The sequence below is a fragment of the Aeromonas sp. QDB31 genome (genome assembly GCF_027707605.1).
Classification (GTDB): domain Bacteria; phylum Pseudomonadota; class Gammaproteobacteria; order Enterobacterales; family Aeromonadaceae; genus Aeromonas; species Aeromonas media.
On the sequence record NZ_JAPCIX010000013.1, the window covers coordinates 1 to 57,671 of the forward strand.

The 57,671-nt window shown below is 63.5% G+C and carries 47 protein-coding genes; 32 read left to right on the plus strand and 15 right to left on the minus strand.

All coding sequences use genetic code 11. From position 1 onward, the window contains the following. The 3 genes from PG898_RS13735 to PG898_RS13745 form a co-directional block, all read left to right on the plus strand. A partial coding sequence (locus PG898_RS13735; protein ID WP_270824442.1) for a type I secretion C-terminal target domain-containing protein occupies positions 1-1,683 on the plus strand: 1,683 nt, incomplete at its 5' end. 89 nt (positions 1,684-1,772) lie between these two features. Next, the gene (locus PG898_RS13740) at positions 1,773-2,330 is read left to right on the plus strand and encodes a hypothetical protein (RefSeq protein WP_005332866.1); all 558 of its coding nucleotides are present in this window, start codon (positions 1,773-1,775) and stop codon (positions 2,328-2,330) included. Between the two features lie 55 nt (positions 2,331-2,385). Next, complete coding sequence (locus tag PG898_RS13745; protein WP_005332865.1) at positions 2,386-3,087, plus strand: SIMPL domain-containing protein; 702 nt, start codon at positions 2,386-2,388, stop codon at positions 3,085-3,087. 229 nt (positions 3,088-3,316) lie between these two features. Here PG898_RS13745 and PG898_RS13750 read toward each other — a convergent pair whose 3' ends face one another. Beyond that, entirely contained in the window at positions 3,317-4,693 is a 1,377-nt protein-coding gene (locus PG898_RS13750) for an amino acid permease (RefSeq protein ID WP_005332864.1), read from the minus strand. A 355-nt stretch (positions 4,694-5,048) separates the two neighbouring features. On the opposite strand from PG898_RS13750, the gene PG898_RS13755 reads away from it, so the two are divergent. Then, positions 5,049-5,342, plus strand: coding sequence for a hypothetical protein (locus PG898_RS13755; protein ID WP_081934412.1), 294 nt, complete (start codon positions 5,049-5,051; stop codon positions 5,340-5,342). A 110-nt stretch (positions 5,343-5,452) separates the two neighbouring features. Here PG898_RS13755 and ppsR read toward each other — a convergent pair whose 3' ends face one another. Beyond that, entirely contained in the window at positions 5,453-6,265 is an 813-nt protein-coding gene (ppsR, locus tag PG898_RS13760) for a posphoenolpyruvate synthetase regulatory kinase/phosphorylase PpsR (protein ID WP_043129397.1), read from the minus strand. A gap of 308 nt (positions 6,266-6,573) precedes the next feature. Between ppsR and ppsA the strand changes: the two genes are divergently transcribed. Together ppsA and modF are read left to right on the plus strand one after the other, a co-directional pair. Then, the gene (gene ppsA, locus PG898_RS13765) at positions 6,574-8,946 is read left to right on the plus strand and encodes a phosphoenolpyruvate synthase (protein WP_182788525.1); all 2,373 of its coding nucleotides are present in this window, start codon (positions 6,574-6,576) and stop codon (positions 8,944-8,946) included. 118 nt (positions 8,947-9,064) lie between these two features. Beyond that, positions 9,065-10,525, plus strand: coding sequence for a molybdate ABC transporter ATP-binding protein ModF (gene modF / locus PG898_RS13770; protein ID WP_043129394.1), 1,461 nt, complete (start codon positions 9,065-9,067; stop codon positions 10,523-10,525). Here the strand turns inward: modF and PG898_RS13775 are convergent. From PG898_RS13775 to PG898_RS13785, 3 genes are all read right to left on the minus strand, one after another. Continuing rightward, complete coding sequence (locus tag PG898_RS13775; RefSeq protein ID WP_232092373.1) at positions 10,522-10,722, minus strand: hypothetical protein; 201 nt, start codon at positions 10,720-10,722, stop codon at positions 10,522-10,524. The two genes, modF and PG898_RS13775, sit on opposite strands and share 4 nt — an antisense overlap. A gap of 5 nt (positions 10,723-10,727) precedes the next feature. After that, entirely contained in the window at positions 10,728-11,267 is a 540-nt protein-coding gene (locus PG898_RS13780; RefSeq protein WP_043129390.1) for an isochorismatase family protein, read from the minus strand. A gap of 83 nt (positions 11,268-11,350) precedes the next feature. Beyond that, positions 11,351-11,737 (minus strand): VOC family protein, encoded by a 387-nt coding sequence (locus tag PG898_RS13785; protein WP_043129389.1) that lies wholly within the window; start codon positions 11,735-11,737, stop codon positions 11,351-11,353. Between the two features lie 342 nt (positions 11,738-12,079). Between PG898_RS13785 and PG898_RS13790 the strand changes: the two genes are divergently transcribed. Next, the gene (locus tag PG898_RS13790; RefSeq protein WP_182310105.1) at positions 12,080-12,901 is read left to right on the plus strand and encodes a MetQ/NlpA family ABC transporter substrate-binding protein; all 822 of its coding nucleotides are present in this window, start codon (positions 12,080-12,082) and stop codon (positions 12,899-12,901) included. 74 nt (positions 12,902-12,975) lie between these two features. On the opposite strand, the gene PG898_RS13795 is transcribed toward PG898_RS13790, so the two are convergent. Then, positions 12,976-13,698: a phosphatase PAP2 family protein gene (locus tag PG898_RS13795; protein WP_043132197.1), complete on the minus strand. Its 723-nt coding sequence runs from the start codon at positions 13,696-13,698 to the stop codon at positions 12,976-12,978. Between the two features lie 293 nt (positions 13,699-13,991). On the opposite strand from PG898_RS13795, the gene PG898_RS13800 reads away from it, so the two are divergent. The 7 genes from PG898_RS13800 to dedD all read left to right on the plus strand — a co-directional run bounded on the left by PG898_RS13800 (position 13,992) and on the right by dedD (position 22,753). After that, positions 13,992-15,113, plus strand: coding sequence for a 4-phosphoerythronate dehydrogenase (locus PG898_RS13800; protein WP_043132195.1), 1,122 nt, complete (start codon positions 13,992-13,994; stop codon positions 15,111-15,113). Positions 15,114-15,267: 154 nt separating this feature from the next. Beyond that, positions 15,268-16,284: an aspartate-semialdehyde dehydrogenase gene (locus PG898_RS13805; RefSeq protein ID WP_182788534.1), complete on the plus strand. Its 1,017-nt coding sequence runs from the start codon at positions 15,268-15,270 to the stop codon at positions 16,282-16,284. A gap of 315 nt (positions 16,285-16,599) precedes the next feature. Further along, complete coding sequence (locus tag PG898_RS13810) at positions 16,600-18,687, plus strand: FimV/HubP family polar landmark protein (protein ID WP_270824441.1); 2,088 nt, start codon at positions 16,600-16,602, stop codon at positions 18,685-18,687. A 160-nt stretch (positions 18,688-18,847) separates the two neighbouring features. Then, entirely contained in the window at positions 18,848-19,657 is an 810-nt protein-coding gene (gene truA, locus PG898_RS13815) for a tRNA pseudouridine(38-40) synthase TruA (RefSeq protein ID WP_043132191.1), read from the plus strand. Positions 19,658-19,775: 118 nt separating this feature from the next. After that, the gene (accD, locus tag PG898_RS13820) at positions 19,776-20,639 is read left to right on the plus strand and encodes an acetyl-CoA carboxylase, carboxyltransferase subunit beta (RefSeq protein WP_270824440.1); all 864 of its coding nucleotides are present in this window, start codon (positions 19,776-19,778) and stop codon (positions 20,637-20,639) included. Between the two features lie 2 nt (positions 20,640-20,641). After that, positions 20,642-21,901 carry a bifunctional tetrahydrofolate synthase/dihydrofolate synthase gene (gene folC, locus PG898_RS13825; RefSeq protein ID WP_270824439.1) on the plus strand — a complete coding sequence of 420 codons (1,260 nt, stop codon included), beginning with the start codon at positions 20,642-20,644 and terminating at the stop codon, positions 21,899-21,901. A 66-nt stretch (positions 21,902-21,967) separates the two neighbouring features. After that, positions 21,968-22,753 carry a cell division protein DedD gene (gene dedD / locus PG898_RS13830; protein ID WP_270824438.1) on the plus strand — a complete coding sequence of 262 codons (786 nt, stop codon included), beginning with the start codon at positions 21,968-21,970 and terminating at the stop codon, positions 22,751-22,753. 98 nt (positions 22,754-22,851) lie between these two features. Here dedD and PG898_RS13835 read toward each other — a convergent pair whose 3' ends face one another. The 3 genes from PG898_RS13835 to PG898_RS13845 form a co-directional block, all read right to left on the minus strand. Continuing rightward, positions 22,852-23,208, minus strand: a complete 357-nt coding sequence (locus PG898_RS13835; protein WP_043132186.1) for a TusE/DsrC/DsvC family sulfur relay protein — start codon at positions 23,206-23,208, stop codon at positions 22,852-22,854. A 154-nt stretch (positions 23,209-23,362) separates the two neighbouring features. After that, positions 23,363-25,498 carry a YccS family putative transporter gene (gene yccS, locus PG898_RS13840; protein WP_270824436.1) on the minus strand — a complete coding sequence of 712 codons (2,136 nt, stop codon included), beginning with the start codon at positions 25,496-25,498 and terminating at the stop codon, positions 23,363-23,365. Between the two features lie 268 nt (positions 25,499-25,766). Beyond that, positions 25,767-26,423: a Bax inhibitor-1/YccA family protein gene (locus tag PG898_RS13845; RefSeq protein WP_270824435.1), complete on the minus strand. Its 657-nt coding sequence runs from the start codon at positions 26,421-26,423 to the stop codon at positions 25,767-25,769. A gap of 347 nt (positions 26,424-26,770) precedes the next feature. Between PG898_RS13845 and PG898_RS13850 the strand changes: the two genes are divergently transcribed. Continuing rightward, complete coding sequence (locus PG898_RS13850; RefSeq protein WP_270824434.1) at positions 26,771-27,082, plus strand: DUF6719 family protein; 312 nt, start codon at positions 26,771-26,773, stop codon at positions 27,080-27,082. 66 nt (positions 27,083-27,148) lie between these two features. Here PG898_RS13850 and prpF read toward each other — a convergent pair whose 3' ends face one another. The 4 genes from prpF to prpB form a co-directional block, all read right to left on the minus strand. Beyond that, positions 27,149-28,363 carry a 2-methylaconitate cis-trans isomerase PrpF gene (gene prpF / locus PG898_RS13855; RefSeq protein WP_270824433.1) on the minus strand — a complete coding sequence of 405 codons (1,215 nt, stop codon included), beginning with the start codon at positions 28,361-28,363 and terminating at the stop codon, positions 27,149-27,151. A 65-nt stretch (positions 28,364-28,428) separates the two neighbouring features. Continuing rightward, positions 28,429-31,053 carry a Fe/S-dependent 2-methylisocitrate dehydratase AcnD gene (acnD, locus tag PG898_RS13860; protein ID WP_270824432.1) on the minus strand — a complete coding sequence of 875 codons (2,625 nt, stop codon included), beginning with the start codon at positions 31,051-31,053 and terminating at the stop codon, positions 28,429-28,431. Continuing rightward, positions 31,053-32,210: a bifunctional 2-methylcitrate synthase/citrate synthase gene (gene prpC, locus PG898_RS13865; RefSeq protein ID WP_042648406.1), complete on the minus strand. Its 1,158-nt coding sequence runs from the start codon at positions 32,208-32,210 to the stop codon at positions 31,053-31,055. The genes acnD and prpC overlap by 1 nt, the downstream gene beginning before the upstream one ends. A 64-nt stretch (positions 32,211-32,274) precedes the next feature. Then, positions 32,275-33,174 carry a methylisocitrate lyase gene (gene prpB, locus PG898_RS13870; RefSeq protein WP_270824431.1) on the minus strand — a complete coding sequence of 300 codons (900 nt, stop codon included), beginning with the start codon at positions 33,172-33,174 and terminating at the stop codon, positions 32,275-32,277. A 369-nt stretch (positions 33,175-33,543) separates the two neighbouring features. Here prpB and PG898_RS13875 point away from each other — a divergent pair, with 369 nt between their 5' ends. From PG898_RS13875 to PG898_RS13930, 12 genes are all read left to right on the plus strand, one after another. Then, positions 33,544-34,524, plus strand: coding sequence for a quinone oxidoreductase family protein (locus PG898_RS13875; RefSeq protein ID WP_270824430.1), 981 nt, complete (start codon positions 33,544-33,546; stop codon positions 34,522-34,524). 74 nt (positions 34,525-34,598) lie between these two features. After that, a complete protein-coding gene (locus PG898_RS13880; protein WP_005329478.1) occupies positions 34,599-35,447 on the plus strand; it encodes a TauD/TfdA dioxygenase family protein in 849 nt (282 codons plus the stop codon). Positions 35,448-35,521: 74 nt separating this feature from the next. Continuing rightward, positions 35,522-36,571: a 3-keto-5-aminohexanoate cleavage protein gene (locus PG898_RS13885; protein ID WP_270824429.1), complete on the plus strand. Its 1,050-nt coding sequence runs from the start codon at positions 35,522-35,524 to the stop codon at positions 36,569-36,571. A 189-nt stretch (positions 36,572-36,760) separates the two neighbouring features. Next, entirely contained in the window at positions 36,761-38,083 is a 1,323-nt protein-coding gene (locus PG898_RS13890) for an MFS transporter (protein WP_005329486.1), read from the plus strand. Further along, entirely contained in the window at positions 38,080-39,060 is a 981-nt protein-coding gene (locus tag PG898_RS13895; protein WP_270824428.1) for a DsbA family protein, read from the plus strand. Before PG898_RS13890 ends, PG898_RS13895 begins: the two co-directional genes overlap by 4 nt. Then, positions 39,048-40,073, plus strand: coding sequence for a YeiH family protein (locus PG898_RS13900; protein ID WP_171268889.1), 1,026 nt, complete (start codon positions 39,048-39,050; stop codon positions 40,071-40,073). Before PG898_RS13895 ends, PG898_RS13900 begins: the two co-directional genes overlap by 13 nt. A gap of 143 nt (positions 40,074-40,216) precedes the next feature. Continuing rightward, positions 40,217-40,912 (plus strand): CoA transferase subunit A, encoded by a 696-nt coding sequence (locus tag PG898_RS13905; protein WP_042648400.1) that lies wholly within the window; start codon positions 40,217-40,219, stop codon positions 40,910-40,912. A 97-nt stretch (positions 40,913-41,009) separates the two neighbouring features. Next, entirely contained in the window at positions 41,010-41,639 is a 630-nt protein-coding gene (locus tag PG898_RS13910) for a CoA transferase subunit B (RefSeq protein WP_182788552.1), read from the plus strand. Positions 41,640-42,094: 455 nt separating this feature from the next. Then, a complete protein-coding gene (locus tag PG898_RS13915; RefSeq protein ID WP_270824427.1) occupies positions 42,095-43,999 on the plus strand; it encodes a DUF1302 domain-containing protein in 1,905 nt (634 codons plus the stop codon). A gap of 28 nt (positions 44,000-44,027) precedes the next feature. After that, on the plus strand, positions 44,028-45,386 hold the full coding sequence (locus PG898_RS13920) for a DUF1329 domain-containing protein (protein WP_270824425.1): 1,359 nt from the start codon (positions 44,028-44,030) through the stop codon (positions 45,384-45,386). Between the two features lie 87 nt (positions 45,387-45,473). Continuing rightward, complete coding sequence (locus tag PG898_RS13925) at positions 45,474-46,535, plus strand: WD40/YVTN/BNR-like repeat-containing protein (RefSeq protein ID WP_270824424.1); 1,062 nt, start codon at positions 45,474-45,476, stop codon at positions 46,533-46,535. A gap of 60 nt (positions 46,536-46,595) precedes the next feature. Further along, complete coding sequence (locus tag PG898_RS13930) at positions 46,596-49,103, plus strand: efflux RND transporter permease subunit (protein ID WP_270824423.1); 2,508 nt, start codon at positions 46,596-46,598, stop codon at positions 49,101-49,103. Positions 49,104-49,187: 84 nt separating this feature from the next. Here PG898_RS13930 and PG898_RS13935 read toward each other — a convergent pair whose 3' ends face one another. Next, entirely contained in the window at positions 49,188-50,234 is a 1,047-nt protein-coding gene (locus PG898_RS13935) for an AraC family transcriptional regulator (protein ID WP_270824422.1), read from the minus strand. A gap of 316 nt (positions 50,235-50,550) precedes the next feature. On the opposite strand from PG898_RS13935, the gene PG898_RS13940 reads away from it, so the two are divergent. From PG898_RS13940 to PG898_RS13950, 3 genes are all read left to right on the plus strand, one after another. After that, positions 50,551-51,135, plus strand: coding sequence for an RBBP9/YdeN family alpha/beta hydrolase (locus tag PG898_RS13940; protein ID WP_182788561.1), 585 nt, complete (start codon positions 50,551-50,553; stop codon positions 51,133-51,135). A gap of 59 nt (positions 51,136-51,194) precedes the next feature. After that, on the plus strand, positions 51,195-52,853 hold the full coding sequence (locus PG898_RS13945) for a fatty acid--CoA ligase (protein WP_270824421.1): 1,659 nt from the start codon (positions 51,195-51,197) through the stop codon (positions 52,851-52,853). 121 nt (positions 52,854-52,974) lie between these two features. Beyond that, positions 52,975-54,528, plus strand: coding sequence for a methyl-accepting chemotaxis protein (locus tag PG898_RS13950; RefSeq protein WP_270824420.1), 1,554 nt, complete (start codon positions 52,975-52,977; stop codon positions 54,526-54,528). A gap of 95 nt (positions 54,529-54,623) precedes the next feature. Here the strand turns inward: PG898_RS13950 and PG898_RS13955 are convergent, their stop codons facing one another. Continuing rightward, on the minus strand, positions 54,624-56,216 hold the full coding sequence (locus PG898_RS13955) for a GGDEF domain-containing protein (protein ID WP_226172461.1): 1,593 nt from the start codon (positions 56,214-56,216) through the stop codon (positions 54,624-54,626). Between the two features lie 87 nt (positions 56,217-56,303). Here PG898_RS13955 and PG898_RS13960 point away from each other — a divergent pair, with 87 nt between their 5' ends. Both PG898_RS13960 and PG898_RS13965 read left to right on the plus strand, forming a co-directional pair. Beyond that, the gene (locus tag PG898_RS13960; RefSeq protein WP_270824419.1) at positions 56,304-56,948 is read left to right on the plus strand and encodes a TIGR01621 family pseudouridine synthase; all 645 of its coding nucleotides are present in this window, start codon (positions 56,304-56,306) and stop codon (positions 56,946-56,948) included. Next, the gene (locus tag PG898_RS13965; RefSeq protein WP_270824418.1) at positions 56,945-57,595 is read left to right on the plus strand and encodes an HAD family hydrolase; all 651 of its coding nucleotides are present in this window, start codon (positions 56,945-56,947) and stop codon (positions 57,593-57,595) included. Before PG898_RS13960 ends, PG898_RS13965 begins: the two co-directional genes overlap by 4 nt. Positions 57,596-57,671 lie beyond the last annotated feature (76 nt).

Consider the following 57,671-nt stretch of genomic DNA (forward strand, 5'->3'; position numbering starts at 1 on the left):
GGGACGGCCAGTGGCGGGACGGTGAGTTACAGCTACACCCTGAGCGGTACCATCGACAACGACAGCAAGGCGGGTGCAACGGGCACCGGGTTTGACGACAGCATCACCATCGGGGTGAACGGGGTGGGCGGCACCAGTGCCAGCGACCAGTTAATTGTGCGCATCGTGGACGACGTGCCGACGCTGGGCAGCTTTATGTCAGGTTTCATGGCAAATGAACCACTGACATCCCTCAAGGGGTTCTTTGATGTAGAGCCGGGAGCCGATGGCCTGTCTGCCTTCAACATCACTGGGCCAGCCATAACTGGTGTGAGTTATAGCTCATCCAGTGCATACAATCTGGATGGCAGTTTGCTGAGTACCACCTTGTTGGCAAGCGCCAGTGGGAGTGGCTTGTTCTCCTTGACCGTGTTTGCTGACGGGCATTATCAGTTCAATCTGATCAACTCGGAGGTCGCCCGTGACGAGACGTTCTCGTTGTTGAATCTCACGGCAGGAGGGCCGCAGCCATGGGTACAAACGGCGGATGGGCGGATAGAGTTTACGGGTACCAGTAATGGTGTGAACTCTTCTACCCAGGGTTTTGGTGTCGACAACCAGTTCCTGGGCAATGGTGAGAGTGTCACCATGGAGTTTCATAATGTGGGGGCGGCTGGTGACAACCCTTCTACATCCGATCCCAAGTTGATCGATAAATTGACGCTGACCAATAACAGTATCAATGGTTCTTTGACCATACAGTGGACTGCTGTAAACACCCTGCTGGATCCGTCCGACCCCCTATATACCCAAACGGGCACCATGGTGGTGAGTGGTACGAGTACAGTGATTGATCCTTCTATCAGCTTCAACGTAGTAACTATTACAGGTATCAGTGGATCAGGACAAGGTGTGCGTTTTACGGAAGCAATTGTCTCGACACGGATTTTGCCTGCTGATCAGGATCTGTCTTTTGGCATTCAAGGAACGGATGGAGACGGTGATACAACGGCCACTTCGACTCTCCACATTGGCGTCGTATCGGGGGATGGGAGTTATACCCTGACAGGCACTGGCGGTGATGATGTTCTCGCGGGCAGCTCACAAGATGATGTGATCTCCGGTAGTGGGGGACATGACTTGGTGGATTACAGCGACGACGGCGCTGCGCATACCATCAATTTGCTTACTGGTACCGGTTCTGGGGGCGATGCAGAAGGAGATACCTATAGCTCCATCGAAGGTGCGATTGGTGGATCTGGCAGTGATACTCTGATCGGCAACGGAGCAGATAATTTACTGATTGGCGGGTTGGGCAACGATATCCTGACAGGAGGAGATGGCAAGGATACCTTCAAGTGGCTAGCAGGGGAGGCCGATGGCAGTGTGGACAAGATAACCGACTTCACCTTGGGTTCGGGCAGTAATGGTGATGTGCTGGATCTGTCGCAATTACTGGACAATGTGCCGGGCAGTGCCAGCAATAGTGAGTTAGCCAGTACCCTCAACAGCTATCTGACGTTTGATACGGTCAATAACAAGTTGACTATCGATACCAATGGCAGCACTGCGGGTGGTGGGCAATTGACGGTTATGTTCCAGGGGGGGCCGGATCTGACCCATGGTGGCACCATCACCACAAACCAGGCCATCATCGAGCAATTGCTTAACGATGGTAACCTCAAGATAGATCCGCACCCCTGATGACGCAGATGGAGGGCAGGCTTGCCTGCCCTCTGTTGCTTGTGAATGAAGGGCGTTAAGATAGGCAGGATCGAAGATGTGAGGGAAATATGGAACCATTCAACTGGGTCGACATCGATGGTATTCGCTACAGCTGGGACGGACAGGACAACATCGTCTGTTCGGGCCGGTTTGGCTATCAGGCCACGATGACGGGGAACAAGATAAACGCCCTGGATCTGGAGAGCGAGGATGGTGAGGTCGCGGGAGCGCTCAATGTGGATTTCGCTGCATCGAGCATCAGCTTCACGCCAGCAGAGGACGCACCCTTGCCCCACATGGTGGTGCTGGTTGGCCACGAGCTGGGGCAACAGGAGTATTCACTGCAGAGTCTGAGCGACAGTTCCTTGCAGGATCTGCTTGGTCATGGGGATGACTTTGACTGGAGCTCGCTGGCGGTTGTCACGGCATCAGACCCGGTATTGCCATCCCAGGGTCATGTTCTGTCGTGGGACTCCTTTCATTTCGAAGAAGACTCGCTGCTGGGTGCCCAGGGGCCAGCCCCCGTGCTTGCGAGCCATGGTAGCCCGCTGGCAGGCGAGATCAGCATCAACATTGACATGACCAATCAGGTGCTGGATCAGATCCCCCCATTGCACGATATATGAATCCCAATCGACGACGTGCATAATGGCCTCTATCTAATCGACGGAGGTTTTTTCTATGTGGCGTCCCCTTCTTACCCTGTCTGCGCTCGTTATCAGTGCTCCGCTGCTTGCTATCGAGGTCCCCGAAGCCCCTCATCTGGTAGTCAGTGGCTATGCGGAGCAGAAGGCCGAGCCCGATATGCTGACGCTCAATGTTGCCGTCACTGCGCTGGAAAAACAGGGCATCAAGGCCAAGCAGCAGGTCGATACCAAGGTAGCCGCATTCTTTGGTCAACTGGAGAACCTCGGCATCAAGCGCAGCGATGTGGAGGCCGGCAATCTGGTGATCTCCCCCGAATACCAGTACCCGCAGAACAAGCAGCCCGAGATGGTGGGTTACCGAGCCCAGCGCCAGTTGGCCGTCAAACTCTACCAGCTCGACAAGCTGAGCCAGTTGATGGACACCGCCCTCAAGGCAGGCCTGGAATCTGTCTCCCAGATTGAGTACGGCCTCAAGTCGCCTCAGGTCATCAAGGAGCAGGCGCGTCTTGGTGCGGTGGCAGACGCTACCAGCAAGGCAGAATCTCTGGCCAAGGCCTTTGGCATGAAACTTGGCAAGGTGTACAGCGTGGAGTACCGCAACAGCTCTCCCATGCCGATATATAGCCGTGCCATGAAGGCTGCCGCGGCACCCGCCGCCGACATGGCGGAGAATAGCTACCAGCAGCAGCAGATCAGCATCACGGACAACGTGGAAGCCGTCTTCCTGCTGGAATGATGGACTGCAAAACTAATCCTGATCTCCCCAAACCCGAGCCTCCTGTCTCGGGTTTGTCGTTATGGAGTCCCTGCTCATGGAAGTTAAATGGCAATGCCCGGTGGCATCCCTCATCTGTGCATGCCAGAGGCAGGGGAGTGATGGACCGCTTCACTACTGCCGGGGGGGATGGAGCACATAAAAAAATGCCGGTCAGTGACCGGCATTTTCGTAAGAGAAGCGGAGAGACTTAGCCCAGATTGGTGGCTATCCGTTCCTGGCGCTTCTGCTTGAACAGATAGCCCAGGCCCAGCACCAGTACCCAGGCCGGGATCAGCTCGACCGAGATGCGGGTGCCATCGTTCATGTACATGATCACCAGAATGGCGGCCATGAAGGCGAGGCAGAGATAGTTGCCAAACGGGCTCCACAGTGCCTTGAACTTGGTAGTCACCCCTTCGGCAGCCTTGACCTTGCGGAACTTGAGGTGGGCGAGGCTGATCATGGCCCAGTTGATGACCAGGGCGGAGACCACCAGCGACATTAATAGGCCGAAAGCCTTGCCCGGGATCAGGTAGTTTATCAGCACGCACAGCAAGGTGGCTGCTGCCGAGATGGTGATGGCGGTCAGGGGAACACCGCTCTTGTTGGTCTTGAGCAGTGCCTTGGGGCCGTTGCCCTGCTTGGCCAGGCCAAACAGCATGCGGCTGTTGCAGTAGACACAGCTGTTGTAGACGGAGAGCGCGGCAGTCAGCACCACCAGGTTCAGCACGTTGGCCACCAGGTTGCTGTCCAGGGCATGGAAGATCATCACGAACGGACTACCGCCTTCGACCACCTTGCCCCAGGGGTAGAGGGAGAGCAGCACGGTCAGGGCGCCAATGTAGAAGATCAGGATGCGGTAGATCACCTGATTGGTGGCCTTGGGAATGCTCTTCTCGGGATTATCCGCTTCCGCCGCCGTGATGCCGACCAGCTCCAGACCGCCGAAGGAGAACATGATGAAGGCCATGGCCATTACCAGGCCGCCCACGCCGTTGGGGAAGAAGCCTCCCTGAGCCCACAGGTTGCTGACCGTGGCCTCGGGACCGCCGGTGCCGGAGAACAGCAGGTAACCGCCGAAGCCTATCATGCCGAGGATGGCCACGACCTTGATGATGGCAAACCAGAACTCCATCTCGCCGAACGCCTTGACGTTGGAGAGGTTGATGGCGTTGATCAGCACGAAGAAGAAGGCCGCCGACATCCAGGTCGGGATCTCGGGCCACCAGTACTGCACGTAGATGCCGACCGCTGTCAGCTCCGCCATGCTCACCAGCACATAGAGCACCCAGTAGTTCCAGCCGGAGGCGAAGCCAGCGAAGTCACCCCAATACTTGTAGGCGAAGTGGCTAAATGAACCGGCCACCGGCTCTTCCACCACCATCTCGCCGAGCTGGCGCATGATGAGGAAGGCGATGAAGCCGCCGATGGCATAGCCAAGCAGCACCGAGGGGCCTGCCATCTTGATGGTGTCGGCAATGCCGAGGAACAGGCCGGTACCGATGGCACCGCCCAGTGCGATGAGCTGGATGTGGCGGTTTTTCAGGCCGCGCTTCAGCTCTTCGCCGTCTTGTTGAAGATCCATTCTTCCTTCCTTACGTCGCTGAATTCACTCGTCTCGCGCCCCGTCTGCCATGGCACCTCCTGTGCCCGACGCGGCATCTTGTGCCGAAAACGTGACGAAATCCGTATTAATATCGTTACGGTTTGCCGCGCACTGTTTTTGTAGCGGCTACCAACCCGAGCAGAATAGTGATAATCGACCGTTTGTGCACCTGTTTTCCTCATCATTGGTTTGCTTTGTGGGCAATGTTCAGGTTTTTCATGATCTGGAAAGGGGTTTTAGAAGTGATTGCTGGTTTTGTGTTCAGTTGGTCTTGGTGCTATTGACCTGGCGGTGATTTGATGTGCTAGTAGCCGTTTTTCAAGGAAGGACTCATATGATCGAAGGTATTGTCGGTGGCTTGCTGCTCGCAGCGCTCTGGCTGGGAGTCTGGCTATCCCCCATGTTGCTGACCATGGCGGCGGCTTGTCTCATGGTCTGGGGATGGCAGGGGGCGGATTATCTGGTGAACAACATTGCCATTGTGCTGACGCTCGCCGCCGTGCTGGGCCTGCTTCCCGCCTGCTGGTTGAGCGAACGGGTACGCAAACGCCATGGTTTGCTGCGCTTTCATGGCATGTTGATGAACAATCGGGAGCTCAACAAGCCAGCTTCCCGCCCTCGCCCCTGAGCCTCATGACGCCGGCGGACCCGCTGGCGTCATTTCTCCCTGTCTTTCTGTTTCGTTATCTTGCCACTGGGCTGTCGTTGTGCGGGTTTATCCTGCCTTTTTTATGTTATCTAGCAGAGCTGGCGACGAAGGCCGGTTGCTTCCAGGATCTTGGCGCTGATCTCTTCCACCGAGTGGGAGCTGGTGTCGAGGAAGCGGATCGCCTCCTGGCGAAACAGCCGCTCCACACTCGCCAGCTCCTGTTCGCACTGCTCAAGAGAGGAGTAGCGACTGTTGGCACGGCGCTGATTGCGGATCTCGTGCAGTCGCTGGGGAGCGATGGTGAGGCCGAACAGTTTGTGGCGGTTGGCCTTGAGGGGGGTTGGCAGTACCAGCGAACCCATGTCCTGCTCGATGAAAGGGTAGTTGGCGGCGCGAATGCCAAACTGCAGCGCCAGATAGAGGCTGGTCGGCGTCTTGCCGCAGCGGGAGACCCCGATGAGGATGATGTCCGCCTCGTCATACTCCTTGGTGGTGATGCCATCATCGTTGCTCAATGCAAAGTTCACCGCCTCGATGCGATCGTCGTAGAGCTTGCGGTTCTCCATACCATGGGTGCGGTGCAGCCTGGGCTCGGCCTTGATCCCGAGCTCCTGCTCGAGGGGACTCACGAAGGTATTGAGAAAATCGTGACTGCTGGTCTGGGCCTTGAGTACCTCTTCCCTTACCAGGGGGTCGACTATGGTGTGAAACAGAATGGGGCGCACCCCGGTCTGGCGAAACTGCTCATCGATGCGAGCCCGCACCTGTCGCGCCTTTTCCAGGGTCTCCACGAAGGGAATGGTGACCTGTTCGAAGATCAGCGGAAACTGGCTCAACACGGCATGGCCGAACACCTCGGCGGTGATGGCGGTGCCATCGGATACATAGAATACGGTGTGCACAGCGGACTCCTGTGGTGTGCTCCTGGGGGGTTGCGAGCATTAAGTATCTCTCGAAACCATATCTCTTTTGTCAACAGGTCTGCCATTCCCAAGTTGTGAACTCGCTTGCAAACCTGAGTCGTTACCTTTTTGTGTCGGTATTGTAGAATGCCTGTGTCAAACGGCCATCCCCAACTCTTGCTCGGGGATTTTTTTGATAATAAGTAGAAAACGTTTTCATGGTCGTTAGCAACAGACACTAACAAAAACACACGACTTGGCACAGCAGGTGCGTTGACACCCTGGCCCACCAACCTGGAGACATGCAAATGCAACAGTACGTACTTTGGTACGAACAGCTCGGTATGCAGGACGTAGAGCGCGTCGGCGGCAAGAATGCATCCCTTGGCGAGATGATCAGCAACCTCTCCGGTGCCGGCGTGTCCGTACCGGGCGGCTTTGCGACCACCGCCTTTGCGTTTAACGAGTTTCTGGAGTTAAGCGGCCTCAACGGCAAGATCCACGACCTGCTCGACAGCCTGGACGTGGACGACATCGCCGCCCTCAACAAGGCCGGCCAGCAGATCCGTGACTGGGTGGTGGATGCCCCCTTCCAGCCCGCGCTGGAACAGGCCGTGCGTGCCGCCTACGACAAGCTGAGCGCCGGGCTTGAGGCCTCCTTTGCGGTACGCTCCTCCGCCACCGCCGAGGACATGCCGGATGCCTCCTTCGCCGGTCAGCAGGAGACCTTCCTCAACGTGCGCGGCATCGATGCCGTCATGACCGCCATCAAGCATGTGTTTGCCTCCCTGTTCAATGATCGCGCCATCTCCTACCGGGTGCATCAGGGGTACGATCACAAGGGCGTGGCGCTCTCCGCCGGGGTGCAGCGCATGGTGCGCTCTGATCTCGCCGCTTCCGGCGTCATGTTCACTCTGGATACCGAGTCCGGCTTCAACGACGTGGTCTTCATCACCGGTGCCCAGGGCCTGGGGGAGATGGTGGTGCAGGGGGCCGTCAACCCGGACGAGTTCTATGTGCACAAGCCGACCCTCAAGGCTGGTCGCCCCGCGGTGGTGCGCAAGACGCTGGGCTCCAAGCTCATCAAGATGACCTATTCCGAGGACGCCGGTCACGGCCGTCAGGTGAAGATCGTCGATACCGTGGAGGCCGAGCGCAACCGCTTCTGCATCACGGACGAGGAGGTGATGGCGCTGGCCAAGCAAGCCCTCATCATCGAACAGCACTACGGCCGCCCGATGGATATCGAGTGGGCCAAGGATGGTCAGGACGGTCAGCTCTACATCGTCCAGGCGCGCCCGGAGACCGTACGCAGCCGCCAGGAGGCGAACACGCTCGAACGCTTTGCCCTGAAGCAATCTGGCAAGGTGTTGATCGAGGGGCGCGCCATCGGCCACAAGATTGGGTCGGGCCCGGCGCGGGTCATCAGCTCCATCAGCCAGATGGACGAGGTACAGCCCGGCGATGTCTTGGTCACCGACATGACCGACCCGGACTGGGAGCCCATCATGAAACGGGCCTCCGCCATCGTCACCAATCGGGGTGGGCGTACCTGCCACGCCGCCATCATCGCCCGTGAGCTGGGCATCCCGGCCGTGGTCGGCTGTGGCGATGCCACCGACCGCATCGAGGCAGGTCAGCTCATCACGGTTTCTTGCGCGGAAGGGGACACCGGCTTCATCTACGACGGCGAGCTCGACTTCGACGTAGCGGTGACCGAAGTGGGCAATATGCCGCCCTTGCCCATCAAGATCATGATGAACGTCGGCAATCCGGACAGGGCATTTGATTTTGCCCAGTTGCCCAATGCCGGTGTGGGGCTGGCGCGGCTCGAGTTCATCATCAACCGCATGATAGGGGTGCACCCCAAGGCCCTGCTGGAATTCGACCAGCAGACCCCCGAGCTCAAGGCCACCATCACCAAGATGATCGCGGGTTATGACAGCCCCCGTGAATACTATGTGGCCAAGCTGAGTGAAGGCATTGCCACCCTGGCCGCCGCCTTCTGGCCGGAGCGGGTCATCGTGCGGATGTCGGACTTCAAGTCCAACGAATACGCCAACCTGGTGGGGGGCCGCGGCTACGAGCCCCACGAAGAGAACCCCATGATCGGCTTCCGTGGCGCGTCCCGCTACATCGCCGACAGCTTCCGTCCCTGCTTCGCCCTCGAATGCGAGGCGATGAAACGGGTGCGCGACGTCATGGGCCTGACCAACGTCGAGGTGATGATCCCCTTCGTACGCACCGTCGGTGAGGCTGAGCAGGTGGTGGAGATCCTGGCCGAGAACGGCCTGCGCCGCGGCGAGCGGGGCCTGAAAGTCATCATGATGTGCGAACTGCCCTCCAATGCCCTGCTGGCGGACAAGTTCCTCGAGCACTTCGACGGCTTCTCCATCGGTTCTAACGACATGACCCAGTTGACCCTGGGGCTGGATCGGGATTCGGGCCTCATCGCCCACCTGTTCGACGAGCGCAACGAGGCGGTCAAGGCGCTGCTTGCCATGGCCATCCAGGCCGCACGCAAGGCGGGCAAGTATGTGGGTATCTGCGGTCAGGGGCCGTCCGATCACCCGGACTTCGCCGCCTGGCTGGTCGAGCAGGGGATCGACTCTGTGTCGCTGAACCCGGATACCGTGGTCGACACCTGGCTCTATCTGGCCGAACAACACAAGGCCGGCTAAGCCCTCCCCCTGCTTTTCAATGACACGGCGCCGCAAGGGCGCCGTTTTTTTGATAGCGCCGTTTTCTGGTACAAGGGAGAGGGAGCAAGGTGCTCCGCACGAATCACAGGACGACCCCATGACCTCATTGCAGTGGCAATCCGCCGCCCTGGCCCTTCGTGGCCACCACACTCTGGTTATTCCAGAACTTTGTCTCACCCCGCAGGACTGCTGGGCCTTCGTCGGCAGCAATGGCAGCGGCAAGACGGCGCTGGCCTCTGCCCTGTGCGGCGAGCTGGCCGTCCGTGCAGGGGAGGTGACTGGCCGGGTGAGGGCCGTGCGCCTCTCCTTCGAGTCGCAGCAGCAGTTGGGGGAGCTGGACTGGCAGCGGCGCAACACCGACATGCTGGGGGAAGAGGAGGAAGCGGGCTATCGGGTGTCGACCCTGATGCTGGAGACGGGGGGAGAGGAGGTGCAAGCCCGCTCGCTGCTGGCGCGCTTCGGCATTGAGTCCCTGTGGGAGCGCCCCTATCGCTATCTTTCGAGCGGGGAGGGGCGCAAGTTGCTGCTGGCCCGCGCCCTGCTGGGGCGACCCGAGCTTCTGGTGCTGGATGAGCCCTTCGATGGGCTGGATCAGAGCTCTCGCCAGGAGCTGATGGGGCTGCTGGCAGAGCTGGTCGGGGAGGGACAGCGGTTGGTGGTGATCGTCAACCGCTTCGACGAGATCCCCTCCTTTGCCACTCACCTCGGCCTGCTCGGCGAACGCCGCCTGCTGCTGGCGGGGGAGCGCGATGCCGTGCTCGGCAGCCGGGAGGTGGCCCAGCTGGCGCGCGCCGAGGGGCAGAGCCCGCAGCTGCCCCCTCCGCTCGTGGCGCCCACGCCCCTGCCCGCCGGCCCTCGGGTACAGATGTGCGCCTTGCGCGTCGCCTACGGGGAGCAGGTCATCATCGACGGGCTCGACTGGACCATAGAGGAGGGAGAGCACTGGCAACTGGTGGGGCCAAACGGTGCCGGCAAGTCGACCCTGCTCGCCCTCATCACAGGGGATCATCCGCAGGGGTACAGCAATGAACTGCGCCTGTTCGGAGTGCGCCGGGGCAGTGGCGAGAGCATCTGGGAGATCAAGCGCCACATCGGCCTGGTGAGCCCGGCCCTGCATCTGGACTATCGCGTCAATTGCTCGGTGCAGGCGGTGGTCCTCTCCGGCTTTTATGACTCCATCGGCCTCTATACCCACCCGGGGGATCGCCAGCTGGCGCTCGCCGACCAGTGGCTGCTCCTGCTGGGGCTAAAGGAGCAGGGAGCGCAGCCCTTTCACGCCCTCTCTTTTGGTCAGCAGCGCCTGGTGCTCATCGCCCGGGCCCTGGTCAAGCATCCGCCGTTGCTCATCCTGGACGAGCCCCTGCAGGGGCTGGATCCCTTGAACCGCCACCTGGTGCGGGAGATGGTGGTGCGTCTCATAGGGGAAGGTACCCAGTTGCTGTTCGTCTCCCATCACCCCGAGGATGCGCCCCCCGGCCTCACCCACCGGCTGAGCTTCGTGCCAAACGGCGTGGGGGGTTATCGCTATCTGCAGGAGCGGCTGGGGGAAGGGAGCTAGTTTGAGTAGTCTGACCAATCCAGGGGTACGAATGGGGGATAGCCGAGCAGCAGCCACCAGATCGCATAGAAGAGAACTGCGCCCATACAGAGCCAACCCAGGTAGCGGCGCGTCACCACGATGCCGAGTATGGTCACGGCAAGTGCGATCTGGAGGGCGTACAGACCAAACATAAAGGGCGCCATATTGTCCATCATGACGGTCACTTCACCAGGGAGAGGATCTGGCGAAACGCCGGATGGCGGCAATCCCCCATCAGCTGGTAGAGGCACATCTCCACCGAGGTGAGGGCCGCGCCCCTGGTCGCCAGCTGACCGATGGCGAGCTTCCGGTTGGTGACAGTGCGGGATGACACCGCATCCACCACCAGAGAGACCCGGGCGCCGCTCGCCAAGAGCCCCAGCACGCTCTGGTAGACGCAGATATGGGCCTCAATGCCGCACACCAGCCAGTGGCTGACCCCGGTTCCGGCCAGGGCATCGGCGACCGTCGGCTCCCCCAAGGCGCCGAAGCTGTATTTGGCCAGCACAAGGGTGCCCGCCTGCAGCGGCTGCAACTCGGGCACTGTGGTGCCGAGCTTGTCCGGGTTCTGCTCCAGCCAGACAACCGGCAGCCCCAGCGCCTTGGCCCCCTCCACCAGCCGGGCCGTGTTGGCGATGAGCGACTCACTCCCCTCCACCAGGCGGGCCAGCTTGCCCTGGATATCGACCACCAGCAGGCCGGTGTTGCGGCTTTCAAGCATGATTTTCTCCTTTGTTTGTGGCGAGCTTCCCGGCCCAGAGCTCAAAGATGCCGGGCTCCTGCTGACAAGCTGCACGGCGCCCTTCACGCGCTCGCCATGCCAGGGGGGTCAAGGTAGGCCAGGGCCTCTATGTTGTTGCCGTCCGGATCGCGCAGGAAGGCGGCGTAGTAATTGGGGGCATAGTGGGGGCGCAGCCCCGGCTGCCCGTTGCAGACAAAGCCGGCCCTGACGCCAGCCTGATGAAACTCATCCACCTGCGCCGCGCTGCTTGCCGCGAAGGCGAGATGGCAGGGGGCACCCTGTTCACCCCGCTCTATCAGGAAGCCCACCTTGTCGTGACCAACGCGGCCGAAACCTGCGGCGTCTTTGTCTGCCCATTTGAGTGCTATCAAGAGGGGCGCCAGCACGGTTGCATAGAAGCGTCGGCAGTCGTCGACGCGCACCACCTTGATTTCAACATGATCGAACACGGCTACTCCTTGTTCTGTCTGTGGGCTGAGCAGGCTCTCGGCACCCTTATCGGATCCCGTGATGATGGGTATCGAATGACCACAATAAGCCGGTTTTGCGTCAAGCGGGGAGAGTGCAAGCAGCATAACTGCGTGCTCTGTCAAAGATTTCTCATCCAGGGGCCGGATGGGCTTTGCCTCTCTTTGGCCAAGCTTGCCCGGTTTTGTTGCTTGGCGAAGGGAAAAAGCTCTGTTATGGTGTCTCTAGATAGCCGTTTGGATGGCTAGATGGTTGTGGTGTCGGCCTTCATGATGACACCCGCAGCCCCACCATTTTGATGATCACCTCGACAGGGAGTTTCTATGCAGCGCCGTTCCTTCTTCACTCTCTCCGCCCTTGCCCTGCTCGCCAGCAGCTTGCCGCTGTCCGCCTTTGCCATCGATGAGGCGAAGAAAGAGATAGTGATAGGCACCACGGTCGGGGACTTCGCCGACATGGTAACCGACTCCATCAAGCCGCAGCTCGAAGCCAAGGGCTACAAGGTCAAACTGGTGGAGTTCACCGACTACGTGACCCCCAACATCGCCCTGGCGGACGGGTCGCTGGACGTCAACTGCTTCCAGCACAAACCCTATCTGGAGAGCTTCTCCAAAGACAGGGGCCTCTCCCTGGCCCCCATCACCCAGGTGCCGACCGGCCCCATGGGGCTCTACGCCGGCAAGCTGGGGGATCTCAAGGCCCTGAAAGAGGGGAGCACCGTCGCCATTCCCAACGACCCCACCAACCAGGCGCGGGCCCTGCTGATGCTGCAGGACCTGGGCTGGCTGACCCTCAAAGAGGGGATCAACCCCCTCAAGGCGAGTGAATTCGATGTGGTGAAGAACCCCCACGACATCAAGCTGGTGTTGCTGGAGGCGGCGCAACTGCCCCGCTCGCGGGAAGATGTGGACTTCTCCGTCATCAACGGCAACTTCGCCGCCTCGAGCGGGATCCCGTTCAGCACGGGTCTTTTCCTGGAACGCAGCTATGACTTCATCAACTGGGTGGTGGTCAAAGGGGCCGATGCGGACAAGCCGTTCGCCAAGGATGTAGCGGCGGCCTACAACTCCCCCGAATTCAAGGCCTATGCCGCCAAACGCTTCGTAGGCTACAAGTACCCCCAGGGCTGGCAGAGCCAGAGCTGAGAGCAGAGCCAGGGCTGAGGGCAGCACCTGCGATCAAAAACGGGCACCAGGGTGCCCGTTTTTTATTTGGGAGGTCAGTAATGGCGCAACCACCAGCGGGCGGCAACGAGGGCGGTGAGGCTGCCAAGCAGGGCGCTCGCCAGCACGTCCAGGGGCCAGTGCATACCGATCAGGGTGCGCGACAGGCCGATGCCGATGGCCCAGAGCGGCAGCAGCCAGACCCCGGCGGGGGCCCGGGCCAGCCAGATCAGCCCGAAGAACTGGGCCAGACTCATGGCGGCGATGCTGTGGCCGGAGGGGAAGGCGTAGTTCACCTCCGTCTGCCAGTGGTGGCCGAGCCAGGCGGGTAGCGCCAGCAACTGGGTCGCGGCGTGGACCTGTTCGCTGCGAAGCGCACTGCTGCCGGCATAAAACTGGCGGATGGCGGGGATAAGCTCCTGGCTCTCCAGCCAGAGCAGATAGGGCCTTGGCTCCTCGGTCAGCTGCTTGATCAGGCTCTTGATGATCCAGTCGCTCGCCAGCGTGGCAAAGAGGGCGCCCGCGAGGGCCAGCAGGGCGGTGTGGCCGAGCGTCAGCTTGTGTCGGGTCAGCAGCAGCAGGGCGGCGATGGTGATGGCAAGGCCGGGCAGGTCCACCATGCGGGTGAGGGCGTAGGGCCACCAGAGCCAGTCCGATTGCAGGGCACTCGTCATGAAGGGCTGCCAGGGCAGGCAGACGAGCAGCAGCAGCGGCAGCAGCAGTATGGCGTTGAAACCAAGCACCAGGCGGCGTGGCAACGAAGAGGCATGAGTCGGCATGGGAGGGCTCATCACAGGTGCGCATGACAGGGGCGGATGATAAAGAGGCGTCATTGTGCCAGCATGGCCCCCCTGGTCAAGTCAGGGAAGGCGAGGGCAACATGTTGTTACATATGAGTGCCGCGCCTCATCCATGGATGCCCGGGAGCCCGCTTCGATACTCTGGCTTCCTGTGGCTCCAAGAGAGCGGCACACTCTTTGTCCATGACAACCCGAGAACAAGCCTCTGAAAATTCGATGCGTTTGGGCTAGAATGGCGCGCCTGTGGCCGGTTGTGGATGAGAAGAGAACGGATGAAGATCGTCGTTGATGAAAATATGCCCCATGCCTGCGAGCTGTTTGCCGAATTTGGCGAAGTCGTGCCCCTGCCCGGGCGGCAGATAGGGGCGGCGGATCTGCAGGATGCCGACGTGCTGCTGGTGCGCTCGGTGACCCGGGTCGATGCCGGGCTGCTCGCCAGCTGTCCGCGGCTCGGCTTCGTCGGCACCGCCACCATAGGCACGGATCACATCGACACCGCTCTCCTGGCCGAGCGGGGCATCCCCTTCTTCAGTGCCCCCGGCTGCAACAAGTATTCGGTGGGCGACTATGTGCTCTCGGCACTGCTGGTGCTGGCGGAGCGCCATGAGCTCAGCCTCGATCAGATGAGCCTCGCCGTCATCGGCGCGGGCAACACAGGGGAGTGCGTGGCGGGCAAGGCAGAGGCGCTCGGCATGCGGGTGCTGCGCTGCGATCCGCCGCGGGCACGGCAGGAGGGCGCCGCCGGCTTCGTCGACTACCGTGCGGCGCTCTCGGCCGACATCGTCAGCTTCCATGTGCCCCTGACCCGGGAGGGGCCGGATGCCACCTTCCACCTGCTGGGGCAGCGGGAGATAGCCGCCCGTCCGGCCGGGCAGATCCTCATCAATGCCTCCCGAGGCGAGGTGTGGGACAACCAGGCCCTGCTCGCCCGCCAGCAGAGCCAGGCACCGCTCAAGCTGGTGATGGATGTGTGGGAAGGGGAGCCCGAGCCGCTCGCCGCCCTGGTGCCCCATACCGAACTCGCGACCCCGCACATCGCCGGCTACAGCCTGGAGGGCAAGGCTCGCGGCACCTGGATGCTCTATCAGGCGCTCTGCCAGCAGCTGGGGCGCACGGCGCGCCAGGATCTGCAATCTCTGCTGCCCGCCCCCGAGGTGCGCGAGCTGACGCCGGGTCAGCCCGCCGATCAGGGGTTGATCAAGCAGCTGGTGCATCTGATCTATGACGTGCGTCGGGACGATGCCCGTTTTCGCAACCGGATCGGGTTGCCCGGCAGCTTCGATGGGCAGCGCAAGGACTACCCGGAGCGGCGCGAGCTCTCCTCCTTGCACCTGAATGGCCCCTTCGCCTGCGACAGGCTGGCCCGACTGGGTTTTGCCATCTCGCAAAAATAAACCGGAATTCATGCGGGGGCTCCGATCATTGGATCGGGGCCCTCCGTCTCGGCCCGGCACCCTGCCAGCCGACCATCAGACAGATCACGCTTGCCACCCCTGATGCCGACTCGCTCGGCCTCATCGGCGGGCAATATCACAGGAGAGAACATCAGTGAGTCAACAATTCAACGTAGCTGTACTGGGCGCGAGCGGCGCCGTGGGTCAGGCCATGATCGAGATCCTGGAGGAGCGCGGTTTCCCGGTCGCCACCCTCTATCCGCTGGCCTCCAGCCGCAGCGCCGGCGATACCGTGCGCTTTGGCGGTAAGAACATCGAGATCAAGGATGTCGAGGAGTTTGACTGGAGCCAGGTGCAGATCGCGCTCTTCTCCGCCGGCGCCGAGGTCTCGGCCAAGTGGGCGCCCATCGCCGCCGATCAGGGCTGCATCGTCATCGACAACACCTCCTGCTTCCGTTATGACGAAGACATTCCCCTGGTGATCCCGGAAGTGAACCCGGAGGCCCTGGCGGATTTTCGCAATCGCAACATCATCGCCAACCCCAACTGCTCCACCATCCAGATGCTGGTTGCCCTCAAGCCCCTGCAGGACGAGGTGGGCATAGCCCGCATCAACGTGGCGACCTACCAGTCCGTTTCCGGCTCTGGCAAGGAAGGGGTGAGCGAACTGGCCGGCCAGACCGCCCACCTGCTCAACGGTCGTCCGGTGGAGCCGACTATCTATCCGCAGCAGATTGCCTTTAACCTCATCCCTCAGATCGACAGCTTCACCGACAACGGTTACACCCGTGAAGAGATGAAGATGGTGTGGGAGACCCAGAAGATCCTGGGGGATGCCAGCATAGCCGTGAACCCAACCTGTGTGCGCGTGCCGGTGTTCTACGGTCACGCCGAGGCGGTCCACGTCGAGCTGCACCAGCCGCTGGACGCCGAGCAAGTCAAGGAGCTGCTGCGCAATGCCCCCGGCGTCACCCTGTTCGAAGACGATGCCGATTACCCGACCCCGGTGCGCGACGCCACCGGCAAGGACGAGGTACTGGTCGGCCGGGTACGCCAGGATATTTCTCATCCGAGCGGTATCAATATGTGGATCGTGGCCGATAACGTTCGTAAGGGCGCGGCGACCAACAGCGTGCAGATCGCCGAGCTGCTGGTGCGCGACTACCTCTGAGGCCGTTTTGCGGCCAGTGGCGGGGAGGGAACCCTGCCCGAGGAAGTGAGCCAGGATTCCGGGATGTGACCGGGGGCGCACTCTCCGGTTTTAAGAATGTCGCGTGATATCAGTGGACTAGGTTTTTTTCTACACTCGGGTTCACGTCTGGGACTCACATCTGGTGTGGATCGGGTTCGCGCCTGATAGACGCCGGACGCAAAATATGTCGGATCGCTGGCTTGAGACCGGCGCCTGATTTATATTGAGCCGATTGTTTTGGGGTAACTATCCAGATTTTTCAATGTGATAGGGCCATCATACGAAGGAACGAATATGGGACATTCCCGCATAACGCTGGCAACGCTACTCGCATTGGGTCTTCTGGGCACGGCTCATGCCGATGAGGCGGGGCGAGAGCCTTTCTTTGTCGAGCTCAAGGGCCCGGACGGTGCCGCGCCTCCTGTCGTTCAACCTCAGGCCCAGCCCGTGGCGCCGGCCCAGCCTGCTGCCAGGGCTCAGCCCATAGTGCGTCAGGCGCCCAGCGCGGCGGCGGGCAGCTATGGCCCTGTTCGTTCCACCGATACCCTCTGGAGCCTGGCGAGCAAGCATCGCCCCTCCAACCGGGTGACCGTCTACCAGACCATGGTGGCGATCTATGACAAGAATCCCCGCAGTTTTGCCGACGGCAACATCAACCACATCCTGGTGGGATCTCGCATTCTGCTGCCAAGCGCCGCCGAGGCGGGCCGCATCACGGACGCCGAGGCCCGCCGCCGCTTCAACAGCGACAACGCCAGCTGGAAGGGGCTGAGCCCCAAATACCTGGCAGAGAAGCAGACCCATCCGGTGGCGACCAAGCCGGCAGCCAGCGTGCCGGTCAAGGCCGTGGCCAAGGCGGCCCCCCTTCCGACGGCCGCCCCCAAGGTGAGCACGCCCCAGGCGGCGACCGAGGTGACGGCGATCGCCAAGGCAGCAGTCCCGGTGGCGAGTACCGCCGCGCCGACCGCTGCCCCGGCCCCCTTGCCGGTCAGCGCCGCGACCGTGCTGGGCAAACCCTCCACCGAGATGGCGCTGGCGCTGGAAGATGCCAACGCCCAGCTCGGTCAGGTCACCGAGATGAACCACAGGCTCAAGCTGCGCCTGCAAGCCCTGACCGAAGAGGTGGAGACCCTCAAGGCCCAGTTGCAGGATCAGACCGCACTGCAAAAAGAGGTGGCGGAGCTCAAGGCCAAGCCGGTACCGCCCGTGGTGGCCCCCGAACCCAAGCAGAACTGGGTGATGGAGCTGCTCGCCTCGCCGCTGAACCTCGCCATGATCATCCTGCTGCCCGTGCTGCTGGTGTTGGCGCTGGTGACGCTCTGGCTGCGTGCCCGCGCCCGCCGCGAACTGGAAGAGCAGGAAAAGAGCCTGTCCGAGTCCACCTCCATGGTGATGGGGGAGGAGAGCAGCGAGTTTGACCAGTTGATGACGGTCGGCATCGCCGATGACGAACCCATGCACCCCATGGCGGATCTCAATGGGCCGGCTGGCAATGGCAGCCAGGAGGGGGCAAATGCCTCCACTGACGTCATCTTCAGCGATGACGAGGTGGCCCTGTCCGCCTTCGATGTGGAGCCTGCGGTGACGACGGCCAACCGGGATCCGGATCTGGTGCCCGAGCTCGATCTGGCTCTCGACGGAGACTTCGATCTGCCCTCGGCCCCTGAGCTCGATCTCTCCGGCGAGTCCGATGCCAGAGCCCGGGCCAGCGACGAGATCATGAGCGAGGAGGAGCTGCAAGCGGCCCTGTTTGCCGAGCTGGACGCCGATCTCGAGGCCGACCTGAGCCAGGCACAGGAGCAGAGCCGAAGCCAGCGGGATACGGAACTCGCCAACTTTGATCTCAGCGATCTCGAGACCGGCTTCCAGGAGCCTGCCACCGACACCGCTGCCCGAGGCGACAACGCCTATGGCAAGGATGATATCGATGACATGCTGGCCGAACTCGGGCTGGAGCCCACCAAGCCGGCGGCGCCGGCCTGGGATCCCAACGAGCTGGCCCTGGCGGACTTCGAGGATGCCTTCACCGAGGTGGAGCCCCATCAGGGCGATCTGAAGCCTCGTGAGCAGGCGCAGGCGAACGACTACGTGGAGATAGACAAGCTGCTGGCCGAGGCCAACGCCAGCAGCTCGGAGCAGGAGCCCTACCAGGGCTTCTCCCTGGACGTGGGGCTGGATGGCTTCCCCGAGGTGTTGCCGGAATCCACCGGGTTCGATGTGGATGCCGATGACGGCGGCGTGGGGGCAAAGCTGGATCTGGCCCGCGCCTACCTCGAGATCGACGACAAGGAGAGCGCCCGCGAGCTGCTGCAAGAGGCGGCGGCCCAGGGCAGCGAGCATCAGCGCAGCGAAGCCGAGAAGCTCCTCAGGCGCCTGGGGTGATCCCCTTTGCCAGTGATCAACACAGAGGGCAGCCCGCGGGCTGCCCTCTTTCATGTTGGCCGCCGGCACGGGATGCCTGCCCGGTCTGGGACTTTTGGGCCCAAGGGCGTATAATCCGGCCCGTTTCTTTCATCCTTTCCCCACAAGACAAGATTCATCCATGCGAATTGCCCTAGGTATTGAATACGACGGCAGCCGGTATTTCGGCTGGCAGCGTCAGCGCGAAGTGATCAGCGTGCAGGCCGAACTGGAAAAAGCCCTCAGCCGCATCGCCAATCACCCTGTTTCCATCCAGTGCGCCGGTCGTACCGATGCCGGGGTGCACGCCACCGGCCAGGTGATCCATTTCGATACCGAGGCGAACCGCGCCGAGGGCGCCTGGACCCTGGGGCTCAACTCCAACCTGCCGTCGGACATCGCCGTGCGCTGGGTCAAGGAGGTGGACGAGAGCTTCCACGCCCGCTTCAGCGCCACCGCCCGTCGCTATCGTTATGTCATCTACAACCATAACTTCCGCCCGGCCATCCTCGGCAGCGGCGTCAGCCACTATCACGAGACCATAGACGCCGACCTGATGCACCAGGCGGGCCAGAGCCTGCTCGGGGAGCATGACTTCAGTACCTTCCGCGCCATCGCCTGCCAGTCCAACACGCCCTGGCGCAACGTGACCCACCTGTGCGTCAGCCGTTCCGGCCCCTACATAGTGCTCGATATCAAGGCCAACGCCTTCCTGCACCACATGGTGCGCAACATCACCGGCTCCCTGCTGCTGGTGGGGCAGGGACTCAAACCCGTGGAGTGGATAGCCGAGGTGCTGGCGGCCAGGGATCGCAACCTGGCGGGGCCGACCGCCAAGGCGGGGGGGCTTTATCTGGTGGACGTGGACTACCCGGCAGAGTTTGCCCTGCCGCAGTTGCCGCTCGGCCCGCTGTGGCTGCCGGACTCGGCACCGGGTACGACCAGTTTTTAGTAACTGGGCCCGAAAATTTGTGGTTTAATGATCCGTCATTTATTGCCATCGAGCCGTAAGTCATTGAACAATCAAGGCCCGATGCGTTTTGTCAGGCACAAAAGCATTAAGGAATTCCATGAGCTGGCTTGAGAAGATCCTTCCCAAGAGCAAGATCACTACACCGCGTCGTCACAACATTCCGGAAGGGGTGTGGACCAAGTGTACCGCTTGCGAACAGGTGCTCTACCGGGCAGAACTGGAGCGCAATCTCGAAGTGTGCCCCAAGTGTGATCATCATATGCGGATCAGCGCCCGCGCCCGCCTCGAGAGCTTCCTCGACGAGCAGGGCCGCACCGAGATCGGTGCCGAGCTGGAGCCGCAGGACATCTTGAAATTCAAGGATTCCAAGCGCTACAAGGATCGTTTGTCTGCCGCTCAGAAAGAGACGGGAGAAAAAGATGCGCTGGTGGTGATGAAGGGGACCCTCAAGGGGGTGCCGGTCGTCGCCTGTTCATTCGAGTTCTCCTTCATCGGTGGCTCCATGTCCTCCGTGGTCGGTGCCCGCTTCGTGCGCGCCGTCGAGGAGTGCATCAAGGAAGGCCGCGGTCTGGTCTGCTTCTCCACCTCAGGTGGGGCGCGGATGCAGGAAGCGCTCTTCTCCCTGATGCAGATGGCCAAGACCAGTGCGGCGCTCGATCGCCTCACCAAGGCGGGCCTGCCCTTCATCTCAGTGCTGACCGACCCTACCATGGGGGGCGTCTCCGCCAGTCTGGCCATGCTGGGTGACATCAACGTGGGCGAGCCCAAGGCGCTGATCGGCTTCGCCGGTCCCCGCGTCATCGAGCAGACAGTGCGCGAGAAGCTGCCGGAAGGCTTCCAGCGCTCCGAGTTCCTGCTGGAGAAGGGCGCCATCGATCTCATCATCGACAGGCGCGAAATGCGTAACCGTCTGGCCGGCCTGCTGGCCAAGCTGATGAACACTCAGGTCATCGAAGACTGAACATGAGTTCGCACATGCAACAATCTCAAAGCCGGTCGCTGGTCGACTGGCTTTCTTATTTGGAACAGATCCACCCGGTCAATATCGACATGGGGCTGGAGCGGGTCGGCGCCGTTGCCCGGCGCATGGGTCTCACCCAGTTGCCGTTCAAGGTGATTACTGTGGCGGGCACCAACGGCAAGGGTTCCTCCTGCGCCATGGCCGCCAGCATACTGATGGCCGCCGGTTACAAGGTAGGGGTCTACTCCTCGCCGCACCTGCTGCGCTTTACCGAGCGGGTGCGTATCGACGGTGCCGAGCTCTGTGACAGCGAGCACTGCGCCGCCTTTGCCGAGGTGGAAGCCGCTCGCGGCGAGATTGCTCTCACCTTCTTCGAGTTTGCCACCCTGGCGGGCCTGTGGCTCTTCTGCCGCGCCGCGCCCGATGTGCTGCTGCTGGAAGTGGGGCTGGGCGGCCGGCTCGACGCCACCAATGTGGTGGAGTCCGATGTGGCCATGATCACCTCCATTGCGCTCGATCACTGCGACTGGCTCGGGGATACCCGGGAAGCGGTGGCGGTGGAAAAAGCGGGTGTCTACCGCCCAGGCAAACCCGCCATCAGCGGCGAGCCCAATCCCCCTGCGACCATCGCCTCAGAGGCGCAGCGCCTCGGTGCCTGCCTTCGTCAGGTCGGCCGCGACTTCCACGGCGATGAGCACTCTACCGGTTGGGATTACCACGGCCTGAATCACTGGCTGGGGCTGCCCAAACCGGCCCTGCCGCTGATGAACGCGGTGACAGTGCTGGCGGCGCTGGAGTCACTCGGCCTGCCATTGGCGGAGTCCGCCATCCGTGAAGGGCTGGCCAATGCCCGGCTGGCGGGGCGGATGCAGCGGCTGCAAAGCGAGCCGCTGGTCATCGTCGATGTGGCCCACAATCCCCATTCGGCGGCTTATCTGGCGAGCCAGCTGCGCCAGATCCCCGGCACAGGCAAGCGCCGCGCCGTGGTCGGCATGCTGAAAGACAAGGACATGGCGGGGTCGCTCGCCGAGCTCGATGGCCTCATCGACCAGTGGTTTCTGGCAAGTCTCACCGGTCCGCGCGCCGCCACTGCAGAGCAGCTTGCCGCCGCTCTCGGGGACGGGCAGGGCCCGGCGGCGACCTTTGACGGCGTGAGCGCGGCTTATGGTGCCGCCCTGGCCGCATCGAGTCCTGATGATATGGTCATCGTCTTTGGTTCGTTTTACACTGTCGCCGATGTGCTGGCCGGGCAGCCGGCCTGATGAATCCGGCCATCATCGTTGTCCATAAAAAGCAGCAGGTTCTAAGCAACATGGGTGGAAATTAACTTGGCTTCGAAGTTTCAAAATAGATTGGTGGGGACCGTCATCCTGGTCGCCCTGGTTGTCATCTTTCTGCCGGACCTGATGGACGGCAACAAGCTGGAGCAGAAGGAGGAGGCGTTTGCCAAGATCCCGCTGCGCCCTGAGCTCGAGCCCGCCAAGCCCGCCTTGCAGGTCTCTGCCGCCAGTACCCTGCCGGCCGATCATCTGGCGAGCCAGCAGCAGGCCTCTGCCGCCACCCAATGGCAGGTGGAAGAGATCGGGGATACGGTGACTCTGGCTGCCAATCAGGCCTCTGCTGCTGCCCAGGCACAGCCAGCGACCCAGACTGCGGCCAAGCCTGAGCCCAAACCCGTGCCCAAGCCCGAGGTAGTGGCCAAGAAACCGGTGGAGCAACCCAAGCCCAAGCCGGTGCCGCCCAAGCCTGTCGAGGTGAAGAAGCCGGTGGAGAGCAAGCCGCAGGCGGGCCAGATCAAGTCCATGGACGATCTCATCGCGAGCAAGATGATGACCCAGGCGGCCACGCCGGCACCCGCAGCGGCAGCCCCTGCTCAGGGCAGCTGGATCCTGCAGCTCGGCGCCTTCAAGAATGCTGACAGCGTCAATGCCCTGGTGGGCAAGCTGAGGGCGGCCGGCTACTCGGCCCAGACCTCGCCGAGAACGCCGGTGCAGGGGCAGATCAACCGGGTCTTTATCGGGCCGGATGTCTCCAAGGCCAAGCTGCAGGGCATGCAGAGCAGGATAAGCCAGATGACAGGGCTGAGCGGCTCCGTGGTGGCCTACAACCCCTGATGCAGGTTTGACGAACGCCGAACACAAAAATACCGCGCCTCGCGCGGTATTTTTTTTGAACCTGTTGATGGTCTCTCAGGGAGAAGCCAGTCTGGTTTTTAGATGCACTTCACCGGCTTGGGCAGGCCGGCAATCTTGGTGGCCTGCTTGGCGGGTCCCTCGGGGAACAGCTTGTAGAGGTAGCGGCTGTTGCCCTTCTCCGGGCCGTACTGTTTCTCCATCGCCTTGACCAGGGCACGGATGGCGGGGGAGGTGTTGAACTCCAGATAAAAGGCCCGCACGAAGCGCACCACTTCCCAGTGCGGCTCCTCCAGCACTATGCCCTCCTGCTCGGCCAGCACCAGTGCCAGCGCCTCGCTCCACTCTTCGCTGTGGCGCAGATAGCCCTTGGCATCGGTCTCGATGAGTTGGCCGTTGAAATGCAGCTGATGGTGTTCGGACGGGTGCTCGGACATGGGGGCTCCTCGGGCTGTCGGGATTGGACGGGCATGGTAGCGCCTTGATCTTCGGCGAGCAACCGGCGAAGGCGCGCCAGGGGGCATAATTCACCGGGCAGGGCCGTCGCCCCGCCCGGTGTGCGTTCTCTGGACTGGTGCCTTTCTTCGCCTGTCAGACGTTGCCTTGCCGGGTGAGCAGCTGGCCGTCGTTGGCCAGCATCAGCAGTTCATCCGCCAGCTGGCTGATGAGGGTGAGCTGCTGCGTCAGCATCAGCTGCTCCTCGCTGCTGTCCGGGGTGATGGCCGGGCATGCCCCCTCGAGCCGGGCCGGCATCTCACCCGCCAGATGGCCGGCGGCCCGCTCCAGGGTATGGCTGATGTGGCGGCTGATCTCGTCAAGGCCCTCTATGGGTTCCAGCCTGTCCCGATGGGCCCCGAGCGCCGAGATGTAGGAGAGCAGGGCGTGGTTGCGCCAGGTGAGGGTGAAGCAGAGATCGAGGAATCGGCGGCGCTTGCTCGGCTCCACCAGCATGCTCTGCCAGGCCATTGCCAGCTCGCTGTCGGCCAGGTGGGCACACTTGCGGGCCACCCGGTAGTCGAGGGACTCGTCCCGCTGGCGGTGCAGGCTGGCGAGTACCGCCGACAGATAGCGCGCGTTGGCGGAGAGGGAGTTGGCAATCAGGGTCGGCAGCCGCTTGTATTGCCAGTCCGGCCAGAGCCAGGCCACCAGAGCGTAGGAGAGCAGGCAGCCGAGCAGGGTATCGAGCAGGCGCGGCCCCAGGATGGCGAAGCCGATGCCGTCCAGCAGGTTGAACGCCATCAGCACGTAGAGGGTGATGAAGCAGACGGCGGCGCTGTAGTTGCTGCGCACCTGGGTGAAGAACAGGAAGGCGGCCAGCCCCATGATCCCCAGTTGCAGGTGCAGCTCGGGGAAGAGCCACAGCACGGGCACGCCTATCAAGATGCCGGCGAAGGTGCCGAGCATCCGCTGCACCAGACGGCGTCGGGTGGCGCTGTAGCTCGGCTGGCAGACGAACAGCACCGTCAGCAGTATCCAGTAGCCCTTGTCCAGGCTAAAGGCCTGCAGTATGCCGTAACCCACCACCAGCCCCAGCGACAGTCGCAGGGCGTGGCGAAACACCATGGAGTCTGGGGTCAGGTGCTGCTTGAGCAGGGTGAGCAGCGGCAAGGAGGCTGGCCTTGCCAGCGGCGGCAGGCTGGCAGGAGGGGCAGCGGGGTTTTGCAGCTCCTCGGCGCTGGCCAGCAGCTCGTTGATGCTGGCCAGGTTGCGGCGCAGGAACTTCATCGGCGTCAGCAGTGTCTTGGGATAGTGCTGCTTGAGATGGGTGAACTCCAGCTGATCGCCGAGGGCCTCCAGGGTCCAGTGGATGCGCTTGTGATGGGCATAGGGCTTGTGCACCAGGATGGCGTAACCGAGTCGCTGGCACGCCTCCGAGAGCTGCAGGAACACCTCCTGGAAGCCGTCGAGGACGATGCCCTGCTTGAGCTCCGCTTCCAGCTTGCTGTAGGGGTAGTGGCTGGAGGTGGCCCGCTCCTGGATCTCCAGCGCCAGCAGGTAGAGCCGCAGCAGGCCGGCGAGCTCGGGCGCCGCCTGATGGCGGGTACTGAGGCGGGCATTGAGCGCCGTCTTGGTCAGGTTCAGGGCATTGACCAGGTTGATGTTGAGCTGGGCCAGGTTGTGGCGAATGGCCTGGGCGCCGTGCTCGTCCGCTGGGAAGAAGCGGGACTTTTCCAGCAGGTAGCGGCCGAGGGCGAAATAGCTCTGGGCGAGCTGCTCGTGCAGCGTCTTGTAGGGCAACAGCCAGAGCCAGACCAGCGACACCAGACCGTACCAGAGGGCGCCAGCACCGAGCGCCAGCGGCTGGTAGAAGAGATCCGGCGCCTTGGCGGCCCCCAGCATGGTGTAGATGGCGATGAGCAGGGAGCCGAAGCTGATGGTGGCGTAACGTTGCCCGAGCGCCCCCACCATCACGAAGATGAAGGTGGAGCCCGCGAGCCCGATGGCAAACAGCCAGGGGGTGGGGAAGAGGTACTGCACGCACAGGGAGGCAAACAGGAAGCAGACCAGCGTCATGGCGAGATTCTTGACCCGGCCCCACAGGCTGTCGTCGGTCTCGGCGATGGCGCCCGCCACGACCCCGAGGGAGAGCAGCACGGTGAGCTGGATGTCGCCGGTGGCCAGGGCGAAGGCGAGCAGCCCCAGGATGGCCAGCAGCACCTTGAGGGCGAAGTAGATATGGCTGTCAGACAGCAGGCGGCGCAGCAGGCCCGCGAGATCAATGGGCATGGGGAACACTGTCCTTGTGTGCAGGGGCATCGGCAGCGTGAGCAATCAGTAAGCGGTGCCGCAGATCGGCAGAAACCATGGGCATGGGATAGATGCAACCCTTGAGCGAATCGAAAGCGAGAGAATAGCCGGTTGGCTACGAAAGAGCCCTGATCCAAATCAGGGCCGGGTTCTTCATACCGTTTTTGTACTGACGCCTTCACCCTAGCAGGGGAGGCGGACAATAAAAACCCCGCCGTAGCGGGGTTTTGTTCATCAGAAACAGCGCTTAGTTGCGGTTGCCGCCAAGCAGGCTCAGCAGACTCAGGAAGATGTTGTAGATGGAGACATACAGGGTCACGGTGGCGGAGATGTAGTTGGTCTCGCCGCCGCGCACTATCTGCTGGGTGGTCAGCAGGATGGCGCCGGAGGAGAACAGCATGAACATGGCGGACAGGGCCAGGCTCAGGGCGCTCATCTGCAGGAAGATGTTGGCGACCATGGCCACCAGCAGCACCCAGAAACCGACGAACAGCATGCCGCCGATGAAGGAGAGGTCACGCTTGGTGGTCAGGGCATAGGCCGACAGACCGAAGAAGGTGAGCGCGGTGCCGCCAAGGGCCGTCATCACTATCTCGCCGCCGCCATTGTTCATGTATATGTTGATGATGGGGCCCAGGCTGTAGCCCATCAGGCCGGTCAGGGCGAAGGTGAACACCAGCCCCATGCCGTTGTCACGGTTCTTCTCGGTCAGGAACATCAGACCGTAGACACCGACGAGGAAGATGGCCCAGTGCAGGGGCGGCATGTTCATGACGGTGGCGACCCCGGCAACCACGGCAGAGAAGCCAAGAGTGAGGGAGAGCAGCATATAGGTATTGCGCAGCACCTTGTTGGTGTCGCGCACGGCACTCTGGGTGCCAGTGTAGATAGAACGGGTATCCATCTTGATGTCCTCTTGATTTCCGGGGTGAGGCGGCAGATTCCGCTTCGTTAACGCATTGTATGCACTGAATGTATGGATGACGAGCGCTGATTTCAAGCGCCCCCCAACAGTGTCGGCTCCTACTATTCCAGAGCAAAGATGTATTGCGCATGAACAAGGGGGCGAAGGTGCTCCGTCAGCCAGGCCTGGGCCCTGTGATTGTGCCGGTCCTTGCTGTGTCTGGAATCGTCACAGCGCCGCCCTGGATGGCTGTCGGCCCGTGGGGATGGCTGGCACACTGCCGGTGTCAGGGGCGCATGGGTGCAGGCGTGCCGATGCATGTAACAGATCATGACAGGGAGTGGCAGATGGTTGTCATATGGAAGAGAGTGGTGTTGTCAGGGGCGCTGTTGCTGGTGGGTCTGGTGTCGGGTTGCAGTGTCCTTGCCCCGACCCCCATCACCTATCTGAGCCAGGATCCTGCACCGGGCATCCTCCCTTATGGGAAGGTTGCCTATGTGGACGACGGCAAATGCCCGGCTGACCAGGTGAAGAGGTTGATCGGTGGCGATGCGAAGAAGAGTATCCCGCGCCTTGTGGAGTGCGTGGCGCGTCCGCAACCACAGGCGGATGAGTGGTGGAGCAGCCCCGCCAGCGGCCAGGGTGAGATAAGTCCTTGAGGTGAACATCATCACAAAGAGGCCCAGGCAATCGCTTGGGCCTCTTTCATGCCGGTGGCGAAAGGGCTAGAAGGCATCCCCCGGCACCCGCACCCAGCCTTCCATCAGGATGCGGGCGGAGCGCGACATCACCGCCTTGGTGACCGTCCACTGTCCCTCTATCTGCCGCGCCTCTGCACCCACCCGCAAGGTGCCTGAGGGATGGCCGAAGCGCACCGCCTCGCGCTCGCCGCCACCTGCCGCCAGGTTGACGAGGGTGCCGGGAATGGCCGCCGCGGTGCCGATGGCCACGGCGCAGGTGCCCATCATGGCGTGATGCAGCTTGCCCATGGAGAGCGCCCGCACCAGCAGATCGATCTCACCGTCCTTCACCTCCTTGCCGCTGGCTGTGCGGTAATCCTTCGCCGGCGCGACGAAGGCAATTTTCGGCGTGTGCTGGCGGGTCGCTGCCTCTTCTGCAGTCTTGATTAGCCCCATGCGCAGGGCCCCGGCGATGCGGATCTGCTCGAAGCGGGCCAGTGCCTCGGGATCGGTGTTGATGGCCTCGCGCAGCTCCGTGCCTTCATAGCCAATATCTTCGGCGTTGACGAACACAGTCGGGATACCTGCGCTGATCAGGGTGGCTTTCAAGGTGCCGCTCTTTACAACAGAATCCGGCACCTCCAGCTCATCCACCAGGTTGCCGGTGGGGAAGAGGGCGCCGCCGTCCTCACCCTCGTCGGAGGGGTCAAGAAACTCCAGCACAATTTCGGCGGCGGGGAAGGTGACCCCGTCCAGCTCGAAGTCGCCTGTCTCCTGAACCTGACGGTTCGTCACCGGCACGTGGGCAACGATGGTCTTGCCAATGTTGGCCTGCCAGATCCGCACCACGCAGGTGCCGTTGTCCGGGATGCGGGAGGGGTCCACCAGCCCGGCGTGGATGGCGAAGGCGCCGGCGGCGGTGGAGAGGTTGCCGCAGTTGCCGCTCCAGTCTATGAGCGCCTTGTCGATGGCGACCTGGCCATAGAGGTAGTCCACGTCGTGATCCGGTTGGCTGCTCTTGGCGAGGATCACGCACTTGCTGGTGGAGGAGGTGGCGCCCCCCATGCCGTCCATGTGGGCCGAATAGGGGTCGGGGCTGCCGATCACCCGCAAGAAGAGCGCATCGCGGGCCGGGCCGGGCACCTGGCAGCGCTCGGGCAGGTCAGATAGGCGGAAGAAGACGCCCTTGCTGGTGCCGCCGCGAATATAGGTGGCCGGGATTCTGACTTGAGGTGCGTGAGTCGAAGAGAGTGGAGCCATAGAAATTGTCCTGATCGTGCTTGTTCGGGATAGAAGACGGCAGCCAGGGGGCTGCCGTCTTGACGTTAGGCCTGGCTTGCTGCCTGGTGCGCCGTCGACGCCAGGAAGTCCTGGGCGAAGCGTTGCAGCACGCCGCCCGCCTCGTAGACCGAGACCTCCTCGGCGGTGTCGAGACGGCAGATCATGGGCACCTCGACCACCTCGCCGCTGCGGCGACGGACAACGAGGGTGAGATCGGCGCGCGGCTGGCGCTCCCCCACCACATCGTAGGTCTCGGTGCCGTCCAGCCCCAGGGTGAGGCGGCTGGTGCCCGGCTTGAACTCGAGCGGCAGCACCCCCATGCCGATGAGGTTGGTGCGGTGAATGCGCTCGAAGCCTTCCGCCGCGATGGCCTCCACTCCGGCGAGCCGCACCCCCTTGGCCGCCCAGTCACGGGACGAGCCCTGACCGTAGTCGGCGCCGGCGACGATGATCAGCGGCTGCTTGCGCGACATGTAGGTTTCGATGGCTTCCCACATCCGCATCACCCGACCTTCCGGCTCGACGCGGGCGAGGGATCCCTTCTTCACCGCGCCGTTCACCACCGCCATCTCGTTGACCAGCTGGGGGTTGGCGAAGGTGGCGCGCTGGGCGGTCAGGTGATCGCCGCGGTGGGTGGCGTAGGAGTTGAAGTCCTCCTCCGGCAGGCCCATTTTCGCCAGGTACTCACCCGCCGCGCTGCTGCGCAGTATGGCATTGGAGGGGGAGAGGTGGTCTGTGGTGATGTTGTCCGGCAGCAGCGCCAGCGGCCGCATCCCCTTGAGGGTGCGCTCACCCGCCAAGGCGCCCTCCCAATAGGGCGGGCGGCGGATATAGGTGCTCATGGGGCGCCAGTCGTACAGGGGCGCCACCTTGGGGCCGCTCTCTTCCTCGAGGGTGAACATGGGAATGTAGACCTGACGGAACTGGGCCGGCTTCACCGAGGCCTTGACCACGGCGTCGATCTCTTCGTCCGACGGCCAGATGTCTTTGAGGCGAACGTCCTTGCCGTCCACCACCCCGAGCACGTCCTTCTCGATGTCGAAGCGGATGGTGCCGGCGATGGCGTAGGCCACCACCAGGGGCGGGGAGGCGAGGAAAGCCTGCTTGGCATAGGGGTGGATGCGGCCGTCGAAGTTGCGGTTGCCCGACAGCACGGCGGTGGCGTACAGGTCGCGATCGATGATCTCCTGCTGGATGGCAGGATCCAGGGCACCAGACATGCCGTTGCAGGTGGTGCAGGCGAAGGCCACCACGCCGAAGCCGAGGTGCTCCAGCTCGTCGTCCAGCCCCGCCTCTTTAAGATACAAGGCGACTGTCTTGGAACCGGGCGCCAGGGAGGATTTGACCCAGGGCTTGCGGCTGAGACCGAGCCTGTTGGCGTTGCGCGCCAAGAGGCCGGCGGCAATCACGTTGCGCGGGTTGCTGGTGTTGGTGCAACTGGTGATGGCGGCGATGATCACGGCGCCATCCGGCAGCAGGCCGTCGGCCTCCTGGGCGCGAGCCTTGTCCAGATCCACCGCGATGCCGCGCGTGGCCAGCTCGGCCACAGGCAGGCGGCGATGGGGGTTGGAGGGGCCGGCCAGGGTACGTACCACGGTCGACAAGTCGAAGTGCAGCACGCGCTCGTACTGGGCGTCCACCAGGGCATCGGCCCAGAGGCCCGCCTCCTTGGCGTAGGTCTCCACCAGCTTCACCTGCTCGTCGTCACGGCCGGTGAGTCTGAGGTAGTCGATGGTCTGGCCGTCGATGAAGAACATGGCCGCGGTGGCGCCATATTCCGGCGCCATGTTGGAGATGGTGGCCCGATCGCCGAGGGTCAGGGCGGCGGCGCCCTCGCCACGGAACTCCAGATAGGCGCCGACCACCTTCTGCTGGCGCAGGAACTCGGTGAGCGACAGCACCAGATCCGTGGCGGTGATGCCGGGTTGCGGCTTGCCGGTCAGCTCCACACCGACGCTCTCCGGCAGCCGCATCCAGGAGGCGCGGCCCAGCATCACGTTCTCGGCCTCTAACCCACCGACCCCGACGGCTATGACGCCGAGGGCATCCACGTGGGGGGTGTGGCTGTCGGTGCCGACGCAGGTATCCGGATAGGCCAGGCCGCGATCGGCGTGGATGACAGGGGACATCTTCTCCAGGTTGATCTGGTGCATGATGCCGTTGCCCGGCGGGATCACCTCGATGTTCTTGAACGCCTGCTTGGTCCAGTTGATGAAGTGGAAGCGATCCTCGTTGCGGCGATCCTCGATGGCGCGGTTCTTCTCGAACGCCTGCGGATCGAAGCCGCCGCATTCGACGGCCAGCGAATGGTCGACGATGAGCTGCACCGGCACCACGGGATTGACCTGGGCGGGATCCCCCCCCTGATCGGCGATGGCGTCACGCAGCCCGGCCAAGTCCACCAGGGCGGTCTGGCCCAGGATGTCGTGGCACACCACGCGCGCCGGGAACCAGGGGAAGTCGCGCTCGCGCTTGCCATGGACTATCTGGCCGAGGCACTCGCCGAGGATGGCCGGATCGCACCGACGCACCAGGTTCTCGGCATGGACGCGGGCGGTGTAGGAGAGCCTGTCCCAGGCGCCGGGGGTGATGGCGTTCACCGCCTCCCTGGCATCGAAGTAGTCAAGCACCGTGCCTGGCAGGGGCTTGCGGTATTGAGTGTTGATCATCACTTGCGCTCCTTGAGCGGCACGAACACCAGGTCTTCCGGGCCGACGTAGTTGGCGCTCGGGCGGATGATCTTGCCGTCGATGCGCTGCTCGATGACGTGAGCGGACCAGCCGGAGGTGCGGGCGATGACGAACAGCGGGGTGAACATGGCGGTGGGCACCCCCATCATGTGGTAGCTGACGGCGCTGAACCAGTCGAGGTTCGGGAACATCTTCTTGGCCTCCCACATGGTGGACTCCAGCCGCTCGGCAATGTCGAACATCTTGGTGTTGTGCTGCTCCAGGCTGAGCGCGCGGGCCACTTCCTTGATCACCTTGTTGCGGGGATCGGAGACGGTGTAGACCGGGTGGCCGAAACCGATGACCACCTCTTTCTTCTCGATGCGGGCACGGATGTCTGCCTCGGCCTCGTCCGGATTCTCGTAGCGTTTCTGGATCTCGAAGGCCACCTCGTTGGCGCCACCGTGCTTGGGCCCGCGCAGGGCACCGATGGCGCCGGTGATGCAGGAGAACATGTCGGAGCCGGTGCCGGCGATGACGCGGCCGGTGAAGGTGGAGGCGTTGAACTCGTGCTCGGCATAGAGGATGAGGGAGGTGTGCATGGCGCGCACCCAGGAGTCACGGGGCTTCTCCCCGTGCAGCAGGTGCAGGAAGTGGCCGCCGATGGAGTCGTCGTCGGTCTCCACATGGATGCGCTTGCCGTTGTGGCTGAAGTGGTACCAGTAGAGCAGCACGGACCCCAGGCAGGCCATCAGCTTGTCGGCGATGTCCCGGGCACCCGGGTGGTTGTGATCGTCCTTCTCCGGCGAGAGGCAGCCCAGCACCGAGACGGCGGTGCGCATCACGTCCATGGGGTGGGCGGAGGGGGGCAGCTGCTCCAGGGCGGTCCTGACCCCGGTGGGCAGGCCACGCAGAGCCTTGAGCTTGGCCTTGTAGGCGGCCAGCTCGGCCACATTGGGCAGATGGCCGTGCACCAGCAGGTGGGCGATCTCTTCAAATTCGCAGCTGGTGGCCACATCCAGGATGTCATAGCCACGGTAGTGCAGGTCGTTGCCGGAGAGGCCCACGGTACACAGGGCGGTATTGCCGGCGGCGGTGCCGGAGAGGGCGACGGATTTCTTCGGTTTGAAGCCGGTGGTTTCGGGAATGGCGCTCATCACATGTTTCCTCATTCAGTCCGTTGAAGCGCCGGCCGCCAGCATGAGACGGCCGGTCGCCGTGTTATTCCTTGGTAGACAGGTCCTGGGTAAACAGCCTGTCCAGGGTCTGCTCGTAGTGGTGGTAGCCGAGGAAGTCGTAGAGAGACTCCCGGGTCTGCATGGTGTCGACCACGGCGCGCTGGTGGCCATCGCGGCGCAGCTGCTGATAGACGTTGAGGGCGGCCTGGTTGGCGGCGCGGGTGGCGCTAAGTGGGTAGAGCACCATGTCGACGCCGTGGGCGGCGAGCGCCTCCTTGTCAAACAGCTCGGTCTTGCCGAACTCGGTCATGTTGGCGAGGATCGGTACCCCGGCTGCCTGCTTGAAGCGGTCGTACTGTTCCAGTTCGGTGACCGCCTCGGCGAAGATCATGTCGGCGCCTGCTTCCACATAGGCGGCGGCGCGCTCCAGCGCCGAGCCCAGCCCTTCCACCGCCAGGGCGTCGGTGCGGGCCATGATGACGAAGTGCTCGTCCCGGCGGGCATCCACCGCCGCCTTGATCCTGTCCACCATCTCGGCGATGGAGACCACCGCCTTGTTCGGCCTGTGGCCACAGCGTTTCTGGGCCACCTGATCCTCCATGTGGACGGCGGCCACCCCACCGCGCTCGAAGGCGCGGACGGTACGGGCGATGTTGAAGGCGCCGCCCCAGCCGGTATCGATGTCCACCAGCAGGGGGATCTCGGTGGCGGCGGTGATGCGCTCGGCATCGATGAGCACGTCGTTCATGGAGGTCATGCCCAGATCCGGTAGGCCATAAGAGGCGTTGGCCACCCCGGCGCCGGAGAGGTAGAGGGCCTTGAAGCCGCTGCGTTCGGCCATCAGCGCCATATAGGCGTTGATGGTGCCAACGATCTGCAGGGGTTTCTCATTGGCCAGCGCGGTGCGAAAACGCGTCCCGGCCGAGGGGGACAAGTTAGACATAGTGACTCCTTTCATGCTGCTCATGTTTCGCTGTGAATAGAACCATCTCACACTACGTTGACGTTAACGTCAATTATGCTTAGGTCCAAGGCCCGTCAATCTGCGGGTACAGGCGACCCCTTTTTTGATAACTACTTGCCATTCAATTGGATAGCTCTTGATGCCCCAGGTGCGCCGGGTCAATGGCATGACGCCGCCATGGGGAGCAGGGCCGATTCTGTCGTCTTCCACGAGGGGGGGCAACGAATTCGAAGGGGGGTGTCATGAGATGAAAAGTGGCTGTCGCCCGATGCAAAGCGGACGTTTACGTAAACCCCTAGATTCACTCTGGACGATGTTTTCACCCATGAATGAATCTGGAGAACAGCTATGGCCAACGCCATTCGCTTTTATGAAACCGGGGGGCCCGAGGTCCTGCGTTATGAAGAGGTCAGTGTTGGCGAGCCCGGGCCGGGCCAGGTGCGCCTGCGCCACGCGGCGGTCGGTCTGAACTATGCCGACACCTATTTTCGCAACGGCACCTATCCCATCCCCATGCCAAACGGCCTCGGCGTCGAGGCGGCCGGTGTCGTGGAAGCGCTGGGCGAGGGGGTGACCAACGTCGCCGTCGGGGATCGCGTCACTTACACCGGCTTCATCAATACCCTTGGCGCCTATGCCACCCAGCGCCTGATCCCGGCCGCCCCGCTCATCAAGTTGCCGGATAACATAGCGTTCGAGACCGCTGCCGCCATGACCATGCGCGGTCTCACCTCCGCCTACCTGATGCGCCGCATCCATGCCTTCAAGCCCGGTGACAGCATCTTGCTGCACGCTGCTGCAGGGGGCGTTGGCCTCATCGTCGCCCAGTGGGCCAAGCTGCTGGGGCTGACGGTGATAGGCACCGTGTCGAGCGACGCCAAGGCCGAGTTGGCCCGTGCCCACGGCTGCGACTTCACCATCGACTACAGCCATGAAGACGTGGCCACCCGGGTGCGTGCCCTGACTGGTGGCGCCGGGGTCGACGTGGTGTTTGACAGCGTCGGCAAGAGCACCTTCATCGGGTCGCTCGATTCCCTCAAGCGCCGCGGCCTGATGGTCTGCGTCGGCACCGCCTCCGGCCCCATCGACGGCTTCAACCCCCAGTTGCTGGCCATGAAGGGCTCCCTCTACCTGACCCGTCCTGCGCTGGCCGACTACATCGCCGACCCGGCCGAGAAGGAGGCGCTGGCCGGCGAGCTGTTCGATCACGTGGCCAGCGGCCGGATCAAGATCGAAATCAACCAGAAGTACGAGCTGCAGGACGCAGCGCAGGCCCACCGGGATCTGGAGTCGCGCCAGACCACGGGCTCTTCCGTCTTCATCATCTAGGCCACGGATCTCAGGCCAGTCCGCACTCAAGGGCGGCGCCTGACAGCATCGACTTGTCATTCAGGGAGAGAGACATGCGTGTAGAACAACTGACCTGCCATATCGGCGCCGAACTGAGCGGCGTGCGCCTGGCGGACGCCGTTCATGATGAAGGGCTGTTCGCCGAGCTCCGCACCCTCCTGCTCAGGCACAGAGTGCTGTTTTTGCGTCAGCAGGAGATCAGCCGGGCCGATCACGTGGCCTTCGCCCGCCGCTTCGGCGAGCTGGAGGATCACCCGGTGGCGGGCAGCGATCCGGACAACCCCGGCCTGGTGCGTATCTACAAGTCGCCGGATGTGCCGAGTGATCGCTACGAGAACGCCTGGCACACCGATGCCACCTGGCGTGCCCAACCCCCCATGGGATGCGTGCTGCGCTGCGTGGAGTGCCCACCCGTGGGGGGCGACACCCTCTGGGCCAACATGGTGGTGGCCTACGAGCAGTTGCCTGACGAGATCAAGCAGAAGATCGCCGGTCTGCGCGCCCGTCACAGCATAGAGGCGAGCTTCGGGGCGGCCATGCCCACCCCGAAGCGGCTCGCCTTGAAGGCGCAGTTTCCGGATGCGGAGCACCCCGTGGTGCGCACCCACCCGGAGACGGACGAGAAGATCCTGTTCGTCAACGCCTTCGCGACCCATTTCACCAACTACCACACACCGGCCCACGTGCGGGTCGGCCAGGACTACAGCATGGGAGGCAGCGATCTGCTGCGTTACCTCATCAGTCAGGCCTATATCCCGGAATATCAGGTGCGCTGGCGCTGGCAGCCGGGCAGCGTGGCCATCTGGGACAACCGCAGCACCCAGCATTATGCCGCCATGGACTACCCCCCCAGCCATCGCAAGATGGAGCGGGCCGGGATCATGGGTGACACCCCCTTCTGATAGACAGGTTCTGATCAACGATGCCCGGGCGAGTGGATCGTCCGGGCACAGCTTCACCTCAAGGAGAGAAACAGATGCAATTTTTTGACGATTCCCTGCACCCGGAAAACATGGAGAAGGTGGTCATCACCGTGGCCCCCTATGGCCCTGAGTGGGCGCCGGGCGACTTCCCGGAAGACATCCCGGTGACCATGGAGGAGCAAGTCCAGAAGGCGGTGGAGTGCTACGAGGCCGGTGCCACCGTGCTGCACCTGCACGTGCGCGAGCTGGACGGCACCGGCTCCAAGCGCCTGTCCAAGTTCAACGAGCTGATCGCCGGGGTACGCAAGGCGGTGCCGGACATGATCATCCAGGTCGGCGGCTCCATCTCCTTCGCCCCGGAAGGCGAGGGGGAGGCGGCCAAGTGGCTCTCCGATGACACCCGCCACATGCTGGCGGAGCTGACCCCGAAACCGGATCAGGTCACGGTGGCCATCAACACCACCCAGATGAACATCATGGAGCTGCTCTATCCGGAGTACCTGGCAGGCACGTCGCTGGCAAACCCGGCCTACCAGGCCGCCTACAGCGAGATGACGGTGCCGGCCGGCCCGGCCTGGGTGGCGGAGCACCTCAAGCGCCTGATGGCCAGCGGCATCCAGCCCCACTTCCAGCTGACCGGCATGCACGCCCTCGAGACCCTGGAGCGCCTGGTGCGCAAGGGGGTTTACATGGGCCCCCTCAACCTCACCTGGATCGGCATCGGTGGCGGCTTCGACGGCCCCAACCCGTTCAACTTCATGAACTTCGTCCACCGTGCGCCGGACGGTGCCTGCATTACCGCCGAATCGCTGCTCAAAAACGTGTTGCCGTTCAACATGATGGCCATGGCCATGGGGCTGCACCCGCGCTGCGGCATCGAGGACACCATCATAGGCCAGCACGGCCAGCGCATGAGCTCGGTGGAGCAGATCCGCCAGTGCGTGCGCGTCGCCCACGAGCTGGGGCGCGAGGTGGCCAATGGCAAGGAGGCCCGCGCCATCTACCGCATCGGCGTGCAGTACGACAGCATCGAGGAGACCCTGCTGGCCAATGGCATGGCGCCGAACCGCGTCCCTGGCCAGCTCGGTGTGCCGCAGCGCTGAGCCAGATGGGTCGCGGTATGAAAAACCAGCACCGCGACCCGTCAACTCTGTTTGCCAAAGGGCGGCAGCCCTTGCACTATGCAGCACCCAGCAAAACTGAGCGATGCATCAGTAGTGGGTGCCCGGTGGCTCCGGCCACCGGTGCCCTGACCGGGATCCTGCCCAACTTGAAGTAGCACGAGGGATTGTATGGCTACGTATCATATCGATGACGACCCCCAGGCCGGCAAGGTTGCCGTGCCCCGTCGTTATGCCTGGATAGTGTTTGCGCTGACCTTCGGTCTGCTCATCTCCGATTACATGTCGCGCCAGGTGCTCAACGCCGTCTTCCCCATGCTCAAGGGGGAGTGGGCACTTTCCGACACCCAGCTGGGGCTGCTCAGTGGCATAGTGGCGCTGATGGTCGGCCTCTTGACCTTTCCGCTCTCCCTGCTCGCCGACAGGTTCGGCCGGGTCAAGAGCCTGGCCATGATGGCCGCGCTCTGGAGCCTGGCGACCCTGGGCTGCGCCCTGGCTCAGGACTATGAGCAGATGTTCATCGCCCGCTTCCTGGTGGGGGTGGGGGAGGCCGCCTACGGCAGCGTCGGCATCGCCGTGGTGGTCTCGGTGTTCCCGCGGGAGATGCGAGCCACCCTCTCCGGCGCCTTCATCTCCGGCGGCATGTTCGGCTCCGTGCTCGGCATGGCCACCGGGGGCGTGCTGGCGCATTTCCTCGGCTGGCGCTGGGCCTTCGCCGGCATGGCGCTGTTCGGTCTGGTGCTGGCGGCCCTCTATCCCCTCATCGTCAAGGAGGCGCGGATCTCCCAGACCAGCCGGGCGGCACGGGGGAGCACGGAGGCGGGTCGCAATCCCCTGCGCAGCCTCTACTCCAGCCGCTCGGTGATCTCGGCCTATGTGGGCAGCGGTCTGCAACTGTTCGTCGGCGGCACCGTCATCGTCTGGATGCCGAGCTATTTCAACCGTTACTACGGACTGGACACGGACAAGGCGGGGCTCATGGCCGCCATCATAGTGCTGTGCAGCGGGGCCGGCATGATCCTCTGCGGCATGCTGAGCGATCGGCTGTGCCGCAACCGGCCGGATCGCAAGATAAGCCTCGCCATCGCCTACTGCCTCGGCAGCTGTGCCCTGCTCTCCCTGGCGTTTGCCCTGCCGGCCGGGTTGCCTCAGCTGCTGCTGATCGGTCTGGGAATGTTCATCGCCACCGGCACCTCAGGCCCCGCCGGTGCCATGGTGGCCAATCTCACCCATGCCAGCGTGCACGGTACGGCGTTTGCGACCCTGACGCTGGCCAACAACCTGCTTGGCCTCGCGCCCGGTCCCTTCATCACCGGCAAGGTGTCAGACCACATCGGCCTGGACAACGCCTTCCAGCTGGTGCCCCTCATCAGTGTCGCGGCGGCGGTGGTCTTCTTCTACGGCAAGCGCCACTACCACAAGGACGTGGCCAGGCTCGAAGGTGACGCCCGCCTGGTCACCACCGGCCCCCAGGGCAGCGAGGTGAGGGCATGACGCTCAGCATCGAGGTCTATTTCGATTTCATCTGTCCCTGGTGTCTCATCGGCAAGCGTCAGCTGGATCAGGCGCTGGCTCAGTTGCGGGTGGCGCAGCCCGAGGTGCAGGTTGCCGTGAGCTGGCGCGGGGTGCAGTTGCTGCCCGCGCTGCTGGTGCAGGGGGAGGCGTTTCACGACTTCTATCTGCGGCGCCTTGGCAGCGAGCAGGGGATGAGCCTGCGTCAGGCCCAGGTGCGACAGGCAGCGGCCAGCGTCGGCGTTGAGCTGGACTTTGGCAAGATCCCCCGCATGCCGAACACCGCCGATGCCCACCGCCTGTGGCAACGGGCCTGCCAGCTCGGCAGCCCGTCCCAGTGCGAGGCGTTGCTGGAGTCCCTGTTCGCCAGCCACTTCCTGCACGGTGGGGATCTGGGGGATGGCAGTACCCTGCTGGGGCTGGCCGAGGCGGTCGGCTTCTCGTCCGCCGAGCTGGTGAGCAGCCTGCAGGGGGATGGTACCCCCTTCCTTGGCACCGCCGAGGGGGCCGCCAGCCAGGGGGTTCCGAGCTTCGTGCTGGGAGGACGGGTCCTCTCCGGAGCCCAGCCGGTGGAGCGCCTGCTCACCAGCCTGCGCCAGGCCGTCGTGGCGGCGGCCCGGACGTCGGCGACACGGATTGCGGTGCCTGCCGAGCGGGTGCCTGCGCCGGGCAAGCGGATCCTCATCGAGGCTGAGGGCAAGAGCCTGGTGCTGTTCAACGTCGATGGCCGTTTCCACGCCATCGATGACGGCTGTCCCCATCAGGGCGCTTCCCTGTGCGGCGGCCGGCTGGAGGGGGAGGTGATCCAGTGCTGTGCCCACGGCCTGCGCTTCAACCTGAACACCGGCTATCTGCTGGGCTCCACCCAGCTCAGAGTCAACCGCTACCTGGTCGAGTGGGCGGGTGACCAACTCCATATCGTCATTCCACTAGAGGACGCCGCTTCATGCACGCGTTGAACCCCACCGCCACTGCCCGTTTCTCGCGGGTACGCGAGCTGGCCCCCGGCATGGCGGTCAGCATCACGGTGGCGGCCGCCGCCACCTTCCTGTCCGAGCACTACGGTGCTCCCGTGCTGCTGTTTGCCCTGCTGCTCGGCATGGGGTTGAACTTCCTCAGCGCCGAGGGAACCTGCAAGGCCGGCATCGAATTCACCGCGCGCAGCGTGCTGCGCATCGGGGTCGCCCTGCTCGGCATGCGCATCACCCTGGGCCAGATCGCCGAGCTGGGCTGGATGCCGGTGTTGCTGGTGGTCACCCTGGTGGTGGTCACCATAGGCCTGTCGGTGGTCGCCGCCAAGGCGATGGGCTTCCAGCGCCTGTTTGGCATGCTGACCGGCGGGGCTACCGCCATCTGTGGCGCCTCCGCCGCCCTGGCCCTGGCAGCCTCCCTGCCGAGCCATCCCCAGAAGGAGCGAGCCACCCTGTTCACCGTGATCGGGGTTTCGGTGCTCTCGACCCTGGCGATGATCCTCTACCCCATGATCGCCCGCTATTTCGAGCTGACGCCGGTGGAGGCCGGGGTCTTCCTCGGCGCCACCATCCACGACGTCGCCCAGGTGGTGGGAGCCGGCTACAGCATGTCCACCGAGACGGGTGACGTGGCGACCGTGGTCAAGCTGATGCGGGTCGCCATGCTGCTGCCGGTGATCGTCGTCGCCGCCATGATCACCCGCAGGCAGGGGGCGGATCCCGCCTCCGGCAAGCGTCCGCCCCTGCTGCCGCTGTTCGCCGTCGGCTTCCTGGTGCTGGCCTGCATCAACAGCACAGGCCTGGTGCCCGCCATGGTTCAGGGAGGGGTCAACGAGCTGTCGCGCTGGTGCCTGGTGATCGCCATCGCCGCCATCGGCATGAAGACCCAGCTCAAAGAGCTGGCGGCCGTCGGCATCAAGCCCATCCTGCTGATGGTGGGGGAGACCGCCTTCCTGGTCGCCCTGGTGCTGACCCTGATGCATTGGGGCATCAAGCCATAACGTACGGAGAAACCCCGACCCTGGTCCTCCTCTCACAGGGGGGGCTGGGAGGGGGGAGACAGGTCCAATCAAGACGCCCCGTCATTGAAGAAGAGCAAACGCCCCCGTGGCCAACGGACTAGCCAGAGAGCAGAGAGGTATTTATGAACAAGGTTTATCCCAGCGCCCAGGCCGCCCTTGGCGATCTGGTGCAGGACGACATCACCATCGCCTCGGGGGGCTTCGGCCTGTGCGGCATTCCCGAACAGCTTATCGAGGCGCTGCGCCAGAGCGGCAAGCGCGGCTTCACCATCATCAGCAACAATTGCGGGGTGGATGAGTTCGGCCTCGGGCCGCTGCTCCATAGCCGCCAGATCAGGAAGATGATCTCCTCCTACGTGGGGGGCAACAAGGAGTTCGAGCGCCAGTACCTCGCGGGGGAGCTTGAGCTGGAGTTCACCCCCCAGGGGACGCTGGCGGAGAAGCTGCGGGCCGGCGGCGCCGGCATCCCCGCCTTCTTCACCCGCACCGGTTACGGCACCCTGATTGCGGAAGGCAAGGAGACCCGCCAGTTCGACGGCGAGTGGTATGTGATGGAGCACGCCCTGACGGCGGACCTGGCCCTCATCAAGGGGGCCAGAGCGGATCGGGCGGGCAACCTGATGTTCAACAAGACCGCACGCAACTTCAACCCGCTCTGCGCCAAGGCGGGACGGATCTGCGTGGCCGAGGTGGAGGAGATAGTCGAGGTCGGCGAGCTGGACCCCGACGAGATCCACCTGCCCGGCATCTATGTGCAGCGGCTGGTGCTGAACCCCCATCCCGAGAAGCGTATCGAAGTGCGGACAGTGAGGAGCTGACGATGGCCTGGACCCGTGAAGAGATGGCGCCGTGTTGCGCGCAAGTGCTGCCAGCAGCGTTCGTTTTACAACATTGCGCACAGAGGAGTTGTTAACGATGGCCTGGACTCGTGAAGAGATGGCGCAGCGCGCCGCAAAGGAGCTGCAGGACGGCTTCTACGTCAACCTGGGGATCGGCCTGCCGACCCTGGTGGCCAACTACATCCCGGACGGCATGGAGGTGTGGCTGCAGAGCGAGAACGGCCTGCTCGGCATCGGCCCCTTCCCCGGCGAAGAGGAGCTCGATCCCGATCTCATCAACGCCGGCAAGCAGACCATCACCACATTGCCCGGCAGCAGCTTCTTCGACAGCGCCGAGAGTTTTGCCATGATCCGCGGCGGCCACATCAACCTGGCCCTGCTCGGGGCCATGCAGGTCTCCGAGCGCGGGGATCTCGCGAACTGGATGATCCCGGGCAAGATGGTCAAGGGCATGGGGGGCGCCATGGATCTGGTGGCCGGGGTCAAGCGGGTGGTGGTGCTGATGGAGCACTGCGCCAAGAACGGAGAGCACAAGATACTGGAGTGGTGCTCCCTGCCGCTGACCGGGGTCGGCGTGGTGGATCGCATCATCAGCGATCTCGCCGTGCTGGACGTGACCCCCACCGGCCTTCGCCTGGTGGAGCTGGCCCCCGGCATCGAGTTCGAGGCGCTGCAGGCCGCCACCGGCTGCGCCATCGCGCGCTGATCGTCTGGCTTTCGGTGGGGAGGGGGCCTGGCCTTTCCCCGCCGTTTTTATGTCTGACACCCGTCTCCCCTTCGTCCTGACTCTTCCCCCACGCATCCTGCCCATCCCGCCAGACAGGCAAACAGGCCCGTAATCGGGGTTGTCTGACACCGCTTTGGGCGTCCTTTGCCATCCTCCGCCGGCGCTGTCATCAAATGAAAAGTGGCTGACGTTCAATGGCAAGCGTGGCCCCGGAGGGAGGCCTTACAGTCGGCACACAAGAGAGAAAAACCGAGCTCATCAGCGTGAGCGACACCCCGGGGCCGATGCAAAAACAGAGCTGCATCCTCGAGTGCCAAACAAGGTGGTGCGCCATCAGCCAGGTCATCTCGCTTGCATCAATGCAAAGCCAACGGAAACGGCGAGCAAACAGATAACAACAACTAAATCAGATGACGACACTCGGAGAGACTGTAATGGATTACATGCACACGAGTCATGGTTGCGGCGTCCTGCGCCTCAGCCTGCTGGCGACGGCCATTGCGGCCGTCCTCATGCCCACCGTTCAGGCGGTCGAAGTCGATACCGGAAGCGAAGAGTGGTCCGTTCGCTTCGACAACACCGGCAAGTTCAACTACGGCGTGCGCACCGAGAGTGCCGACGAGCGGATGCTCGCCACCCCGAACAACAACGATGGGGATTACAACTTCAAGGATGCCGGCGATACCGTCACCACCCGCTTCGATCTGCTGACCGAGCTGGACGTGGTGAACAAGGGCAACACCGGCTTTCGCATCAGCGCCGCCAGCTGGTATGACTACGCCTATCGCGACGTCGGCGCTGACGAGAACCCCTTCATCAACGGCAACAGCGCCAGCTCCGGTATCGTCGGGCAGCCCCCGGTGGCGGGCAACCGTCATCTGAGCGACTATGCCGACCGCTATTACCATGGCCCCTCCGGTGAGCTGCTCGACGCCTTCGTGTTCCACAACATGGAGCTGGGTGACGAGTCCCTGCTCGGGGTCAAGATAGGTCAGCACAACCTCTACTGGGGAGAAACCCTGCTGAGCCCGGTACACGCCCTCAGCTATGGCCAGTCGGGGCTCGATCTCGCGAAGCTGGCGGCCTCCCCGGGGACGGAAGCGAAAGAGCTGTTCGTGCCCCGCAACCAGGTTTCAGCCTCCTTCACCCTGAACCCGGAGTGGACCTTCGCCGCCCAGTACTTCCTGGACTGGAACGCCGCCCGCCTGCCGGAAGCCGGTACCTATTATGGCAGCTCGGATCTGGTGGGCTTTGGTGCCCAGTCCTTCCTGCTGGGCCACACCGGCGGGCCGGGCCTCGCCGGACCGAGCGGCACCCTCAGCAACATTCGCCGGGGGGATGACATCGAACCGGGCAAGCACGGCGACTGGGGCATCATGGCCAAGTGGTCACCCGAGGCGCTGGATGCGACCCTGGGGGCCTTCTACCGCCGCACCGCCGACATCCTGCCCCAGGCGGTGCTCGATGCCCGTGGCCTCAGTGTCCGTGGTGCCACCGCCAACCCGATCCTCAACCTGCGCAATTCGATCTCGACCACCAGCTACTCCATGGCCTATGGCGACGACATCGACATCTTCGGCCTGAGCCTCTCCAAGGACGTGGCCGGGGTCAGCGTCGGCAGCGATTTGAACTACCGCCACAAGATGCCGCTCTCCAGCATCCCGGCCCTGCTCAGCGCCCCGGGCCCGGGCGGGCTGGCCGCCGGCCTGGGCGCCCTGCCTCCCCGCAATGCCGACACCGGGGTGATCACCGATGACTCCGATGGCTATGGCGCCACCGGCGATACCCTGCACTGGACCCTCAACGGCCTGATGACCATCGCCGACACGGCGCTGTTCGACGGGGCCGCCCTGCTCGGCGAGCTCTACTACAGCAACCTGCTGAGCCTGGATGACCACAACAAGGCGCTCTACAAGGGGGAGGACAGCTACACCGGCATCGACAAGCCGACCCGCGATAACTGGGGGCTGGCGGTCAACTTCACGCCGATCTGGTACCAGGTCTTGCCGGGTGTCGACATGAGCATGCCGCTCTCGGTGAACTGGGGGCTGGCGGGGATCTCCCCGGTCCAGGCGGGCGGGGCGAAAGATACCGGGAGTTACGCGGTGGGCCTCGGCGCCACCCTCTACAACCAGTACTTCGTCGATCTGAAATACGTGGACTCCTTTGGCGAGTCTGCCGAGTGCAATGACGGTGCCGAGGATGGCACCACGCCCAACGCCCTCGATGGCGCCCAGCGCAACACCTGTTATGCCGGTGGTTACGCCTCTTTCTCCGGTGGCGGTGCCACCACGGAAGACAGAGGTGCCCTCTACCTGACCCTGAAGACCACTTACTGAGTCAAGCGACCGAGTCGGAGAACGATATATGACATTCAACAAGACCATGCTGACCGCCGCCCTCACCCTGGCCCTTGCGGGCCAGGCGCTGGCCGCCGTCTCCAGCAGTGAAGCACAGCAGCTCGGCACCAGCCTGACCCTGGTGGGCGCCGACGCGGCCGCCAATGCCGACGGCAGCATCCCCGCCTACAGCGGGGGGCTGACCACGCCCCCCGCCGGCTTCAAGGCCGGTGACAGCATGCGCCCGGATCCTTATGCGGGCGAGCAGCCGCTGCAGGTGATCACCGGCAAGAACGCGGCGCAATACCAGGGGGCGCTGACCGCCACCACGGCGGAGCTGCTCAAGCGCTTCCCGGACTTCCGGGTGGACGTTTATCCGACCCATCGCAGCGTGGCGCTGCCCCAGGCGGTGCTGGATAACACCAAGCAGAACGCGCTGAACGCCACCACCCTGGCGGGGGGCATGGCGGTGGACAAGGTGTTGCCGGGCATTCCCTTCCCGATCCCCAAGAGCGGGGCCGAGGCGATGTGGAACTTCCTGCTGCGCTACCAGGGGGTGAACATCGCCACCAAGTACGACTCCTGGAACGTCGATTCTGCCGGGGTCGCGGCCCTCTCCACCACGGGGCAGGCCTTCATCAACTACGCCATCTACGAGGACATGACCAAGCCCATCTCGGCCAAAGACACCTACTACCAGATGAAGCTCCATTACACGGGGCCGGCCCGGCGCGCCGGCGAGGCCATCATGCTGCGCGATGCCGCCAACCCTCTGGAGCAGCCGCGCAAGGCCTGGCAGTACCTGCCGGGGCAGCGCCGGGTCAAGCTGGCGCCGAACCTGGCCTATGACACCCCGAACCCGGGCACCTCGGGGGCGGGCACCTATGACGATGTGTTCGTGTTCAACGGCGCGCTGGACCGCTTCGACTGGAAGCTGGTGGGCAAGCAGGAGATGATCGTGCCCTACAACACCTATCGACTGACCTATCAGCCCGATGCCAGTGCCCTGACCACCCCGAACTTCCTGTCACCGGATCACGTGCGCTGGGAGAAACACAGGGTCTGGGTGGTGGAGGGCAGCCTCAAGGCCGGGGAGCGCCACATCTACGCCAAGCGCCGCTTCTACCTGGACGAAGACAGCTGGGTGGCGCTGGCCTCCGATCAGTACGACGCCCGTGGTCAGCTCTATCGTGGCTCCTTTGCCTTCCTGAGCCAGAGCTACGACAAGGAGACTCCGGATGCGACGCCCTTCATGATCTATGACCTGGTGGCGGGCAGCTACAACATCAACGGCGTGGTGGGTCCCTACGGCGGCATCAAGTACGGCACCTCCCTGTCGAAGGCGAAGTGGTCGCCGGAGTCTCTGGCCGGGGCGGGGATCCGCTGACGCTGACGGGAACCAGGCTCGCCGCAGGCGAGCCCGGCTCCCGGCTGTTCGTGCCGGCGTCCCCGGCGCATATGGAGACAAGGACGTATGGGTTCATTCAACAAGTTGGCGCTGTGCTGCGCCCTGCTGATGCAGGGTGCCGTGCTGGCGTCTGAATATATCGACGTGCTGGATCTGCCAGCCAAGCCGAGCGCTCTGGCCCGGCACAGCCCCCTGCTGGATCTGACCCGTGCCGGGTCGCGGCTGGTGGCGGTGGGGCAGCGGGGTCACATCCTCTACTCCGACGACGAAGGCAAGGGCTGGCAGCAGGCCAGGGTGCCAGTGAGCTCGGATCTGAACGCCGTCGTCTTCCCTACTCCCGAGCAGGGCTGGGCGGTGGGGGGGGATGGCGTGGTGCTGCACAGCCAGGATGGCGGCACCAGCTGGCAAAAACAGCTGGATGGCCGCCAGATCGGGGAACTGGTCTTGCGTCATTACACGGCGCTGGCCCGTGCCGAGCCGGACAGCGCGCAGTGGCCGCAATGGGTGGAGGAGGGCCAGCGCCTGGTGGAGGAGGGGGCCGACAAGCCGCTGCTCGACGTCTGGTTCCAGGATGACAGGGTCGGCTACGTGGTCGGGGTCTTCAACCTGATCCTGCGCACCCAGGATGGTGGCCAAAGCTGGACACCGCTGCAGGATCGCACCGACAACCCCCAGGGGCTGCACCTCAATGCCATCGCCCGGGCCGGTGACGACCTCTATCTCGTGGGTGAGCAGGGCCTGCTGCGCAAGTGGGACTCGGGGACGCAGCGCTTCGTCTCCTTGCCAAGCCCCTATGACGGCAGCTTCTTCGGCCTCATCGGCCGACCCGGCGAGCTGCTGATCTACGGGCTGCGCGGCCATGCCTATCGCAGCACGGATGACGGCCAGCACTGGGTACGGCTGGCCAGTCCGCTGCCCATCAGCATCAGCACCGCGATGCAGGGGGCCGATGGCCAGTTCCGCCTGTTTACCCAGGCCGGTCACATGCTGCTCCAGTGTGGCAACGAGCCGCTCACGCTGCTGCCCCAGGCCGAGCCATCGCCGGTGGCGGGCGCGGCCCTGACCGCCGATGGCACCCTGGCGCTGGTGGGCAGCCGCGGGGTGCGCATGCCGACTGCGGCCAAATAACGTGTGTGAAAGCAGGCCGTCACCGGATGACGGCCCCATAACGATAACGAGGATCCAGAGATGGGCCATGTGAAGCAAGATGCGATGCCGGTGATCCGCGAGTTGGCACAGTTCGACAGGCACTCCGGCAACCTGCTGGAGCGGCTGGTGTTCAACCATAGAGCCCTGTTCATGTTATTGATGACACTGGCGACCCTGGTGCTTGGCTACATGGGGACGACCCGCCTGGCGCTGGCACCCAGCTTCGAGAAGATGATCCCCCAGAGCCAGCCCTACATCAAAAACTTCCTGGAGAACCGGGACTCCCTGCGTGGCCTCGGCAACTCGGTGCGGGTGGTGGTGGAGAATACCCGGGGGGACATCTTCGACCCCGACTATCTCGGCGTACTTAAACGGGTCAATGACGAGCTGTTCCTGACGGAAGGAGTCGACCGGGCCTGGATGAAGTCTCTGTGGAGCCCGGCGGTGCGCTGGACCGAGGTGACCGAGGAGGGGTTCCAGGGCGGGCCCGTGATGCCGGATGCCTATCAGGGCAAGCCAGCCGACATCGAGCAACTGCGCCAGAACATCAACCGGGCCGGCATCGTCGGCAGCCTGGTGGCGAGCGACTTCAAGTCCAGCATGCTGATCGTGCCCCTGCTGGACAAGGCATCGGCCACCGGCAAGCCCCTCGATTACCATGCCTTTTCCCAGCGCATCGAGCAGCTGCGCAGCCAGATTGAATTTGACGGCAAGCCGCACCAGGCGGGGGAGGAGGGGACGGGTCAGTACAAGATCCGGGTGATCGGTTTTGCCAAGCTGGTGGGGGATCTCATCGATGGCCTCATTCAGGTGATCCTCTTCTTCGCCCTGGCGGTAGTCACCTCGCTCGTCATCATCTTCCTCTACACCCGCTGCGTGCGCAGTACCCTGCTGGTGGTGGGCTGCTCGCTCATCGCCGTGGTGTGGCAGCTTGGGCTGGTCGCCTGGCTGGGGTACGCCATCGATCCCTACTCGGTGCTGGTGCCCTTCCTCATCTTCGCCATCGGGGTCTCCCACGCGGCCCAGAAGATGAACGGCATCATGCAGGACATCGCCCGTGGCACCCACCGCCAGATAGCGGCGCGCTATACCTTCCGCCGCCTCTTCCTGGCCGGGGTCACGGCGCTGCTCGCCGACGCGGTGGGCTTCGCCGTGCTGATGCTGATCGACATCCCGGTCATTCAGGATCTCGCTATCACTGCCAGCATCGGGGTGGCCGTGCTCATCTTCACCTCCCTGCTGCTGATGCCGGTAGCCCTCTCCTATGTGGGGGTGGGCCGCAAGGCGGCCGAGCGAGCGCTCAGGATAGAGACCCACGCCGCCGCCAACCAGGGGTTCGGCAGACTCTGGGCGCTGCTGGATCGCTGCACCGAGCGCAAGTGGGCCACCGTTGTGGTTCTGCTGGGTTTGGCCATGGGGATAGGCGGCTACCTGGTGAGCCTGAACCTGAAAGTGGGCGATCTGGACAGCGGGGCCCCCGAGCTGCGCGCGGATTCCCGCTACAACAGGGACAACGCCTACATCACCGGCCACTACGCCCTCTCGAGCGATCTCTTTGCCGTCATGATCAAGACGGCGCCGGAGGGGTGCCTCGACTACCGGACCCTGATCCTGGCCGATCGCCTGGGGTGGGAGCTGCAGCAGCATCCCGGCGTACAGGCCACCAGCTCGCTGGTCAACGCGGTGCGTCAGATCACCGCCGGCACCTATGAGGGCAACCCCAGGCTCGCCAGCCTCCAGCGTAACCAGAACGTGCTGAACTATGCCGCCCAGCAGGCCTCGGTGAACACCCCAGAGCTGTTCAACACCGACTGCTCCCTGATGCCGGTGATCGCGTACTTGAAGGATCACAAGGCCGAGACCCTGAGCGGCGTGGTGGCCATCGCCGAGCGGTTTGCCGAGGAGAACGGCACCGCGGATCGCCAGTTCCTGCTCGCCGCGGGCAGTGCCGGCATCGAGGCCGCCACCAACATGGTGGTGCATGAGGCCAACCGCACCATGTTGCTTTACGTCTATCTGGCGGTGACCCTGTTCTGCCTCATCACCTTTCGCAGCTGGCGGGCGACCGTGGTGGCGCTGGTGCCCCTCATGCTTACCTCGGTGCTGTGCGAGGCGCTGATGGTATTCATGGGGATCGGCGTCAAGGTGGCGACCCTACCGGTGATTGCGCTCGGGGTCGGCATCGGAGTGGACTATGCGCTCTACCTGCTGAGCGTGCAACTGCACCATCAGCGCCAGGGCATGTCACTGGTGGACGCCTATCGCCAGGCCGTGGCCTTCACCGGCCGGGTGGTGGGGCTGGTGGGGATCACCCTGGACGCCGGTGTGGTGGGCTGGATCTGGTCTCCCATCAAGTTCCAGGCCGACATGGGCATACTGCTCACCTTCATGTTCCTGTGGAACATGCTGGGGGCCCTGATCGGGGTGCCGGCGCTCTCCTACTTCCTGCTATCCGGTACCGGGGCGGCAGCGACCCGTGCATACCGGGAGGGGGATGTTCAAGAGGGCGGCAAGCCCTGCACCCCGGTGGGCGCCGACGCCAGCTAGCAAGACGACAGAACATGCAGAAGGAGAAAAAGAGCAGGGAGGCTGGATGCCTCCCGGCTCTCGTCTGGCCAATGCTCGGCAGTCTCAGCCGTAGGCGAGGCCGGCGCGTGCTGGTTGCGCCACCACGCCCTTGTTGCGGGAGCGCCAGGTGGCCGGCGGCATGCCGAACTGGGCGTTGAACCAGCGGGTGAAGGAGCTGGGCATGGAGTAGCCCAGCATGTCGGCGATGTGGCCGAGGGAGTAGCCGGAGTTTTGCAGATAACGCATCACCAGATCCCGGCGAACGTCGTTGACCAGCTCGCTGAAGGTGGCGCCGCTCTCTTCCAGATGACGCTGCAGGGTGCGCACGTTCATTCCCAGGGTGCGGGCGATCTGCTCTATGGTGGCGCGCCCCATGGGCAGCAGCAGGTAGACGGCCTTGCGTACGTCGGTCAGCAGGGATTGCTGGGTCTCCACCAGCAGGGTGTCGAGGTACTGGCGGGCATGGCGAGCCATGGCCTGGTTGGCCAGGGGATTCGGAATGTCCAGATCGGCGGCGTGACAGACGATGCCGTTGAACTCGCTGCCAAACTCCAGCTTGCAGCCGAACAGTCGCTTGTGGATGGCGAGGTCCGCCGGCGCATCATGGGTGAAGTTGACGCTGATGGGATGCCAGTTGGCGCCGACCCCGACCTGGGCCGCACAGAAGCGATACATGACGCCGACCGCGAGCTCGGTGGCCTGGCGTGAGGGCATGGGGGCGTCGGTGATGATCTCCTCGCGAATGATCACCGCCTTGCCTGCCTCCTCGATGAAGATGGCCAGGGCATTATTGAACAGGTGAATGTACTGGACTATGACCTGCAAGGCCTCGCGCAGGTTGGGCTGGTAGCTCAGCAGCAGGCTTACCTCGCCAAAGTCCGACAGCTGACGATGCTCCGCCATGCGCAGGCCCAGGCTCTGGCAGTTCCCGGTCCGGGCGGACAGCTCGAGCAGGTTGACGATGGTGGAGACGGGGATGCGCTGATTGGGCACATCCAGAATGGAGGCGCTGAGGCCGGCTTGTGACAACAGGTTGGGGGTATTGAGGCCCAGCTGGCGGGCGATGTCGAGATAATTGGTGAGGGTGGCGGCTCTGGCAAGGAGGGTCATGATGCAATTTCCATGGCGACAGCTCATCTGCTGGTTGCTTGTTGTTAACTGGTTTTTATCATTTCATTTACAAGTTGGAAAGTGCTTATTAACTGATCTGTTAGTCTCGGGTGTCATGTGATGACCCTGTCCGTCAACCAACTTCATGGTCTTTCGAGTCCCGTTCTGCACAGACCTCTGATCCTCAGGTCACCCGGCTCCTGTCATATAAAGACAACTCCATGGCATCCAAGGTAAAGCAGCCGGGGAGCTGGCACCTTACTGTGGTCTTGATGTCATCCGGCCGTCGCCGGAGCGCCTGAACAGGGGAAGAGAGATGAAGGCATTTCAACCCGAGGCCACCGTATTGATCGTGCCCGGCCTGCGTGGACATGTGGCAGACCATTGGCAGACTCTGCTCGCCGAGGGGCTTGAGAAGGTGGTGACAGTGCCGCCTTTAGACTCTGACACGCTGAGCTGCCAGGCCAGGGTCGAGGCCATCGCACAGACGCTGGAGCGCATCGACGGCCCGGTGATCCTGGTGGCTCACAGCGCCGGGGTACTGATGGTGGCTCACTGGGTGGCGCAACAGGGCGCAGCCCGGTGTCGCCATTCCATCCGTGGCGCCCTGCTGGTAACGCCACCGGATCTGGACGCCAGCTGGCCATCCCATTATCCGAGTTCCCACGCCATGCAGGCCGGGGGCTGGCACCCGCTACCGCGCATGAAGCTGCCGTTCCCGAGCCTGGTGGTGATGAGCCACAACGACCCCCTGGCGAGCCCGGAGGCGGTGCGTGCCCTGGCCCTGGACTGGGGCAGCGAGCTGGTGGATGCCGGGGCGGTGGGACACCTCAACCCGGCGAGCGGATTTGGCCCCTGGCCCCAGGCCGAAGCCTTGCTCGGGCGTCTCGACGCCCGCTAACCCCATTGCGAGGGGAGGGATGCCTCCCTGCACCCAAACACGAATCGGAAGGAGTCCGTATGGTGAAGACAAGGATCATACCGCCAGCCCAGGGAGCCCATGCTTATCCGCTGCTGATCAAGAGCCTGCTGCTATCCGGGGTACGCCAACACCCGGACCGGGAGATCGTCTACGCAGATCGGCTGCGCTATGACTACCGGACCCTCAATCAGCGGATCCACCGTCTCGCCAACCTGCTGACGGCCTCGGGCATAGGGCCAGGGGACACGGTCGCTCTGCTGGACTGGGACAGTCACCGCTCCCTCGAGTGCTTCTTCGCCGTGCCCATGACAGGCGCCGTGCTGCACACGGTGAATGTGCGTCTCTCGCCGGAGCAGATCGCCTTCACCATGCACCACGCCGAGGATCATCTGGTGCTGGTCCATGACGACTTTCTGCCCATGATGGACAGCATCAAGGACAAGCTGCCCACGGTGCGCGGCTATATCCGGCTGACCGATGGGGAGTCGCCTTCCACCGGTCTGCCGCTGCTCGGAGAGTACGAGACCCTGTTGGCGGGAGCGGACGACCAGTTCGACTTCCCCGACTTCGATGAAAATTCGGTGGCGACCCTGTTCTACACCACGGGTACCACGGGGGATCCCAAGGGGGTCTACTTCAGCCACCGTCAGCTGGTGCTGCACACCCTGAATGAACTGGGCACCCTGGCGGCCCATGCGGGCCAGTCGTTGCTGCGCTCCGACGACGTCTACATGCCGATCACCCCCATGTTTCACGTCCATGCCTGGGGCGTCCCCTATGTGGCGACCATGCTGGGGGTGAAGCAGGTCTATCCGGGGCGTTACGAGCCAGACAAGCTGGTGCGGCTCTACCGCGACGAGGGGGTGAGTTTCTCCCACTGTGTGCCGACCATCTTGCAGATGATCCTCGACTGCGAGGAGGCCAGACAGACCTCGTTCGAGGGGTGGAAGATGCTGCTGGGGGGCAGTGCGCTGCCGCTCGGACTGGCGACCCAGGCCCATCGACAGGGGATCCTGGTGCACGCCGGTTACGGCATGTCGGAGACCTGCCCGCTGCTGTGCGTGGTGCACCTGACCGAGGCGGAGCTGGCGCTGCCCATGGCCGAGCAACTGCCGCTGCGGATCCGCACCGGCAAGCCCATCGGGCTGGTGGACTTGCGCATCATCGATGAGGAGGGCCGGGCGCTGGCTCACGATGGCCAGACCATGGGGGAGATAGTGGTGCGTGCTCCCTGGCTGGCCCAGGGCTACCTGAAAGAGCCGGACAAGGGGGCTGAGCTCTGGCAGGGGGGCTGGCTGCACACGGGGGACATGGCCTCGATCACCCCGAACGGCACGGTCGAGATCAAGGATCGCATCAAGGATGTGATCAAGACCGGGGGGGAGTGGATAAGCTCCCTCGCGCTGGAGAGCCTCATCAGCGCCCATGCCGCCGTCCATGCGGTGGCCGTGATCGGGGTGCCGGATGCGCAGTGGGGAGAACGGCCCCTGGCCCTGGTGGTCGGCAAGGAGGGGACGAGCCTGGATGCGCAGGCCATCAAGACCCACCTGCAGGGGTTCGTCGACAGCGGCCGCATCAATCGCTGGGCCATTCCACGCCAGATCCGCATCGTACAGGAGATCCCCAAGACCAGTGTCGGCAAGGTGAACAAGAAGCTGATCCGGGAGCGTGAATGCCGTCCGGTGGCTGAGAACTGAGGGCGCCGTCATAGATTCAGAGGAAGGCCTCTCAGCCATCCCCACTGCCTGAGGGGCCGCGTTGGCCTGGCCGCCATGGCTTGACTACGCTCACTGAGTTATCACACAAGAGGCGTGCGCCATGAACAGAACCCAGATTCATCTCGTTGATGAAGAGGTGGATTTTCCGTCCAATGAACAGTTGGTCTCCACCACGGATCTGCAGGGGGTCATTACTTATGCCAATGATCACTTCTGCCGGGTTGCGGGATACAGCAGGGCCGAGATGATAGGTCAGCACCACAACATGGTGCGTCATCCCGACATGCCCAAGGCCGCCTTTGCCGATCTCTGGGGCAAGCTCAAGCAGGGCAAACCCTGGCGCGGCATGGTGAAGAACCGCTGCAAGGATGGTCGCTACTACTGGGTCGACGCCTATGTTACCCCCATCTTCGAGCAGGGGCGGATAAGCGGTTATCAGTCGGTACGCAATCGGGCCGAGCCCGGGATGAAGGCCGTCGCCGCCGCAACCTACGGGAGATTGAGGGCGGTGGAGCGGGGGGATCGCAAGGCGGGCCTGAGCCTGCGCCCGGTGCGCCATGGGCTGGCCATCGCCGGGTTGCTGCTGATGCTGGCGGCGGGTGCCTATCTGACGGGGCCCTTGGGGGCCCTGTTCATGCTGCTGCCCCTTTTGTGGCTTGGCCTCCTCTATCGCCACGCCATCATCACCACCCCCCGCTATCTGCAACAGCTGGCCGAGGAGTACGACAGCCTGACCCGGCTCATCTACTCGGGGGATGAACCTAGCGCCATCGCCGATTTCCACATCAAGCTGCTGCAGGCCAGGATCCGCACCGTGCTCGGGCGGGTGGACGATGCGACCCTCTCCCTGCAGGATCTGGCGGTCCATCTCAAGACGGCCTCCAGCGAGGCGAGCGCCGACATCGCCGAGCAGGACATCCAGACCCAGCAGGTGGCGACCGCCATCACCGAGATGGCGGCGACGGCCCATGAGATAGCCCGCAACATCCAGGAGACCGACAACCAGATTGCCCAGGCCAAGGTGCACTGCCAGCACACCGATCAGCAGTTGGAAGATACCCAGCACAGGGTCACCGAGCTGGCTACCCAGGCCGAACATGCCTTCACGGCGGCGGTGGCGCTGGCGGAGGAGTCGGATCGCATCGGGGTGCTGATGAGCGAGATCCAGGGCATCGCGGATCAGACCAATCTGCTGGCCCTCAATGCCGCCATCGAGGCGGCCCGGGCAGGGGAGCAGGGGCGTGGTTTCGCCGTGGTGGCTGACGAGGTGCGTACCCTCTCTACCCGTACCCACAAGGCGACCGAGCAGATCCAGGGCAGCATAGGGCAGATCCAGCGTACCCTGAATGGCTGGAAGGGGATGATGCAACAGAATCTGGAGCAGACCCAGTCCTGCGTGACCCTGACCCGGCAGGGGTCACAGAGCCTGCATCAGGTGTTGACGGAGATAGAGCGGGTAGTGGATCTGTCGACCCAGATCTCGGCGGCGGCCGAGCAGCAGCAGGCGGTGGTGGAGGACATCAGCCGAAACGTCAACGCCATCTCCCAGCACTCCCACACCAACAGCAACAAGATGCACGACATGGATGCCTCGAGCGACATCCTGCTCACCAAGGCGCGCCAGCTAAAATCCCTGGGGCAGACCTTCGGCTGACGTCCGCCTCGAGCAAACACAAGATGACAACAAGGCCACCCTGGGGTGGCCTTGTTACGTGAGCGCTGTGGGTGGCCCCGCCGTTGATGGCACTGTCAGCTGGATTGCTCCACCAGCGCAATGAAGCCGCCGTTCTTGTCGCAATACATGGCCCTGTCCGCCTGGATGAGCCATTGCTCCGGGCTCCAGCCGCTCTGGTAGTGACTGACCCCGATGCTGATCCCGACCTGCATGGGCTGGCCATTGACCACGAACGGGGCCTCCATGGCCTGCCGGATCACCTCGGTGACCTCCTCTGCCTGATGGGTGTTGTAGCCGGGTAACAGCAGAATGAACTCATCTCCCGCCAGGCGAGCGAAGAAACGGTGATGGCCGATGGCATCGTTGATCCGCTGAGCCAGCTGGCAGAGGAGCGCATCCCCCTGGCTGTGGCCGAAGTTGTCATTGATGCGCTTGAAGTCATCGAGATCACAGAACAGCAGACAGCCGGGGCTGTCGCTCTTTACCTGTGCTTTCAACTGCTCCATCAGGTTCAGGCGATTGGGCAATCCGGTGAGGGGATCGCGCCTGGCCAACAGCAGTATCTCCTGCTCCCGCTGCTTGCGCAGGGCCACCTCCCGGTAGAGTCGCTTGTTGTTGGCGAGCAGATAGAGGGCGAGCAGCAGTATGATGCTGCCAACCCCCAGGCTCAGCAAGAACCAGGGGCGCCAGAAGATCCACTGCTCGGAGGGGGCCTGATAGAGAAAACGGGTCAGTGGCACCGGCTTTGGAACCAGCCCTATTTCGACCAGTTGCTGCATGATGTGAGCGAAGCGATCCGGATTCATATACCCGATCTCCACATAGAGCGGCTGTATCATCTCCTTGCTCATCTGCAGCTCGTACTCCATGTGGGCCTGGCTGCGGTTGACGCCATACTCCTTGCGCAGCAGGTCGATGGCCTCGGCCGGGTGGGCGAGGGCGTAGCGCCACCCCTTGAGGCTCGCGGCCCGAAACCGCGCCACCCGATCCGGGTTGGTGTGCTCCTCGTCCTGAGTGGTGAACAGGATGTCGCTGTAAAAATCGATGCCGTAGTTGCGGGGATTGATGACGGAGACCGAGACGCCGCGCTCTTCCAGGTAGAAAGGCTCGTTGCTCAGGTAGGCGTTGAAGATGTCTATCTTGCCGGCGATCAGATCGTCGATGTTGACCGAGGTCGGCACCGGGATGAGCTGGCGTTCGTGCAGCCCCTGATAATAGAGGGTGGCGAGCAGCTCGGCGTCCTGATGGCCGGGGAACATCATGATCCGTTTGCCACGCATGTCCGCAACGGTGAGAATGCCGCTGTCGCGACGGGCCAGGAAGATGGACGGGGAGTGCTGGTAGACGCTGGCCAGTGCCAGCAGGGGTTCGCCATTGGCGTAGCCGGTCAGCACCTCGGTGTTGCCGACGCCAAAGTCGGCGCGACCGCTGAGTACTTCCTGGACCGGGCTTATGCCCTTGCCGCCGGGTCTTATCTCGACGTCCAGTCCGGCCTCGGCGTAAAAACCCTTGGCCTTGGCCATGTGGTAGCCGACGAACTGGGGTTGATGCAGCCAGCGCAATTGCAAGACGACCCGATCCGGAGGTTCATGGGGACGGTCGCTTGCCTGGACAGGGAAAGCGTAACTGGCGCCAAGCAATAGCAGCCAAAACAGGTATCTCGTCATCCGTGCGATTCTTGTGCTGAGGATCCATGGGGTGGCCAGCAGGCCCGCATTCAACTTGTTAACAAATCACATTCTAAAGGGTTATAGATGTACCGGATACAGTTGCAGCACAAAGATTTCATGGTGATCAACAAGGGTCCAGGCCTTGGCATGCATGACGAGGGCGGTGAGCCCGGGCTCGTCAATCGGGTCAAGATGGATACCGGCCTCGAACTCTATCCTGTCCATCGCCTCGACAAGATGACCTCGGGACTGGTGCTGCTGGCGAGCACCCCGGAGGCTAACCGGGCACTCAGCATGGCCTTTGCCGCCCGGGAGGTGAGCAAGCAGTATCTGGCCCTCTCCGATCGCAAGCCGAAGAAGAAGCAGGGCTGGGTCAAGGGGGACATGGAAAAAGGGCGTGGCGGCAGCTGGATGCTGGCCCGCACCCAGCAGAACCCGGCCATCAGCTGGTTCGATTCGGTGGCGGTGCGGGAGGGGCTGCGGCTCTATCGCATCAAGCCCCGGACCGGCAAGACCCACCAGATCCGGGTCGCCCTCAAGAGCATTGGTGCCCCCATCCTCGGGGACGCGCGCTACGGTGGCACGGCCGCCGATCGCGGCTACCTGCACGCCTGGCGCCTGCAGTTTACCCTGGCAGGGGAGGCTTTCGATCTCGTCTGCCCACCGGATGAGGGGGCGCTGTTCCTCCTGCCCGAATTGCACGCCGCCATCGCAGGATTGAGCGAATGACAAGCTCACGCGGGGCGCCCGGCTCGGGCTGGATCCTGGCCGACTTTGACGACACCCTGGCGCCGGGGGACAGTCACGCCGGCCTGCTGCGCTTCATCCTGCGCCGCCGGCTTTGGCCACTGCTGCTGCTGCCGGTGATCGCACTGGGTGGCCTGGTGTATCTGGTGCCCAGCCTGCGGCGTCAGGGGATCTCGCTTATCTGGTGGGCCATCACCCTGGGGCTCTCGCCACTCGGCTGGCGCCAGCTGGTGCGGGCCTATTGCCACACCCGGCCGGGGTTGTTTCGGGAGGCACGCGCCCTGCTGCTGGCCGAAGGGCACCGTTGCTGGGTGCTTTCCGCCAGCCCCCGCGCCCTGGTCCGGGCACAGCTCCATCGGCAACTGCCAAGGCTGCCCCATCGCATCATCGGTTCGCGAATGCACTATCGTCTCGGCGGCCTGGTGCCACGTTTTTATTGCCACGGCCGGCACAAGATCCTGCCCGGGATCCGCGCCCTCGGCGCCACGCTGGCCTTGAGTGACAGCCTGCATGATCTGCCGCTGCTGGCGCTGGGGGAGGAGGCCTGGCTCATCAATCCCAGCGCCCGCCGGCTGCAACAGGCCAGGGTCAGCCTGCCCCATCTCGAGGTGAAAAACTGGCGGCTGTAAGGCAAAGCTGACAGCCTTGCGGTGCGCCGTGGGGCTGTCCGCAAGGCTCAGGCTGCAATGTCACAATCTATTTACA

Coding starts and splice junctions, on each gene's coding strand:
- PG898_RS13755 (WP_081934412.1), top strand. CDS start 5,049: ATGATCGAAGGTATTGTCGGTGGCTTGCTGCTCGCAGCGCTCTGGCTG.
- PG898_RS13900 (WP_171268889.1), top strand. CDS start 39,048: ATGCACGCGTTGAACCCCACCGCCACTGCCCGTTTCTCGCGGGTACGC.
- PG898_RS13745 (WP_005332865.1), top strand. CDS start 2,386: ATGTGGCGTCCCCTTCTTACCCTGTCTGCGCTCGTTATCAGTGCTCCG.
- PG898_RS13895 (WP_270824428.1), top strand. CDS start 38,080: ATGACGCTCAGCATCGAGGTCTATTTCGATTTCATCTGTCCCTGGTGT.
- acnD (WP_270824432.1), bottom strand. CDS start 31,053: ATGATCAACACTCAATACCGCAAGCCCCTGCCAGGCACGGTGCTTGAC.
- PG898_RS13795 (WP_043132197.1), bottom strand. CDS start 13,698: ATGCCGACTCATGCCTCTTCGTTGCCACGCCGCCTGGTGCTTGGTTTC.
- folC (WP_270824439.1), top strand. CDS start 20,642: ATGAGTTCGCACATGCAACAATCTCAAAGCCGGTCGCTGGTCGACTGG.
- PG898_RS13965 (WP_270824418.1), top strand. CDS start 56,945: ATGACAAGCTCACGCGGGGCGCCCGGCTCGGGCTGGATCCTGGCCGAC.
- PG898_RS13940 (WP_182788561.1), top strand. CDS start 50,551: ATGAAGGCATTTCAACCCGAGGCCACCGTATTGATCGTGCCCGGCCTG.
- PG898_RS13930 (WP_270824423.1), top strand. CDS start 46,596: ATGGGCCATGTGAAGCAAGATGCGATGCCGGTGATCCGCGAGTTGGCA.
- PG898_RS13955 (WP_226172461.1), bottom strand. CDS start 56,216: ATGACGAGATACCTGTTTTGGCTGCTATTGCTTGGCGCCAGTTACGCT.
- PG898_RS13935 (WP_270824422.1), bottom strand. CDS start 50,234: ATGACCCTCCTTGCCAGAGCCGCCACCCTCACCAATTATCTCGACATC.
- PG898_RS13800 (WP_043132195.1), top strand. CDS start 13,992: ATGAAGATCGTCGTTGATGAAAATATGCCCCATGCCTGCGAGCTGTTT.
- PG898_RS13915 (WP_270824427.1), top strand. CDS start 42,095: ATGGATTACATGCACACGAGTCATGGTTGCGGCGTCCTGCGCCTCAGC.
- PG898_RS13750 (WP_005332864.1), bottom strand. CDS start 4,693: ATGGATCTTCAACAAGACGGCGAAGAGCTGAAGCGCGGCCTGAAAAAC.
- PG898_RS13790 (WP_182310105.1), top strand. CDS start 12,080: ATGCAGCGCCGTTCCTTCTTCACTCTCTCCGCCCTTGCCCTGCTCGCC.
- PG898_RS13885 (WP_270824429.1), top strand. CDS start 35,522: ATGCAATTTTTTGACGATTCCCTGCACCCGGAAAACATGGAGAAGGTG.
- PG898_RS13950 (WP_270824420.1), top strand. CDS start 52,975: ATGAACAGAACCCAGATTCATCTCGTTGATGAAGAGGTGGATTTTCCG.
- ppsA (WP_182788525.1), top strand. CDS start 6,574: ATGCAACAGTACGTACTTTGGTACGAACAGCTCGGTATGCAGGACGTA.
- PG898_RS13775 (WP_232092373.1), bottom strand. CDS start 10,722: ATGATGGACAATATGGCGCCCTTTATGTTTGGTCTGTACGCCCTCCAG.
- PG898_RS13780 (WP_043129390.1), bottom strand. CDS start 11,267: ATGCTTGAAAGCCGCAACACCGGCCTGCTGGTGGTCGATATCCAGGGC.
- yccS (WP_270824436.1), bottom strand. CDS start 25,498: ATGCCCATTGATCTCGCGGGCCTGCTGCGCCGCCTGCTGTCTGACAGC.
- accD (WP_270824440.1), top strand. CDS start 19,776: ATGAGCTGGCTTGAGAAGATCCTTCCCAAGAGCAAGATCACTACACCG.
- truA (WP_043132191.1), top strand. CDS start 18,848: ATGCGAATTGCCCTAGGTATTGAATACGACGGCAGCCGGTATTTCGGC.
- PG898_RS13845 (WP_270824435.1), bottom strand. CDS start 26,423: ATGGATACCCGTTCTATCTACACTGGCACCCAGAGTGCCGTGCGCGAC.
- PG898_RS13740 (WP_005332866.1), top strand. CDS start 1,773: ATGGAACCATTCAACTGGGTCGACATCGATGGTATTCGCTACAGCTGG.
- prpB (WP_270824431.1), bottom strand. CDS start 33,174: ATGTCTAACTTGTCCCCCTCGGCCGGGACGCGTTTTCGCACCGCGCTG.
- modF (WP_043129394.1), top strand. CDS start 9,065: ATGACCTCATTGCAGTGGCAATCCGCCGCCCTGGCCCTTCGTGGCCAC.
- PG898_RS13850 (WP_270824434.1), top strand. CDS start 26,771: ATGGTTGTCATATGGAAGAGAGTGGTGTTGTCAGGGGCGCTGTTGCTG.
- PG898_RS13810 (WP_270824441.1), top strand. CDS start 16,600: ATGGGACATTCCCGCATAACGCTGGCAACGCTACTCGCATTGGGTCTT.
- prpF (WP_270824433.1), bottom strand. CDS start 28,363: ATGGCTCCACTCTCTTCGACTCACGCACCTCAAGTCAGAATCCCGGCC.
- PG898_RS13910 (WP_182788552.1), top strand. CDS start 41,010: ATGGCCTGGACTCGTGAAGAGATGGCGCAGCGCGCCGCAAAGGAGCTG.
- PG898_RS13920 (WP_270824425.1), top strand. CDS start 44,028: ATGACATTCAACAAGACCATGCTGACCGCCGCCCTCACCCTGGCCCTT.
- PG898_RS13890 (WP_005329486.1), top strand. CDS start 36,761: ATGGCTACGTATCATATCGATGACGACCCCCAGGCCGGCAAGGTTGCC.
- PG898_RS13835 (WP_043132186.1), bottom strand. CDS start 23,208: ATGTCCGAGCACCCGTCCGAACACCATCAGCTGCATTTCAACGGCCAA.
- prpC (WP_042648406.1), bottom strand. CDS start 32,210: ATGAGCGCCATTCCCGAAACCACCGGCTTCAAACCGAAGAAATCCGTC.
- PG898_RS13945 (WP_270824421.1), top strand. CDS start 51,195: ATGGTGAAGACAAGGATCATACCGCCAGCCCAGGGAGCCCATGCTTAT.
- PG898_RS13905 (WP_042648400.1), top strand. CDS start 40,217: ATGAACAAGGTTTATCCCAGCGCCCAGGCCGCCCTTGGCGATCTGGTG.
- PG898_RS13880 (WP_005329478.1), top strand. CDS start 34,599: ATGCGTGTAGAACAACTGACCTGCCATATCGGCGCCGAACTGAGCGGC.
- PG898_RS13925 (WP_270824424.1), top strand. CDS start 45,474: ATGGGTTCATTCAACAAGTTGGCGCTGTGCTGCGCCCTGCTGATGCAG.
- PG898_RS13960 (WP_270824419.1), top strand. CDS start 56,304: ATGTACCGGATACAGTTGCAGCACAAAGATTTCATGGTGATCAACAAG.
- PG898_RS13875 (WP_270824430.1), top strand. CDS start 33,544: ATGGCCAACGCCATTCGCTTTTATGAAACCGGGGGGCCCGAGGTCCTG.